Below are 56,392 nucleotides of genomic sequence, written 5' to 3' on the forward strand. Positions count from 1 at the left end.
GATACCTGGGCTTCATGTGGGCCCACCCCGGCAAGCAACTCCTCTTCATGGGCCAGGAGTTCGCCCAGGGCGCGGAGTGGTCCGAGGCCCACGGTCCCGACTGGTGGCTGCTGGACCCGGCCTACGGCGCCGAGGCCGACCACCGCGGCGTGCGGGACCTGGTCCGGGACCTGAACACGGTGTACCGGGCGACCCCGGCCCTCTGGCAACGCGACACCGACCCGGCCGGCTTCCAGTGGGTCGTCGGCGACGCGGCAGACGACAACGTCTTCGCCTTCCTCCGCTACGACGCGGACGACTCCCCTCTCCTGTCCGTCTCGAACTTCTCCCCGGTAGTCCGCCACGACTACCGCCTCGGCGTCCCCGACGACGTCCCTGCCTGGCACGAGACGCTGAACACGGACGCGTCCCGCTACGGCGGCAGCGACGTCACCAACCCCGACGCGCTCAAGCCGGAGCCCACGGCGTGGCACGGCCACCCGGCCAGCATCCGCCTAACCCTCCCACCCCTGGCCACGCTCTGGCTCCGCCCGGCATAGCCCTCCAGAGGCACCCACCCCTCAACCCCCGCCCTACGCCCACCCACCACCCGTTTCCAGTCGGCCAAATGGTGCACCCCGAAACCCACCGCCCTTGCCCACCCGCCCCCCCTCTCGACCCACCGAGTCGGGTAGTGGGCGAGCAAAGGTCGGGGGTCTGGGGGCGGAGCCCCCAGGGACGGGACGGGTAGGGGCGGCGGGGGCGAGGAACACACGCGGACGTCAGGGGGACGTCGGTACCAGGCCCGCCGGCAGGCGCCCCGTGTGCAGCACCCCCAGCCGCTGGGTCGCGCGCGTCAGGGCGACGTAGAGGTCGGCCGTACCGTAGCGCCCGGGCTCCACCACCAGGACGGAGTCGAACTCCAGCCCCTTCGCCTGCCGCGGATCCAGCAGGACCACCGACCGCGTCAGGTCGGGAACACCCCCCGCCGTCACCCCGTCCAGCCGCGCCGCAAGCCGCCGATGAAGCTCCCGAGGAGCGATCACCGCAAGCCGCCCCTCTCCCGGCATCAGCTCCGACACCGCCTTGGCCACCGCCCCCGGCAGATCATCGGTGGCCCGAACCCACGGCCGCACCCCCGTGGCCCGCACCGAACTCGGCGGCTCGAACCCCGGCCGCTCGGCCCGCACGACAGCCGCCGCAAGCTCCATGATCTCCGCAGGGGTGCGGTAGTTGACGCCGAGCCGCGTATGCTCCCAGCGGTCCTCCACATACGGCTCCAGGATCCCGGCCCAGGACCCCACCCCCGCCGCCTCCGCGGTCTGCGCGGGATCCCCGACCAGCGTCATCGACCGCGTAGGACACCGCCGCATCAGCAGCCGCCACGCCATCGGCGACAACTCCTGCGCCTCGTCGACGATGATGTGCCCGAACGCCCACGTCCGATCGGCGGCCGCCCGCTCCGCCGCACTGCGGTGGTCGTCCTCCTCGTGCCGCTCGGCGAACCGCTCCGCGTCGATGATGTCGTGCGCGGACAGCACCTCGGAGCCCTCGGGGTCGCTGTCCTCCTTGTCCTCGAACTCGTACGTGCGCGAGGCGTACGACACGTCCAGCACGCCCTGCGCGTAGGCGATCTGCGTCTCCCGCTCGCGCTCCGCCCGCAGCCGCGCCACCCGGTCGTCCACGCCCAGCAGTTCGGCCGCCTCGTCGAGCAGCGGCACGTCCGCCACGGTCCACTTCCGGGTCGCCGGACGCCGGATGGCGGCCGCGTCCTCGTCGGGGAGGTAGCCCACGGGGTCGGCGAGGAAGTCCGCGACCAGCCGCTCGGGGGTGAGCACGGGCCACAACTGGTCGATGGCGGCCCAGACTTCGGGGTTCTCCGCGAGTTCGTCACGGATCTGCGTGATGTCGCTGGGGTCGAGGAGATTCGTCCCGTCGTACGGGTCCGTGCCGATGCGCTCGGCGACCATGTCGGTGAGCGTGTTGAGGATGTGGCCCTCGAAGTGCTCGCGCGCCACGTTGTGCGGAAGCCGCGCCGCGCGGGCGCGCTCCCGGGCCACCTTCACCAGCCCGTCGTCGAGCATGAGGATCTCGCGGTCGTGCTCGATCGCGATCACCGGATCGGGCAGCGACTGCCAGTCGCGTACGACGGCGGCGAGTACGTCGGCCATGTCGGCGCGGCCCTTCACGGCGGCGGCCTCGCGGGTGTCGGTGGCCGTCGCCTTCACACCGGGGAACAGTTCGCCGACCGTGGCCAGCAGCACCCCGGTCTCGCCCAGCGAGGGCAGCACCTCGCCGATGTAGCCGAGGAAGGCGGGGTTGGGGCCGACGATCAGGACGGCGCGCTTGGCGAGCAGTTCCCGGTGTTCGTAGAGGAGGTACGCCGCCCGGTGCAGGGCGACGGCCGTCTTGCCGGTGCCCGGACCGCCCTCGACGACGAGGACGCCGCGGTGCGGGGCGCGGATGATCTCGTCCTGCTCGGCCTGGATGGTCTGCACGATGTCGCCCATGCGGCCGGTGCGCGCGGAGTTGAGCGCGGCGAGGAGCACGGCGTCGCCGCTCGGGTCCTCGTGGCCGGTGCGCTCCTGGTCGCCGAGGTCGAGGATCTCGTCGTGCAGGGCGGTCACCGTACGGCCGCTGGTGCTGATGTGGCGGCGCCGGCGCAGGCCCATCGGGGTGTGGCCGGTGGCCAGGTAGAAGGGGCGGGCGACGTCGGCCCGCCAGTCGATGAGGATCGGGGTGCGCTCGGCGTCCTCGGTGCGCAGGCCGATGCGGCCGATGTGGTGGGTGAGGCCCGAGGACAGGTCGATGCGGCCGAAGCACAGGGAGCCGTCGACCGCGTTCAGGGCGGCGAGCAGCCCGGAGCGCTCGGCGACGAGGATGTCCCGTTCCAGCCGGGCCTGCATGGGCGTGTTGCCCTGGGCCAGCGCGTCCTGGACGGAGGTCTCGGTGTCACCGCGCAGGGCGTCCACGCGCGCGTACAGGCCGTCGATGAATTCCTGCTCGACGCGCATTTCATCGTCCGGAAATTCGCTGTTTGACAATTCCACTCCCGCCCGGATATACTGTGCCCAATGGACTTCTTCGCGACCCAATTCCCGTGAAGTCGCGAATCATTGAATATACGCAAAGAAATCCCCCGAGCGCAATTACTCGGGGGATTTCTTCGGTCCGGACCCTCACAGCACGTCGGCGACCTCCTCCAGCAGCCTCCGCTTCGGCCGTAATCCTTGACGTCGACGTCAGGGCAACAGCGGTTTGCGCTCCACCGGAGAGGTGAGCACGATCGAGGTCGTCGTGCGGCCGAGGGCGGAGATCTCTTCGAGGATCTCCTCCAGGTGGACGGTGTCGTGAACGGCGACCTTGAGGATCCAGCAGTCCTCGCCGACCACGTGGTGCACCTCGGTGATCTCCGGGCGCTCCATCAGTTCCAGGGTCCTCGGGTGCTTGAGGTTGTAGCCGCCGTGCGGGTTGACGCGGACGAAGGCCTGGATGCCGTAGCCGAGCCGGGCCGGGACGACCTGGGCGCCGTAGCCACTGATCACACCCGCCGTCTCCAGGCGGCGCACCCGCTCGGTGACCGCGGCGGGGCTCAGCCGGACGCGGCGGCCCAGTTCGCTGAGCTTGATCCGGCCGTCGGTCTGGAGGAGTTCGAGGATCTGCCGGTCCAGCGCGTCGAAGGCCACCGTCGTTTCGTCGGCGGTGGCGCGCGAACGTCGTGGTTCTTTTGGCGCGACGGCCCGAACTCCCATGGTTCCCCCTTCAGGGTGTCGTTGTACACCGGAAGAATTATGGCCATGGAAACGGGACGACAGGTACTGGTCATCGGCGGCAGCCGCTACTTCGGAAAACGGCTGGTCAACCGGCTGCTGGCGGCCGGGGACCGGGTCACGGTCCTGAACCGCGGATCAGCGGCGCCGCCCGCCGGGGCGCTGCATCTCGTCGCCGACCGGGACGACGAGAACTCCCTGCGCGAGGCGCTCGGTTCCCGCACTTTCGACGTCGTCGTCGACCAGGTCTGCTACACCCCGCGCCAGGCGGCCGTGGCCCGCCGGGTGTTCGCGGGGCGCGTCGGACGGTATGTGATGACGTCGACGGTGGAGGTGTACGAGTACGAGGACTCCCCCGCGCCGGTCGGGGAAACGGCCGTCGATCCGCGCTCGGTCGCCGTCGACCTCGAACTCCCCTGGGAAGATCCGGAGTTCCTGGCGGCCCACTACGGCGAGGGCAAGCGGCAGGCGGAGGCGGTACTGGCGGCGGACCCGGCCCTCCCCTACGTGGCCGTACGCGTCGCCCATGTGCTGGGCGGGGACGACGACTTCACCGGACGGCTCGCCCACTACGCCGACCGCATCCGCTCGGGCACGCCGATCGCCGTCCCGGCGGTCGACCGGCCCGCCACCTACATCCACGTCGAGGAGATCGCCGACTTCCTGGCCTGGACCGCCGGCGCGGACTTCACCGGGCCGGTCAACGCCGCCTCGCACGGGCGGCTGACCACGGCCGAGCTGTGCGAGGCGGTGGCGGCCCAACTACCGGGCGGGCGAACCGTGTTCCGGCCCGTCGAGGTCGGCGCCGTCTCACCGCTCTCCTTCGCCCGTTCCTACGGCATGGACAACTCCCGCGCCACCCGGCTCGGGTTCACCTTCGACGACGTACGGCAGTGGCTGCCGAAGGCCGTCGCCGAGACGCTCGGGAAGGACAACTGACATGCGGTACCGCACACTTGGCGGCCTGCGCGTGAGTGCGATCGGGCTCGGCGCCATGCCCCTGTCCATCGAGGGCCGGCCGGACGAGGCCCGCGCCCTGGCCACCGTGCACGCGGCACTGGACGCGGGGGTGACGCTGCTGGACACGGCGGACTCCTACCATCTGCCCGGCGACGGGCCCGGCCACAACGAACTCCTGGTCGCCCGCGCCCTCGCGGCCTACGGCGGCGACACAACCGATGTCCTGGTCGCCACCAAGGGCGGGCGGGGCCGGCCCGCGGACGACAGCTGGACGGTGACCGGCGACCCGCGGCATCTCAAGGCGGCCGCCGAGGGGTCGTTGAAGCGGCTGGGCGTCGACGCCATCGGCCTCTACCAGCTCCACAAGCCCGACCCGGCCGTGCCGTTCGAGGAGTCGGTGGGCGCGCTGCGCGAACTGCTCGACGAGGGCAAGATCCGGCTGGCCGGCGTCTCCAACACGGACGTGACGCAGATCCGCGCGGCCCGCGCGATCCTCGGCGACCGGCTGGTCTCGGTGCAGAACCGGTACTCGCCGGCCGTCCTGGACAGCGAGGCCGAGCTGCGGCTGTGCGCGGAACTGGGGCTGGCGTTCCTGCCGTGGAGCCCGCTGGGCGGCCTCTCACGCAGTTCCCTGGACGGGCCGTCGAGGCTTGAGGGGGCGGCGGGCGGCGGCCTGGAGACCTTCCACGCCGTGGCACGCGAGCGGGGCGTCAGCCCCCAACAGGTCTGCCTGGCCTGGCTCTTGGCACGGTCACCCACCGTGATCCCGATCCCGGGCGCGAGCCGACCGGAGACGATCCGGGACTCGGCGGGGGCAGCGGAACTGGTACTGAGCCCGGCGGAGACGGCACGGCTGGACGCGGCCGTCGACGCGCGCAGGGGTTGATGAAGGCTGCCACCTCGGCGGCGTGGAGCTGGGCGGTGTCGAATCCCATGTCCGGTGAAGTGCCCGGCGGGTTCGAGGGACAGCACGCCGTGGAGGCGGTTCAGCAGGTCGGGGCGTGGCGGAGCGCCTGCGGAGGGAGGCTCCTGGCCGGGGTGGGGCGGGGTGGGGTGGTCCGGGGTGGTGCCGATCCGGGCCGCCGCCGCGGGCAGCGCGCGCTGCGGCCCCGGCCTCGCGCTGCAAGGGGTCCCGCGGGGCATCACCCCTGGCCCGTCGCCTCAAAGAGCGTCGGCCTCAAGCGCCGGACGGACGGGCGAACGGGCGGACAGGCGAACGTGGAGGCGGCGGGCTGCGGAAGCCCGCCGCCTCGCCCCCGTTCCCCCGGTCGCCCGGTCGCCCGTTCTTCCGTAGGCCCTACTCCCCCCGCCCCGACCGGACCGCGTCCCCTCGGCCGGTCAGGAGCAGGAGGAGGTCTGCGATGGGGGCGCGGATTTCCTCGCCCTCGCCGTGGGTCCAGTCGATGTCGGTGGCGACGAGGCGGGCGTGGGGGCGGGGCCACTGGCGGAGGGGGAAGCCCATGGTGCAGACGCGGTCGGCGGCGTCGCGGGCGGCGGCGGGCGGCATGTCGCGGTGCCGACCCAGCGCGAGCGCGATGTCCTGGCCGTGGACGAGGATGTCGATCAGCGGTTCCCGGGGTGTGGTCGACGGTGCCAGGCGGCGGGATCCGATGATCGCGCGCAGGTTGGCGACGATGTCGGCCACGGGGCGCTGTGCCTCGCGGACCGCCGTGTCGTGGATCATCCGGTCGACGCTCCCCCGGGCGCGGACGAACTCGCGCAGGGCGGCCCCGTAGGTGATCCGCGCTGCCAGGGTGAGGTGGGCGGCCACGTCGCGCACCCGCCAGTCGCCGCAGCTCGTCCGCGTCTCCCACTCCTCGGGCGTCAGCCCCTCCAGGAAGTCCGCGAGGCTCGCCCGCTCCCGGTCCACGATCTGCCAGCGCTCGTCCGCGCCCAGCACGACACCCATGGGGATCACCGCCCACTCAAGTGGTAAGCTTCACTGACCAAAGTAGTCAGAGCCTCTGACCAATGTCAAGCAGTGCACCCCAAAGCAGTACACCCCCAGGAAGGACAGGGACAGAGATGGTCGCGGACAGCGAGCTCAACACCGGAGTGCTCCTGTTCATCCCGCACCGGGCCCTGGAGAATCGTGTCTTCGCCGCGCTCGCCGAGGCCGGTTTCGACGACTTCACGCCCGCCCAGGCCCGGGTCATGCAGCGCATCGGCCCGAACGGCACCCGGCTGACCGAGCTGGCCGAGCAGGCCCAGGTCACCAAGCAGACGGCGGGGTTCCTGGTCGACCAGCTGGAGAAGGCGGGCTATGTACGGCGGGTTCCGGACCCGACGGACAAGCGGGCCCGGCTGGTGTGCACGGCGGAGAAGGCGCAGGCCGCCAAGGTGGTCGCCGACGCGGTCGTGGCCGACGTGGAGAAGGAGTGGGAGGAGCACCTCGGCAAGCGCCGTATGAAGCAGCTCCGCGAGGCCCTCACCCTGCTGCGGGAGATCACCGACCCGTGGGCCTGAGCCGCGCCGCGGCCGACACCCGACAAAGGCGGTACGCCCGCCACGGTCAACGAGGTGACCGTGGCGGGCGTACCCGCCTCGACGCGGAAGTGACCGAGCGGCCGGACCGACGGGGGGAAAGTGCCCGGCCGCTCGGCGATTCGCGGGGCGCGGCCCTACACCCTGGCAAGCTCCTTCTCCCCGCCCGACTCGGGCACCTGCACCGCAGCAGCCGCCTCGTCGCCGTCGTCCAGCAGCGTCTTCTCGTCGAAGGGCAGCTCACCGGCGAGCACCTGGTCCACCCGGCCCCGGTCGATCTCCTTCGTCCACGTGCCGATCAGCACCGTCGCGACCGCGTTGCCCGCGAAGTTGGTCAGCGCACGCGCCTCGCTCATGAACCGGTCGATGCCGACGATGAGACCGATGCCGTCGACCAGCGCCGGCTTGTGGGACTGGAGACCGCCCGCCAGGGTGGCGAGACCGGCGCCCGTGACACCCGCCGCGCCCTTGGACGCGACCAGCAGGAACAGCAGCAGCGGGATCTGCTCGCCGATCGACATCGGCGTCCCCATGGCGTCCGCGATGAACAGCGAGGCCATGGTCATGTAGATCATGGTGCCGTCGAGGTTGAAGGAGTAGCCGGTCGGAACGGTGATGCCGACCACCGGCTTGCTCACCCCGAGGTGCTCCATCTTCGCGATGAGCCGCGGCAGCGCGGACTCGGAGGAGGAGGTCGACAGGATCAGCAGGAACTCGCGGCCCAGGTACTTGAAGAACGTGAAGATGTTCAGGCCCGCGACGATCCGCAGCAGCGCGCCGAGCACGATGAAGATGAACAGCACGCAGGTGACGTAGAAGCCCAGCATCAGCACGGCCAGGCTCTTGAGGGCGTCCAGGCCCGCCGAACCGGTGACCGCGGCGATGGCGCCGAAGGCACCGACCGGGGCGGCCCACATCACCATGGCGAGGATGCGGAAGACAAGCCGCTGGATGTGCTCGATGCCGCGCAGGATCGGCTGCCCGGCCGAACCCATGGCCTGCAGCGCGAACCCGGCGAGCAGCGCGACGAACAGGGTCTGCAGGACCTCGCCCGCGGTGAACGCGGACACGATCGTGGTCGGGATGATGCCGAGCAGGAACTCGGTGGTGTCCTTGGCCTCCGCGCCGACCTGCGCCTGTCCGACCTCCTTGACCGCGTCGGTCACCGCGAGGCTGGAACCGGGCTCCAGGATGTTGCCGACGACCAGGCCGATGCTGAGGGCGACCAGGGACATGGCCAGGAAGTAGACGAGGGCGATACCGCCGACGGCGCCGACCTTGGCGGCCTTCCGTACCGAGCCGATGCCGAGCACGATCGTGCAGAAGATGATCGGCGAGATCATCATCTTGATCAGGTTCACGAAGCCGGTGCCGATCGGCTTCAGCTCGACAGCGAAGTCCGGTGCGGCCAGGCCCACGGCGATACCGGCGGCGACCGCGATGATCACCGCGATGTAGAGGTAGTGGGTGCGGTCCCGTTTCACTTTCACGGGTGCCGTATCGGGGGTGCTGGCGGCCACGGCTGCCCTCCTTGACGTCTTCGTCGGCATCACCGGCGTGCGGCTCACGTCCGGGGGTTTTGAGGAATGCCGTGACTATCTCCCGGCCTGTGAGGGCGGTCACCCTTCCGTTCATTTAGTTCACGCTTATCCGGGAGGCACACTGACTGCCATGCGCCTCCCCGTCCCCCGACCCCGCAGCCTGGCCGGCCAGCTCTTCGCCATGCAGGCCGTGCTGATAGCGGTGCTCGTCGCCGGGTACGCGCTGTTCACGTACGTCAGCGACCGCAGCCAGGCCGAGGAGGCGGCCGGCCGCCAGGCCCTGGCAGTGACCCGCTCGGTGGCGGACTCCCCGTCCGTACGCGAGGCGATCCGCACCTCCGACCCCACGGCCCGGCTCCAGCCGTACGCGCAGCATGTGCAGCGGGACACCGAGGTCGACTTCGTCACGATCATGAACCCGGAGGGCATCCGCTGGACGCACCCCCGGCCGGAGGAGATCGGCCAGCGCTTCCGCGGCCACATCGAGGCCGCGCTGCGGGGCGAGGCGTTCACGGAGACGTACACCGGCACGCTCGGCCCGTCGGTCCGCGCGGTCGCCCCGGTCTGGGACGGCGGGAAGATCGTCGGCCTGGTCAGCGCGGGCATCCGGGTCGAGGAGATCAGCAAGCGGGCGCAGGGCCAGCTCGCGGCGCTCCTCGGAGTCGCGGGCGGCGCGCTCGCCCTGGGCGCGGTCGGCACCTACGTCATCAACGCCCGCCTGCGCCGGCACACCCACGGCATGAACGCCGCCGAGCTCAGCCGTATGCACGACTACCACCAAGCCGCGCTGCACGCCGTACGCGAGGGCCTGCTGATGCTGGACGGGCAGTTTCGGGTGGCCCTGGTCAACGACGGCGGACGGGAGCTGCTCGGCGTCTCGGAGGAGGTCATCGGCCAGTCCGTCGCCGACCTCGGACTGCCGCCCTCACTCACCGGCGCGCTGCTGGCCTCCGAGCCGCGGGTGGACGAGGTGCACCTGACGGCGGACCGGGTGCTGGTGGTCAACACCTCCCCGGTCTCGGGCGGCGAGCGCCGCGGCACGGTCGCCACCCTGCGCGACGTCACCGAACTACAGTCCCTGATGGGCGAGTTGGACTCCGAACGCGGCTTCACCCAGGCCCTGCGCTCGCAGGCGCACGAGGCGGCGAACCGGTTGCACACGGTCGTGTCACTGATCGAGCTGGGGCGGGCGGAGGAGGCCGTGGAGTTCGCGACGGCTGAGCTTGAGCTGGCGCAGGCGCTCACCGACCAGGTGGTGGCGGCTGTGAGCGAGCCTGTGCTGGCGGCCCTGCTGCTGGGCAAGACGGCCCAGGCGAACGAGCGGGGCGTGGAGCTGGAGGTGTCGGAGGAGAGCCGCCTGGACGACGGGTTGCTTCCCCCCTCCCTGCCCGCGCGGGACCTCGTGACGATCCTCGGCAACCTGATCGACAACGCCGTGGACGCGGCCCAGGGAAGCGCGCGGGCCCGGGTGACGGTCACCGCGTACGCGGAGGAGGCGTCGCTGGTCCTGCGGGTGGCGGACACCGGCGAGGGCGTGGATCCGGCGCACGCCGAGGCGGTCTTCGAGCGGGGCTTCTCCACGAAACCGGCCGGGCCCGGCGGGCGGGGACTGGGACTGGCGCTGGCCCGGCAGGCGGTGAGCCGCCACGAGGGGTCACTGACGGTGGCGGCGGCCGACGGGGGCGGGGCGGAGTTCGAGGTGCGGCTGCCGCTGGGGGGCGTACGGGCAGGTGAGGGCGGGGACTCGCCGGGGGGCGTGCAGGGGGACGTGTCCGGGAGCGGGGTTTCGGAGGGCGTAGTTTCTGGGGGCGCAGTCTCTGGAGGCGACGTATGACCACTTCCCCCAAGCAGATCCGTGTCCTGGTCGTGGAGGACGACCCCGTCGCCGCCGACGCGCACGTCATGTACGTCAACCGCGTCCCCGGCTTCACGGCCGTCGGCAAGGTCCATACGGGCGCGGAGGCGCGACGCGCCCTGGACCGTACGCCGGTGGACCTCCTCCTCCTCGACCTCCACCTCCCGGACGGCCACGGCCTCCAACTGGCGCGCTCCCTACGGGCGTCGGGCCATCAGACGGACGTGATCGCGGTGACGTCGGCGCGGGATCTGGCGGTGGTGCGGGAGGGCGTTGCCCTCGGGGTCGTGCAGTACGTGCTGAAGCCGTTCACCTTCGCCACCCTGCGGGACCGGCTGGTGCGGTACGCCGAGTTCCGGGAGACGGCGGGGGAGGCCAGCGGCCAGGACGAGGTGGACCGCGCCCTGGCCACACTGCGGGCGCCTGGTCCTGCGGCACTGCCGAAGGGGTTGAGCGCGCCGACGCTTGAGCGGGTGACCGTGGCGCTGCGGGACTGCGGGGAGGGGCTGACTGCGGCGGGGGTGGCGGAGGCGGTTGGGATCTCGCGGATCACTGCTCGGCGGTATCTGGAGCATCTGGTGGACGCGGGGAGGGCGGCGCGGAGTCCGCAGTACGGGACTGTGGGGCGGCCTGAGCTGCGGTATCGGTGGGTTCGGGGGGAGGGGGAGCGGGGGCGGTAGGTGGGGTGGTGAGGGTGGTGGCTCGGGTGCGGGCGTCGGCGGGGGCGTTGGCTCGGGTATAGGCGTCGGCGGCCTCAAGGAAGGCGGCGCGGGCCTCGGCCGGGCGGCCGACCGTCTCGTGGAGGCCGGCCAGGTTGTACAGGGCCGCTCCCGTGCTGTACCAGTCCTCGCTCTCCCGACAGATCACCAGGGACGCGCCGTACGCCTGCATCGCCTCCTCCGCCCGGCCCGCCTCCCGCAGGGCGTTGCCGAGGTTGTTCCACGCGGTTGCCTCACGGGGGCGGTCTCCGGTGCTCTGGTGCAGGTCGCGGGCCCGGGAGTGGGCCTGTACCGCCTCCTCCACCCGTCCCGCCTCCCGCAGGGCGTTGCCGAGGTTGTTCCATGTGCTCGCCTCGCCAGCGCGGTTCCTGGCTGCTTGGTGCAGGTCGCGGGCCCGGGTGAGGACCCCCACCGCCTCCTCCACCCGGCCCGCATCCCCCAGGGCGAGGCCGAGGTGGTTCCACGCGTCTGCCTCGCCGGAGCCGTCCCCGGCGGCCTGGTGCAGGTCGCGGGCCCGGGTGAGGACCTGTACCGCCTCCTCCACCCGTCCCGCCCGCCGCAGGGCGAGGCCGAGGTTGTTCCACGCGCCCGCCTCGGCCAGCCGGTCACCCGCCCGCCCGGCCGCCTCCCGCGCCACCTCCGCCACCGCGATCCAGTCGTCGACATGCCGCCGCCAGAGCAGATACTCCGCCAGGCACTCGGCCAGCCGCACAGCCTCCCGCCCGAACCGTTCCTCCCGCCCCCACTCCACCGCCGCCACCAGCCCCGCCCGCTCAGCGTCGAACCACGCCAACGCCTCCCCCCGCTCCCCGAACCGCTCCGGCACCTCCCTCCCCGGCAACCACCGCAACCGGTCATCCGCCGCATCCGCCCACCGCAGGTAAAAGCCCAGCACCCGCTCCCGAGCCCGATCCCCCTCCTCCCGCAACCCCCCATCCCCCGCCACCACACCCACCCCGAACGCTCGCACCAAGTCATGCAACCGCCACCACCCACGCCCACTCCCCCGCTCCACGAGATGCGCACGGGCGAGGGCCCTCAGTTCCCGTACCGGCGGTGCCTCTGCACCGACCAGCGCGGCGACGACCTCGTCGCTCGCCTCGGGCCCCGGAGCCAGCGCGAGCAGGCGCAGCAACCGGGCCTGCTCGGGCGGCAGTCGGCGATACGAGAGGTCGAAAGCGGCGCGGACGCTGCGCTCGCCGTCGTCGAGGTGGTCGAGCAGGTCGCGGGACTCGGTCAGCTCCGCCACGAGGTCGGTCACCGCCATGCCCGGGTCCTCCGTCAGCAGAGCGGCCACGATCTGCAGGGCCAGCGGCAGGCGTCCGCAGAGAGCGGCGAGACTCAAGGCCGCGTCGCGATCCTCGGCGGCCCGGGTGTCGCACGGGTCGGCGATCCGCAGGGCACGGTCGAGGAGTTCGCACGCCTCCCCGGGGGTGAGCTGGTCCAACGGGACGAGCCTGGCCCCGAGTTGAGACAGCTTGTCCCTGGAGGTGACCAGGACCCGGTGGCAGGCGTGGCCGGGCAGGAGGGGGCGTACCTGGTCCGGCGAGGAGGCGTTGTCGGCGAGGACGAGGACGGGGCCGTGTTCCCGGGCTCGGGCGGCTAGAGCGGAGCGATAGAGGGCGGCTCGCTGCTCCGGGGCCGTGGGGATGTGCTCGGGCCGAATGCCGAGGGTCAGCAGCAGGGCTTGCAGGGCCCGGTCGGCGGTGACGGGCTCCTGGTCGTAGCCGTGCAGGTCGAGGAAGAGCACCCCGCCGGGAAACCAGCCCTTGGAAAGGGCCTGGTGAGCGGCCTCGATCGCCAGGGCCGTCTTGCCGATGCCGCCGAGGCCGGACACGGCGGCGTGCAGAACGGCGGCCGGAGTCTCCGCCGCCCCCTCCCCGGCCGGGTCCAGCACAGCCAGCAGCGCCGCCGCCTCGTCCTCCCGCCCGGTGAACCCACCGGGCCTCGGCGGCAGCCCCGCCATGGCCTCGGGTACGGCGGCCCCGCCCTGCTGGATCACGACCTGCACGCCGATCACCTCGCGCAGGAAGACCCCGCCCCGGAAGTCGGTGTGGTCCCGGCCGTACCAGGCAGCCCCGCTCCCCGGGGCGTCCTGCTCCATGGCCTGCGCGACGGCTCCGGCGAGCCCGGGATCGTCGGCGAGCAGTTTCACCACCCGCTCGCCCCAGGCCCGCACCGCCTGCGCCCGCTCCGGCCTGCCCGCCGCGTCGGCGAGCGCCTGCGCGGAGGAATCCGGGTCCAGACCCAGTACGCGCGTCAGCTCGTCGACCGCCCCGCGCCCCACGTCTCCGGCCGCGCCGCCGGCCAGGGCCTCCAGCAACGCCGTTCTCATGCACCGTTCCGTCCTGTGGCGCCACCTCTGTGAGTCAACGGTACGGCGTCAGCACGACCCGCGCGCCGAGGTTCACCGTTGCCAACCCCCCGTTACAGCCGGTCACTTGGGACTACGCTGGCAGGATGCCGGAGACAGCCCCGACCGTCCTGGTCCTCACCGCCCTCGCGCTCGAATACCGCGCCGTCCGCGACCACATCACGGACCGGGAGGAACTCGTCCACCCCAACGGAACCCGCGTCGAACGCGGCCGACTCCCCAAGGGCGACCACGACGGCCCGTCCGGCGCCGCCGACTGGCACGTGGCCCTCGCCGAGTTGGGCGAAGGCACCAGGACGGCCGCCGCGCTCACCACGCAGCTCATCACCTGGCTAAAGCCGCAGGCCGTCCTGTTCGTAGGCGTCGCGGGCAGCCTCAAGGACGACATCGAGATCGGCGACGTCGTCATCGGCACGAAGGTCTACGGCATCCACGGCGGCAAGCAGACCCCGAACGGCTTCCTGGTCCGCCCCGAGGCCTGGCCGGTCTCCAACGCGCTGTTGAACGCGGCCCGTTCAGCGGTACGGGACATGCCCGACGTGCGGGCCCATTGCAAGCCCATCGCCTCCGGGGACGTGGTCCTCGCCGACGCCGAGTCGGAGATCGCCCGCCACCTGCGCGAGAACTACAACGACGCCGCGGCGATCGAGATGGAGGGCTCCGGCGCGGCCCAGGCCGCCCACCTCAACGGCCGGCTGGACGCCCTGGTCATCCGGGGCATCAGCGACAATGCCAACGCCGACAAGCCCACCGCCGACGCCCAGGGTTCGCAGGAACGCGCCGCCCGGCAGGCCGCCTCGGTGGCGGTGGCCGTCCTGCGCAAACACCGGCCGCGTGAGGGGTCCGCCGACGCCGAGGAGCGTCCCCATGTCCGCGGGGACGGCGGTACGACGTACGGCGGCGACCACATCGACTTCCGGGGCGGCACCTTCCACGGCCCCGTCACCGGCAAGACCGACCGTCGGGGGTAACCGGGGAACGGCCCACGGCCCGGCCCCCCACGCGAGCGCGACGCTGCCGCTCCGCCCGCCGGGTTTCACCGGCCGCTCGGCGGAACTGGACCGCCTGCTCCCCCACCTCGCCCCGACCTACGACGACACGACAGCTCTTCCGCTACTCATCTTCGCCGTCACCGGCATGGGCGGCATCGGCAAGACGGCGCTGGCGGTGGAGGCGGCACACCGGGCACGCGGGCAGGGCTGGTTCCCGGGCGGAACACTCTTCGTGGACCTGCGCGGCTACGACGACGATCCCGTCACCGCCGACCAGGCGGTACTGGCCCTGCTGGACGCCCTCGGCGTACGGGACCGGGACCTACCGCCGACGCCCGAGCGCCAGTACGACGCGTACCGCACGCTGCTCGCCGAGCGTCGAGACCGAATGCTGCTGATCCTCGACAACGCGTCGGACCCGTCCCAGTACCTGCCCCTCCTGCCCGGCACGGACCACCACAGAGTACTCATCACGTCCCGCGACCGCCCCGACGCGCTGCCGATCCGCCTCATCGACCTGGAGACCCTCGCCCCGGACGACTCCGTGACCCTGATCGCGCGGGCCCTGCACGACACGGACGAGCGTGACGAGCGTCCGGCGCGGGAGGTCGACGCCGTACGCGAACTGGCAGACCTCTGCGGCCATTTGCCCCTCGCCCTACAGATCGCCGCGGGCATGCTGCGTCGGCGACGACATCGGGACATCGCCTCTCTCGTCACCGAGATCCGAAGCGCCGCGGACCCGACGGCCGCCCTCGACCAGGGCAGCCCCGGGAGGGACCTGTACGGCCGGTCCCTGGTCCTGCGCCCGGTACTGGAAACCTCGTACCGTCGACTCCCGCCCGAACAGGCACGGTTGCTGCGGCTGCTCGCGCTGGCTCCGGGGGTGGAGACCGGCACGGAGGCGATCTGCGCGCTTGCGGATCGTGAGGAGTCGGTGGTTCTGGGGTTGTTGGAGGACTTGGACGCGGCTCATCTCGTCATGCCGGTGCGGAGTGTCGACGGTACGGCTGCTGATGTTCGGTGGCGGTTGCATGACTTGGTGCGGGCGTTCGGGCTGGGGGTGGTGGCGGGGGATGGGGGGTTGCGGGAGGAGGGGGATCGGGCTCGGGAGCGGGTGCTGGGCTTCTACCTGCGGTGGGCGGGTGCGGCGGATGGCCGGTTGCGGTGGTTGCCGGGGAGGGAGGTGCTGGAGCGGTTTGGGGAGCGGGGGGAGGCGTTGGCGTGGTTTGACGCTGAGCGGGCGGGGTTGGTGGCGGCGGTGGAGTGGGGGCGGGAGGAGCGGTTCGGGCGGGAGGTGGTGTGGCTGGCCGCGTGCCTGGCGGAGTATCTGGACTGGCGGCGGTATTTCGACGACTGGGTCGCGGTGGCGGAGGCGGCGGTGGAGGCGGCCGGGCGGGCGGGTGACCGGCTGGGCGAGGCGGACGCGTGGAACAACCTCGGCCTCGCCCTGCGGGGGGTGGGCCGGGTGGAGGAGGCGGTGCAGGCCCACTCCCGGGCCCGCGATCTGCTCCAGGCCGCCGGGGACCGCCCCGGCGAGGCGGACGCGTGGAACAACCTCGGCATCGCCCTGCGGGAGGCGGGCCGGGTGGAGGAGGCGGTGCAGGCTCTCACTCGGGCCCGCGACCTGTTCCAGGCCGCCGGGAATCGCCCCGGCGAGGCGAGCGCGTGGAACAACCTCGGCATCGCCCTGCGGGAGGCGGGCCGGGTGGAGGAGGCGGTGCAGGCCCACACCCGGGCCCGCGACCTGCACCGGGCCGTCGGGAACCGCCCCCGCGAGGCGAGCGCGTGGAACAACCTCGGCCTCGCCCTGGGGGAGGCGGGCAGGGTGGAGGAGGCGGTCGAGGCGTACGGCACGTCCCTGGAAATCTGCCGGGAGTGCGAGCACTGGTACGGCGCGGGGCAAGCCCTGTACAACCTGGCCGACCTTCACGAGACGGTCGGCCGCCCGGCCGAGGCCCGCGCCGCCTACCTTGAGGCCGCCGACGCCTACACCCTCGCCAACGCTCCCGCCGACACTACCGGCGCCCGCACCCGAGCCACCGCCCTACCGCAGTAACCCCACCCCTCACCCCACCCCCACATACCCCCGAGCCCCCCGCCAAGGCACCACCGCCCACATCCGCGTCCCACCCCCGGGCTCCCGCGCCTCCCCGAACCCCCACTCCCCCTCGCATGCCCGCACCACGCACCCGAGCACCCGCAGCGCGGCCCGCCTCCGGGCGTCACAGGCCGCCGCCAGCCGGGGGTGGGTATGGCGGGGGTGACCGTCGTAGAGGATCACGCGGAGGTCGCCGTCCCGGTACCGCAGGGACACGTACACCTCGCTGTCCGGCGTGAACCGGCAGGCGCAGGCGGCGAGTTCGGCGACGACTTGGACCACCGCGTCCGTCATGTCGGCGAGGCCGTGGGTCTGGAGGACGACGCGGGTGGCGGCGCGGGCGATTCGGGCGCTGGCCGGGCCGGCGGGGAGGGTGAGGCTGTAGGCAAGGGTGTCGGGGGACGGCGGCGGGGTGCGGCGTTCGTCTGTGGAGAGGGGGCAGGGGGAGACGGTTCCGGCGATGGATGTGGACATGAACGACTCCTCGGCGTAAGTGACTTCACCCGGCGGCCGGTGGCTTGTCTCTCCGGCACGAACCCGCCCCTCCCGGAGAAGGAGAACGCGGACAGGCTCGCGCGATGCGCTTCCGACAACGCCGGTGCGTAATGGTTGCCTTACTGACCGTAGAGCATTGTTGGGCACACGTGCCACATACTCCGACTCATTGCCGCCCTAGAATTGGACCCGCGTGACAGACGCAGGGCAGACTGACCCCCGACCAACGGGGAGGAAGCACACCGATGCCGACACGACCCGCGCCGACCGAACGTCAGAAGCGGCTGGGCGCCGAGCTGCGCAGGATGCGCCTGGCAGCCGGGCGAACCACGGAGTACGCGGCCGGACTGCTCGGCCTGGACCGCACGAAGGTCTCCAACATGGAGGCGGGCGTCCGCGCCACCTCACCGGAGCGGATCCGCCTCCTCGCCAGCAACTACGAGTGCGCGGACGAGGCCTACGTCGAGGCGCTGGTCACCATGGCCGACACACGACGCGGATGGTGGCAGCAGTACCGGGGGGCGTTGCCCCAAGGGCTGCTGGATGTCGCCGAGTTGGAGTGGTTCGCGACCCGGCTGCGGAGCTACCAGTCCGTGCACGTTCCCGGACTGCTGCAACTCGGCGAGTACGCCCGCGCCATCTTCGCCGCCGCGCTCCCGCCCCTGCCCCGGTCGGAGGTCGAACTCCGAGTGGTCCAGCGCGTGCGGCGACAGCAGGTGCTCGACCGTGAGCAGCCCCAGCCGCTCGACTACGTCGCGTACGTTCACGAGTGGGCCCTGCGCATGCAGTTCGGCGGACGCCGCGTCATGCGCGAGCAGCTACTGCACCTGTGCGAAGCCTCCGACCGCCCTCATGTCGACCTGCGTGTACTGCCGGTCGAGGCCGGTGCGTTCCCCGGCGCCGGACACGCGGTGCTGTACGCCCACGGGGCGGTCCCCCAGTTGGACACCGTGCACCTGGACTCCGCGCACGGCGGCGAGTTCACTCACTCCGAATCCCAACTCGCCAAGTACCGGGCTCACATGGACTGGTGGCACACCCACACGCTGACCACCAAGGAATCACGCGACCTGATCCACTCCATCGCCCGCCAACTCTGAGGAGCCACCATGCCCGACATCACCTGGGAAGAGCCCTTCTGCGCCGAAGGAAACAACTGCTTCCGCATAGGCACCGACCCCCAAGGCAACGCCTACATCGCCGTAGCCGGCCAAGAAGACACCCCCCTCACCGACACCCTCGAAGCCCTCCGCACCCTCATCCGCGACATCAAGTCCGGCAAGGCGGACCACCTGCTCTGAGCTACCGGAACGGGCGGGCGTAGACGACGACTTGCGCCGCCAGGCCGACGACGGCGAGCGCCTCGACGACGGAGACGGCGAGGAGCCCGGGAGACGTCTGCCCCGCCCCCCAGTAGACGGCCAGCCCGGCGAGCGGCACGACGCAGAAGGCCAGCAGATCCACCGCACACTGCACGGCCTTGCGGGAACGCCGACGGGAGTCGGTGCGATGTGCGATCTCCCAGGCGAACGCCCTTTCCGCATCGGCGAGTTGGGCGAGTCGGGGTCCGAGGTCCTGGCGTATGTAGCGGCCGATGGCGGAGATTTTCTCGTCGTTGACGAGGTAGGTCCAGCCGAGGACGGCGCAGACGGGCGGGATGGCGAGCAGCATCGCGGACTGCTCGGCCTGCGCGGCGGCGGCGATCACGGCGGCGACGACGGTGAGGGTGACGTAGAGGAGGTTGTCACGGAAGCCGATGCGGGTCTTCTGCTCGTCCTTGACGGTCTGGTACTCCGCGAGGAGGAGCTGACCGAGGGTCACGTCTCGCTCGGCCATTGGCATTCCTTCCCCCGATGTTCATGTCCCCTGGCAGTACTGTAAGCGGCCGCCGATCCACCGCAGACGCATTGACCTGACTAGACCACCCCACCTACGTTCACACGGCAGCCACTCCGCGCCACAACGACGTGAGCCCGCAGGAGGTCATGCCCGTGCGCCCCACCGCCGCCCTGATCACCACCGCCACCGTCCTCGCCGCCACCGCGACCCTCACCGCCTGCGGCGGCGACTCCGGAAGCGACCCGGACACACTGAAGGTGTCCTTCAAACAGTCCACGGACAACAACATCAAGGTGATGGACACCTTCCTCGCGGACATCAAGAAGCAGTTCGAGAAGAAGTACCCGGGAAAGAAGGTCGAGTTCATCCCCATCAAGGCCCCGGACTCGGAGTACTACACCAAGGTCCAGCAGATGCTCCGCTCCGCGAAGACGGCGCCCGACCTGGTCTACGAGGACACGTTCCTCATCAACTCCGACATCACCAGCGGGTACTTGAAGCCCCTGGACGCCTACCTCGCCAAGTGGCCGGACTGGAACCAGTTCATCGGCACGGCGAAGGCGGCGGCGAAGGGCGAGGACGGCAAGACGTACGGCGTCCCGGACGGCACCGACACCCGCGGACTCTGGTACGACAAGGGCATCTTCGCGAAGGCCGGCCTGCCGACCGCGTGGCAGCCGAAGACGTGGGACGACGTCCTCGACGCGGCTCGCACGATCAAGGAGAAGGTCCCTGACGTCACGCCCCTCAACGTCTACACGGGCAAACCGGCGGGCGAGGCGGCGACCATGCAGGGCTTCGAGATGCTGCTGTACGGCACCGAGGACCGCCTCTACGACGAGTCGTCGAAGAAGTGGGTTGCCGGAAGCCAGGGCTTCAAGGATGCCCTCGCGTTCGTGGAGACGGTCTACGAGGAGAAGCTCGGCCCGGACATCTCCACCGCCCTCGACCCCAACATCCAGACCATCGTGCGCGGCGACCTCCTCCCCAACGGCAAGCTGGGCATCAACCTCGACGGCTCCTGGCTCCCGCAGGACTGGCTGGAGGGCAGCGGCCACGAATGGCCCGAGTGGTCGAGGAAGTTGGGCCTGGCCGCCATGCCGACCCAGCACGGGCAGGCCCCCGGCAAGGTGAGCATGTCCGGCGGCTGGACGTGGGCGATCCCGGCGAAGGCCGCCAACCCCGACCTCGCCTTCGACTTCATCAAGACCATGCAGAGCAAGGCGAACGCCCAGAAGTGGTACGTCGCCAACTCCGGCATCGCGGTCCGCGAGGACGTCGCGAACGACCCCGCCTACGCCGACGCCCAGCCCGGCATCAAGTTCTTCACGGACCTGGTGGCCAGCACGCACTACCGGCCCGCGTACCCGGCGTACCCGAAGGTCTCCACGGCGATCCAGGAGGCGATGGAGGGCGTGACGACGGGGGACGTGTCGGTCGAGGAGGCCGCGAAGAACTACGACGAGGAACTGCGCAGGGCGACCGACGGCCAGGTGATCGAGAAGTAAGGGGCCACGGCGGATGAAGCTCACCCGTTTCCTCACCCTCTCCCCCGCCGTCGTCCTCCTGCTCCTCTTCCTCGCCGGCCCCATCGCCTACTGCGCGTACATCGCCTTCACCGACCTCCAACTCACAGGCCAGGCCAAGGAGTCCTTCGTCGGGTTCGAGAACTTCCGTACGGCGTTCCAGGACAACGCCTTCCTGAACGCCGTATGGCTCACGCTCGTCTTCACGGTCGTATCCGCGCTGATCGGCCAGAACACCCTGGGCCTGGCCCTCGCCTCCCTGATGCGACGCGCGTCGAAGCCGGTGCGCACGCTGACGGGCGGAATCGTCATCGCGGCCTGGGTCCTCCCGGAGGTGGTCGCGGGCTTCCTCCTCTACGCCTTCTTCCGCCGCGAAGGCACCCTGAACGCCCTCCTGGACTGGCTCCATCTCCCCACCCAGAACTGGCTGTTCACCCTCCCGATCCTGGCGGTGTCCTTCGCCAACGTCTGGCGCGGCACGGCCTTCTCCATGCTGGTCTACTCGGCCGCCCTGAACGACATCCCCAAGGAGATCACCGAGGCCGCCGAGGTCGACGGCGCGGGCGGCTGGCGCCGCCTGTGGCACATCACGCTCCCGATGATCCGCCGCTCCATCGCCACCAACCTGATGCTGATCACCCTCCAGACCCTCTCCGTCTTCGGCCTGATCTGGGTGATGACGAGAGGCGGCCCGAGCGGCAAGAGCCAGACCCTCCCCCTCTTCATGTACGAGGAGGCCTTCCAGAAGAGCATGATCGGCTACGGCACGGCGGTCGCGCTGCTGTTGCTGGTGGTCGGCGCGCTGTTCTCGCTGGTCTACCTACGCCTGCTGCGGACGGAGGTGTGAGAAGCCATGCGACTTCGAAGAAGCACGCGTCGACTGGCCGCCGACGCCGGGCTGTTGGCCCTGGCAGCGACCTTCGCCCTCCCCCTGGCCTGGGTCGTCCTCTCCGCCCTCGACCCGGACGCGGACCTGAGACTCAAGGCCCCCGACGGGGTGACCTGGGACAACTTCGACGCGGTTCTGACCGACGAGATCACCTTCACCCCACTCCTCAACAGCCTCCTGCTGTGCGGCGGCGGCACCCTGCTGACCGTGACATGCGCGGCACTGGCCGCGTACCCCCTGTCCCGCTTCCGCTCCCGCCTGAACCGCCCCTTCCTCCTGACCATCCTCTTCGCGACCTGCCTTCCGATCACGGCCGTGATGGTCCCCGTGTACGCCCTGTTCGTCCAGGTGAACCTGATCGACACGATGCGAGGCACGATCTTCTTCTTCGCCGCCTCCCAACTCCCCTTCGCCATCTGGTTGATGAAGAACTTCATGGACGGCGTACCGAAGGAACTGGAGGAGGCCGCCTGGACGGACGGGGCCTCGGCACTCCAGTCCCTCGTCCGCATCGTCCTACCCCTGATGGGCCCGGGGGTCGCCGTCGTCACGGTCTTCTCGTTCGTGATGATGTGGGGCAACTTCTTCGTCCCGTTCATGCTCCTGCTCACCCCGGACCAGCTGCCGGCCGCGGTGAGCATCAACGAGTTCTTCGGGAATCGGGGGAGCGTGGTTTATGGGCAGTTGGCCGCGTTCTCGGTTATCTATTCGACGCCGGTGATTCTGCTGTACGTGCTGGTGGCGCGGCGGTTGGGTGGGGGGTTTGCGTTGGGTGGGGCGGTCAAGGGGTGAGGATTTCCCCTGCTGCTTCGCGCGCGTCGGCGGCTTCGGTGGGCGCGTTGGCTCGCGTGTAGAGGTCGGCGGCCCGGAGGAGGTGGGCGCGGGCCTCGGCGGGACGGTCGGCGGCCCAGTGGGCCAGGGCCAGGTTGTGGAAGGCGTGCCCCGCCCCGTACCAGTCCTCGAACTCCTGGAGAATCTCCACGGCCGTGGCGTACGCCTCGATCGCCTCTTCCACCCGGCCCAGGCTCATGAGTGCTACGCCGAGGTTGTGCCACACCGCGCCCTCGGCCCGGCGGTCTCCGGCGGCCCGGCATCCGTCGAGGGCACGCCTGTGGGCGTCGATCGCCTCCTCGACCCGGCCGGCATCGTGCAAGGCGACGCCCAGGTTGGCCCAAACCAGGGCCTCGGCACGGTGCTCACCGAGCGTCCGGAACAGCTCTCGGGCGCGGATGTGGGCGTCGATCGCCTCCTCGACCCGGCCCGCATCCCCCAGGGCGTTGCCGAGGCTGTCCCACGTCTCGGCCTCGCTGACGCGGTCTCCGGCCGCCTGGAACAGACCACCGGCGCGGGTGTGCGCCTCGACCGCCTCCGCGGCTCGCCCCGCCATCCGCAAGGCTTCGCCGAGGCTGCGCCAGGCGGACGCCTCGTCGTGACGGTCTCCGGTGAGCCGCGCGGCATCACGCGTGGCGCGCGCCACCGTGATTGCGTCGGCGACGTACCTCCGCCGTCCCAGGTACACCGTCAGGCACTCGGCCAGCCCCGCCGCATGCTTCGCGTACCTCTCCTCGCCACCCCACTGCACGGCCTCGACCAGCCCGCCCCGCTCCTCGTCCAGCCAGGCGAGTGCCTGCTTCTGGGTGGCGAAGCGGTCCGGCTCCGTCAAGCCCGGCAGCCACTGCAGCCGGGTGTCCGCCGCCTGCGCCCAGCGCCAGTAGAACAGCACGAGCAGTCGCTCACGCGCCGTCTCCGCCTCCTCTCTCAACTCCGCGGACCCCGCCACCAGGTCCAGCCCGAACGCCCGCACCAGGTCGTGCAGCCGCCACCGCCCACGCCCGCTCGCCCGTTCGACGAGGTGGGCGCGCGCCAGCCCGTCCGTCCCAGCACCGAGGCGGGATGTCCTCACGGGTCATGACCCCTACGGCCTCGGTACTCGCATCGTCCCCGGGAGCGAGGCACAGCAGGCGCAGCAACCTGGCCTGATCGGCGGGCAGTCGCCGGTATGACAGAGCCAGGGCACTGCGGACACTGCGCTCGCCGTCGTCGAGGTGGGTCAGGCGGTCACGCAGGTCGGTGAGTTCAGCGACGAGTTCGGCAACGGGTTTGTCTCGGTCCAGCACCAGCAGCGCCGCCGCGATCTGAAGGGCGAGCGGCAGATGGCCACAGCGTGCGGCGAGCCGCCTGGCCTCCCCGGCTCGGTCCGCGACACGGCTGTCGTCCGGGTCGGCGATTCGCAGGGCACGGTCGAGCAACTCGTGCGCCTCTTCCGGCGACATCTCCCCCAAGGTCAGCAATCGTGCCCCCAGTTGAGGCATTTTGTTGCGCGAGGTGACCAGCAACCGGTGCCTCGCGTCACCGGGCAGCAGCGGCCGCACCTGATCCGGCGAAGAGGCGTTGTCGGCCACGATCAACACCGCCCCCCGCTCCGCCAGTACCGACCGATACAGCGCCGCCCGCTCGTCCACCCGCACCGGAATGTGCTCAGGCTCCACGGCCAACGCCCGCAGCAACGCCTCCAGCGCCTGCTCCCCGCTCACGGGATCCTCGTCGTACCCGTGCAGATCGAGGAAGAGCGCTCCCCCGGGAAACCACCCGCGCCCGTACGCCTCGTGAGCCGCCTGCACCGCCAGCGCGGTCTTCCCGATGCCCCCAAGCCCGGACACGGCAGCAACCAGGACCGCCTCATGCCCTCCCCCGACCGCCGGCTCGAAGGCACGGAGCAGCTCCCCCAGCTCCCCACCCCGCCCGGTGAACCCCGCCGCCCTCGCAGGCAGCGCGCTCAACGCCGTAGGCGCCGCCGCCCGCTGATAGAAGTTCCCCTTGGCGACGACGGGCCCCCTGAACTCCCCGCCCCGGAAGTCGACGTGATCGCCACCGTACTCACCGACCATCGCCCCACGGTAAACCCCCAACACCCCTGCTGGTCAGGGAAGTTCGCAGTACCGTGAAGGGCGTGCCCACCGTCGCCGTGCTCACCGCCCTCCCCCTGGAATACACGGCGGTCCGCGCCCACCTCACGCACATCGAGAAGCGCGTGCACCCCGACTACGGCACCCGGGCCGAGGTGGGCCGGCTCCCCGGAACCCCCTGGCAGGTCGCCCTCCTTGAGCTGGGCGAGGGAACACGCGGAGCCGCCGCGCTCACCGAGCGGGCGATGACCTGGCTGACCCCGCAGGCGGTCCTGTTCGTCGGCGTGGCAGGCGGCCTCAAGGACGACATCCATATCGGCGACGTCGTCATCGCCACCAAGGTGTACGCCATCCACGGCGGCAAGGAGACCCCCGACGGCTTCCTCGACCGCACGGAATCCTGGCAGCCCCCGCACGAACTCGACCAGGCCGCCCGCCACGCCCTCCGAGGCCAACCGCACATCCACTTCAAGCCCATCGCCGCCGGCGACGTCCTCCTCTCCGACGCGGACTCCCCCCCTCGCCCACCGCCTCCGACAGCGCTTCAACGACGCCGTCGCCATCGAGATGGAGGGCTCGGGCGTGGCCCAGGCGGCCCATCTCGCGGGCGGCGCGGGCGCGTTGATCATCCGGGGCGTCAGCGACAAGGCGGACGCGGACAAGTCGCGGGCGGACGCGCGGGGTTCCCAGCCGGAGGCTGCCGCGAGGGCGGCGGAGGTCGCCATGGCCGTACTCCGAGAACTGGAGCCGAAGGAGGAGGAAGAGAGAACACCCGTGCCCCCTCCCCACCACGGCCCGGTCCCCACCGCCTCCACCACGCTCCCGCCCCGCCCCCTCGGCTTCACAGGACGATTGGCAGATCTGGGCCACCTCCTGACCCACCTGGAACCGACCGCCGACGCCCCGACCGCACCCCCGCTCCTCATCTCCGCCGTCACCGGCATGGGCGGCATCGGCAAGACGGCCCTGGCGATCGAGGCCGCTCACCAGGCGCTTTCCAAGGGCTGGTTCCCCGGCGGGACGCTCTTCGTCGACCTGCGGGGCTACGACGACAACCCCGTCACCGCCGATCAAGCGGTCCTGGCCCTGCTGGACGCGCTCGGCCTACGTGGCCCAGATCTGCCAATTACTACGGCACGGCAGTACGACGCCTACCAGGCCCAACTCGCCCGGCACCGGCCCCGCACCCTCCTGATCCTCGACAACGCCTCCGACCCGGCACAGTTCCTCCCCCTCCTCCCCGGCACCGACCACCACCGCGTACTGATCACCTCCCGCGACCGCCCCGACTCCCTGCCCCTGCAGATCGTCGACCTGGAGACCCTGCCCGAGGACGACGCGGTCGCCCTCGTCACCAACGCCCCGCGCGGCGACCCACGCGACGACCGCGCCTCTCGCGAGCCGGAGGCACTCCGCGAACTGACCGCCCTCTGCGGCCACTTGCCCCTCGCCCTCCAGATCGCCGCCGCGATGCTGCGCAGACGCCGGCATCGTGACATCGCCTCTCTGGTGGCCGAGATCAAGGCGGCCGGGGATCCGACGACCGTCCTCGACAACGGCAGTCGGGGCACCGACCAGTACGGCCGCTCCCTCGTCCTGCGTCCGGTTCTGGAGACGTCGTACAAGCGGCTGCCGCCCGAGCAGGCACGGGTGCTGCGTCTGCTGGCCCTGGCACCCGGCGCAGACGTCAGCACGGAGGCCGCGGCTGCGCTGACCGACTTGGACGAGGATGCCGCCGTTGGGTTGCTGGAGGACCTGGCCGCCGCTGGGCTGGTCACGGCCAGGGAACTGCGGTGGCGGTTGCACGACCTGGTACGGGCGTTCGGGGCGGGACTCGTGGCGGGGGATGCGGAGTTGCACGAGGAGGGTGAACGGGCGCGGGAGCGGCTGCTGGAGTTCTACTGGCGGTGGGCGAATGCGGCGGACGATCGGCTGCTGTGGGTTCCGGGTGCACCGGAGCCGGAGCGGTTCACGGATCGTAGAACGGCACTGGCATGGCTGGACCGGGAGCGGGCGGGGCTGGTCGCAGCCATGCAGTGGGCGGGCGAGGAGCGGCATGCACAGCAGTTGGTGGGGCTGGCTGCCCGCCTGGGGGTGTACCTGCGTTGGCAGCGGCACTTCGACGACGCGATTGCCGTCGCGCTTGCCGCGCGGGATGCCGCCCACAAGGGCGGGGATCGCGGAGCTGAAGCGGGTGCGTGGGGATTCCTCGGCAGCGCTCTTGAGGACGCGGGCCGAGTGGAGGAGGCAGTACGCGCCCTCACCCGTTCCCGCGACCTGTACCAGGCCGCCAGGAACCCTCATGGGGAGGCCACCGCGTGGGGCTTCCTCGGGATCGCCCTGCACGTGGCGGGCCAGATGGAACAATCGATCGACGCCCACACCCGCGCCCGCGACCTGTACCGGGGGGTTGGTGACCGCCGTGGCGAGGCCGACACGTGGTCCAACCTCGGCAACGCCCTGTGGAAGGAAGACCGAACGGAGGAGGCGATCGACGCACACAGATACGCCCTCGACCTGTACCAGGCGGTCGGTGACCGCCACTGCGAGGGCATGGCATGGAACAACCTCGGCCTCGCCCTACACGAGGCGGACAGGGTGGTAGAGGCCATTGAGGCGTTCGGCAGGGATCTAGAGATCTGCCGCGAGTTCGAGGACTGGTACGGCGCAGGCCAGACGCTCAACAATCTGGCCCGTGTCTACCGGGACACCCACCCCACCCAAGCCCGCACCCACTACCTCCAAGCCGCCGACGCCTTCACCCGCGCCAACGCCCCCACCGAAGCCGCCGACGCCCGAGCCCGAGCCGACTCTCTGCCAGACGCTTAGGCCTCCGGCAAAACCCCCGCCCGAAACCGCTCCACCCCCACCACCCTCCGCACCCGATCCACCTCGATCAACAGCATCACCCGCCGCTCCCCGGGCAGCAGCCACGGATACCGCTCCTCCCCGATGTACTTCTGCGCGAGCCGGTCCATAGCCCGCTCGGCGGCCTCCCCCTCCACGAACCGCACCACCCGCCCCCGGACCTCGGCGCGGTCGTACGGGTTCTCGGGGTCGATGTGGGACAGGGATACGAACGGATTGCGCCGCAGGTTGTCGACCTTCACCCGCCCGATCGACGTGTTGACCATGACGAACTCGTCTTCGATGTCCGCCCACATGGGCGAAACCTGCGGCGCCCCATCAGGGCCCACGGTCGCGAGGTGCCAGAAGTTGGGAGCGAGGAGCCGTTCGCGAATATGCCCGCTGAGCTTGCCGTTCACTGGAACACCACCCTCCGGGGGCGACGGACGCGCACCCCGGCGTCATCCTCCCCAGCGCCTCCGACCACAGGCAGGGCGATCTTCGGCCACCCCGAACCCATGACCGAATCCGTACGTTCCTACAATCCGTGATCCTGGCCGAACAGACCGTAGTCACCGCAGCGCCGCGCCCCTAGCTTGAGGCCCGTGCGTCGACCACCAGCTCAACCGAACCAGCCCCCCACTCCGCCGACCCCGCCGTTCAACGCCCCCGCCGCTCGCCGGCTCCGTGCCGCTCTCGCCATGGGCCCGGAGCATGTCGCCTACGGGATGCGCTCCTCGTACGGACTCCCCTACGTCACACCGGACCTGGTCATAGCCTGGGAACGCGGGGCGGTCTGTCCCTCGAACCCGGAGCTGACCGCCCTCGCGGGGGTGCTGTGGTGCTCGCCGGGTGAGCTCATCGGGCGGCCGCGGACCCTGCGGGAACACCGCACGGCCCGTGGGCTCGCCCCCGAGGACGTCGCCCGTGCCGTCGGGCACGAACTCGCCGCCTACCTGCGCATGGAGGAGATCGGCGAGTGGCACGGCACCGAGCGCCAGGCCTCCGCCCTCGCCGACGTTCTCGACCTCTCCCTGCCCGACTTCGTCACGGTCACGGGCCGGGACGCCAAGCTCGCCGATCTGCTGCGCAGTGCGGTGACGACGCGCTGGCAGGCGTACGTACGCCCGGTCGGGAGGCTCGTGCCGCTGGATCGGCGGCTCCTGGAGGACGCCCTCCAGGAGCTGCACCGCGACTACCAGGGGCAGATGGTCGCCACTCTCAGCTGGGGCGGCGCCGACAGCGGTTCCAGCGCGGCCGGCCGGGAGTTCCTGGACCGGATCGTGGAGAGGTTCTGGGCGGCGGTCCAATAACTCCGACCGCGAGACCTGCCCTAGAAAACCGACTCCGCCTCGTCCATCCGGTCCTTCGGGACCGTCTTCAGCTCCGTGACCGCCTCCGCCAGCGGCACCATCACGATGTCGGTGCCGCGCAGGGCGGTCATCCTGCCGAACTCGCCCCGGTGCGCGGCTTCCACCGCGTGCCAGCCGAAGCGGGTGGCGAGGACGCGGTCGTAGGCGGTGGGGACGCCGCCGCGCTGGACGTGGCCGAGGATGACCGGCTTGGCCTCCTTGCCGAGGCGGCGCTCGAGCTCGAAGGCGAGGGCCGTGCCGATGCCCTGGAAGCGCTCGTGGCCGAACTGGTCGATCTCGCCCTTGCCGTAGTCCATGCTGCCCTCGGCGGGGTGGGCGCCCTCGGCGACGCAGATGACGGCGAACTTCTTGCCGCGCGCGAAGCGCTCCTCGACCATCTTGACCAGGTCGGCGGGGTCGAAGGGGCGCTCGGGGAGGCAGATGCCGTGGGCGCCGGCGGCCATGCCGGACTCCAGGGCGATCCAGCCCGCGTGGCGGCCCATTACCTCGACGACCATCACGCGCTGGTGGGACTCGGCGGTCGTCTTCAGGCGGTCCATCGCCTCCGTCGCGACGCCTACTGCCGTGTCGAAGCCGAAGGTGCGGTCGGTCGAGGAGATGTCGTTGTCGATGGTCTTCGGGACGCCGACCACCGGGAGGCCCGCGTCGGACAGCATGCGGGCGGCCGTCAGGGTGCCCTCGCCGCCGATCGGGATGAGGGCGTCGATGCCGAAGTCACGGGCGATGTCGGGGGCGTTCTCGCAGGCCTCGCGCAGGCGGTCGCGCTCCAGGCGGGAGGAGCCGAGGATCGTGCCGCCGCGGGCCAGGATGCCGCTGACCGCGTCGAGGTCGAGGGTGCGGTAGTGGCCGTCGAGCAGGCCCGCGTACCCGTCCTCGAAGCCGATGACCTCGTCGCCGTACTGAGTGAGCGCTCGGTGCACGACCGACCGGATCACTGCGTTCAGGCCGGGGCAGTCGCCGCCTGCGGTGAGAACTCCGATACGCATCGTGCTGTGTCTCCTGCTCGCTGTTGATACCGGTGAGCCGTTTCCGATTGTTTCACGTCCCGCGAGACGCTGTCGCTTCCGTCCGGTCCGTCCCCTTCCGACCGCTCCGGGCTTCGACGCTGACGGGCGCCTTATCTATCGCCAGAGGTATTGTCAAGAGGGTTCTGCTCACCTCGGTGGGCGATTTTTGCGTTGACGAAGACGATGAACGTTGACGAAGGCGATGAAGGGGAGACCACGCGTGACGCGCAGCGTGTACGTGACCGGTATCGACCGCGGCGACGGCCGCCAGGTCGTCGAACTGGGGGTCATGGAGCTCCTGACCCGGCAGGTCGACCGGGTCGGTGTCTTCCGTCCCCTCGTCCACGACGGCCCGGACCGCCTGTTCGAGCTGCTGCGCGCCCGCTACCGGCTGGCGCAGGACCCGGCGACGGTCTACGGCATGGACTACCACGAGGCGTCCGCGCTCCAGGCCGAGCAGGGGACCGACGAGCTGGTGTCGACCCTGGTCGACCGGTTCCATCTGGTCGCCCGTGACTACGACGTGGTCCTCGTCCTCGGCACCGACTTCGCCGACACCCAGCTCCCGGACGAGCTGTCCCTCAACGCCCGGCTCGCCAACGAGTTCGGGGCGTCCGTCATACCCGTGGTCGGCGGCCGCAAGCAGACCGCCGAGGCGGTGCGGGCCGAGACGCGCAACGCCTACCGGGCCTACGACGGCCTCGGCTGCGACGTGCTGGCCATGGTGACCAACCGGGTGGCGCGGGAGGACCGCGACGAGATCGCGGAGCGGCTCGCGAACCGGCTGCCGGTGCCCTGCTACGTACTGCCGGACGAGCCCGCCCTGTCCGCGCCGACGGTCGCGCAGATCTCGCACTCCCTCGGCGCGAAGGTGCTCCTCGGCGACGACTCGGGGCTCGCCCGGGACGCGCTCGACTTCGTCTTCGGCGGTGCGATGCTGCCGAACTTCATCAAGGCGCTGACCCCGGGCTGCATGGTGGTGACCCCGGGCGACCGCGCGGATCTGGTGGTGGGCGCGCTGGCCGCGCACAGTGCAGGTACCCCGCCGATCGCGGGTGTGCTGCTCACCCTGGACGAGCGGCCCGGCGACGAGATCCTCACGCTCGCCGCCCGTCTCGCCCCGGGCACCCCGGTGATCTCGGTGCCGGGGTACAGCTTCCCCACCGCCGAGCTGCTGTTCTCCCTGGAGGGCAAGCTGAACGCGGCGACCCCGCGCAAGGCGGAGACCGCGCTCGGCCTGTTCGAGCGGTACGTCGACACCGGCGACCTGCTCAAGCGGGTGAGCGCCCCGAGCAGCGACCGGGTCACGCCGATGATGTTCGAGCACAAGCTGCTGGAGCAGGCCCGCTCGGACCTGCGCCGGGTGGTGCTGCCGGAGGGCACCGAGCCGCGCGTGCTGCACGCCGCCGAGGTGCTGCTGCGGCGCGGGGTGTGCGAGCTGACCCTGCTGGGCCCGGTGGACCAGATCCGCAAGAAGGCCGCCGACCTCGGCATCGACCTGGGCGAGACGCAGTTGATCGACCCGGCCACCTCGGAGCTGCGCGACTTCTTCGCCGAGAAGTACGCCGCGCTGCGCGCCCACAAGGGCGTCACCGTGGAACTCGCCTACGACGTCGTCTCCGACGTGAACTACTTCGGCACCCTGATGGTCGAGGAGGGCCTCGCCGACGGCATGGTGTCGGGGTCGGTGCACTCGACGGCCGCCACCATCCGGCCCGGCTTCGAGATCATCAAGACCAAGGGGGACACGAAGATCGTCAGCTCGGTCTTCTTCATGTGCCTCGCCGACAAGGTGCTGGTCTACGGCGACTGCGCGGTGAACCCGGACCCGAACGCCGAGCAGCTGGCCGACATCGCCATCCAGTCGGCCGCCACCGCCGAGCAGTTCGGTGTGGAGCCGCGGATCGCGATGCTGTCGTACTCGACGGGTACGTCCGGTTCGGGCGCCGATGTCGACAAGGTGCGCGAGGCGACGGAGCTGGTGCGGGAGCGGCGGCCCGATCTGAAGATCGAGGGGCCGATCCAGTACGACGCGGCCGTCGAGCCGACGGTGGCCGCGACCAAGCTGCCGGAGTCGGATGTCGCCGGGCAGGCAACGGTTCTGATCTTTCCTGACCTCAATACAGGCAACAACACCTACAAGGCCGTGCAGCGTTCGGCCGGCGCCATCGCCGTCGGGCCGGTGCTGCAGGGTCTGCGCAAGCCCGTCAACGACCTGTCCCGCGGTGCGCTCGTGCAGGACATCGTCAACACCGTCGCCATCACAGCGATCCAGGCCCAGTCCCCCGTCGAGAAGGCGTCCCAGCAGTGAGCTCCTCCCGTGGCACCCGCGTCCTCGTTCTGAACTCCGGCTCCTCGTCGGTGAAGTACCAGCTGCTCGACATGCGGGACGGCCACCGGCTCGCGGTGGGGCTCGTCGAGCGGATCGGCGAGGAGTCCTCGCGGCTCAAGCACACTCCGGCGGGCGGCGAGGTCCGGGAGTGGACCGGCGCGATCGCCGACCACGAGGCCGCGCTGAAGGCCGTATCGGCGGAGCTGGCCAAGGACGGCCTCGGTCTTGACTCGCCGGAGCTGGCCGCGATCGGGCACCGGGTGGTGCACGGCGGCAAGCACTTCACCGAGCCGACCGTGATCGACGACGCCGTGCTCGCCGAGATCGAGCGGCTGATCCCGGTGGCCCCGCTGCACAACCCGGCGAACCTCACCGGCATCCGCACCGCCCAGGCGCTGCGGCCCGATCTGCCCCAGGTCGCCGTGTTCGACACCGCCTTCCACACGACGATGCCGGAGTCGGCCGCCCGCTACGCGATCGACGTGGAGACCGCCGACGCGCACCGCATCCGGCGCTACGGCTTCCACGGCACGTCGCACGCGTACGTCTCCCGGGCGACGGCGAAGCTGCTGGGGAAGTCGCCGGAAGAGGTGAACGTCATCGTGCTGCACCTCGGCAACGGCGCCTCCGCCTCGGCCGTGCGCGGCGGCCGGTGTGTGGACACCTCGATGGGGCTGACGCCTTTGGAGGGGCTGGTGATGGGTACGCGCTCCGGAGACATGGACCCGGCCGTCATCTTCCATTTGATGCGCGTTGGCGGAATGTCCACGGACGAGATCGACACTCTTCTCAACAAGAGGAGCGGGCTGATCGGTCTGTGCGGTGACAACGACATGCGGGAGATCCGCCGCAGGGTCGACGAGGGTGACGAACAGGCGCAACTCGCCTTCGACATCTACATTCACCGTCTGAAGAAGTACATCGGCGCCTATTACGCCGTCCTCGGACGGGTGGACGCGGTGGCCTTCACAGCGGGAGTCGGGGAAAACGCGAGCGCGGTGCGGGAAGCTGCGGTGTCGGGCCTGGAGGAGCTGGGCCTGGTGGTGGACGGCGAGCTGAACGCCGTGCGCGGTGAGGAGCCGCGGCTGATCTCGCCGCAGGGCGCGCGGGTGGCCGTGGCCGTCGTACCGACCGACGAGGAACTGGAGATTGCGACGCAGACGTACGCGCTGGTAAATGGCTCACGGAATCTCACCTGAGCGGCTCCCCGCCCCTTTGTACTTTCCGCCAGACGGAATATTCCGCGCCGAAACAAACCGATAGGATCGCCCCATGCGCCGTTCGAAAATCGTCTGTACTCTCGGCCCCGCGGTCGACTCCCACGAACAGCTCGTGTCGCTGATCGAGGCCGGCATGAACGTGGCCCGCTTCAACTTCAGCCACGGCACGCACGAAGAGCACCAGGGGCGGTACGACCGCGTCCGTGCCGCCGCCGAGGAGACCGGCCGCGCCATCGGCGTCCTCGCCGACCTCCAGGGCCCCAAGATCCGTCTGGAGACCTTCGCCGAGGGTCCCGTGGAGCTGGAACGCGGTGACGAGTTCGTCATCACCACCGAGGACGTCCCGGGCGACAAGCACATCTGCGGCACCACCTACAAGGGCCTGCCCGGCGACGTCTCCCGCGGCGACCAGATCCTGATCAACGACGGCAACGTCGAGCTGAAGGTCCTGGACGTCGAGGGCCCCCGGGTCCGGACGATCGTCATCGAGGGCGGTGTCGTCTCCGACCACAAGGGCATCAACCTGCCCGGCGCGGCGGTGAACGTGCCGGCGCTGTCCGAGAAGGACGTCGAGGACCTGCGGTTCGCGCTGCGCATGGGCTGCGACCTGGTCGCCCTGTCCTTCGTCCGGGACGCGGGTGACGTCCAGGACGTGCACAAGGTCATGGACGAGGTCGGCCGCCGCGTCCCGGTCATCGCCAAGGTGGAGAAGCCGCAGGCGGTGAACAACATGGAGGACGTCGTGATGGCGTTCGACGGTGTGATGGTCGCGCGCGGCGACCTGGCCGTCGAGTACCCCCTCGAAAAGGTCCCCATGGTGCAGAAGCGGCTCATCGAGCTGTGCCGCCGCAACGCCAAGCCGGTGATCGTGGCGACCCAGATGATGGAGTCGATGATCACCAACTCCCGTCCGACCCGCGCCGAGGCCTCCGACGTGGCCAACGCGATCCTGGACGGGGCCGACGCGGTGATGCTGTCGGCGGAGTCCTCCGTCGGCGCGTACCCGATCGAGACCGTCAAGACGATGTCGAAGATCGTCCAGGCGGCCGAGCAGGAGCTGCTCTCCAAGGGCCTGCAGCCCCTCGTCCCGGGCAAGAAGCCGCGCACGCAGGGCGGTTCGGTCGCCCGCGCGGCCTGCGAGATCGCCGACTTCCTCGGCGGCAAGGGCCTGATCGCCTTCACCAAGTCCGGTGACACCGCCCGCCGGCTGTGCCGCTACCGCGCCGCCCAGCCGATCCTCGCCTTCACCACCGACGAGGGCACCCGCAACCAGCTGGCGCTCAGCTGGGGCGTGGAGTCGCACATCGTGCCGTTCGTGAACAGCACGGACGAGATGGTCGACCTGGTGGACCAGGAAGTCCTCAAGCTCAACCGCTTCAACGAGGGCGACGTCCTCATCATCACGGCCGGCTCGCCCCCCGGCGTCCCCGGCACCACCAACATGGTGCGCGTCCACCACCTCGGCGGCGGCGACACCGACTGACGCCCCCGCAAAGGGACTTGTACGGCACTGAGGGCGCCCCCCGGTATCCAGGGGGCGCCCTCAGCCTTGTGCGGCTCCCGAACGGGCTTGTGCGGCCGCTCAGTCGGTCACGAACTGATGCAGGCCGGGCACGTGCAGGGTGCCGCCGAACTGGCCGGCCTGCACGACCTTCACCTTGGTGAAGTAGATGATCGGGATGTCCAGCGGCGGCGGGTGCTTCGGGTCGAAGGTCACCGGGATCAGCCCCAGCAGGTTGCCGGAGATGCTCTCGGTGTACATCACCGTCTCGCCGTCGCGGATCGTCGACGTCGAGCCCGAGGCCGCCTGCACGTGGTAGGTCTTGCCGGCCTGCGGGTCCCGCACCGTCTGGTGCAGGTCGCCGATGTCGGTGCCGTCGTGGATGACGTACTTCAGGACGTCCTTGGTGGTGCCGTTGGCGGTCCTGACCTTGACGATGCCCTCGTACTTGGCGCCCTTGAGCAGCAGCGAGCTGGCGTTCAGCTGCCACGGGTCGTCGGGCAGCGGCACGGTGTTGTCGACGCCGCCCCTCTCGTCCGTGGCGACCGGGCAGTCCTCGGGGTCGAGGGTGGCGCTCGCCGACGGGCTGGGCGTGGCGGTGGCCTCGTCGGCCGCCTCGGAGGCCTCCTCCTGGACCGCCTCGGTGGTGTCCTCGGCCGTCTCGGCGGTGTCCTTCACCGTGTCCTCGACCGTGCCGGTGACCTTGCCGGGAACGTTGCCGGTGGTCTCCTGTACGGGGTCGGACGTGTCCTTCTCGTCCGCGGCGGGCGTCTCGGACGCCGACGGGGTGGGCGACGGCGCCGGGCTCGCGCTCGACGTGTCCTCCTCGCCCGGCCTGAAGATGCCGGTGATGGCGTCGCCGATCTGCTCCAGCACGTTGCCGTCCTCGCTCTCCGAGGCCGACGGGGCCGGGGCCGGCGTCGTGGGCTCGGAGGGCGCGGAGTTGCTCTCCTTGCTCGGCGAGGCGGACGGCGTGGGCGTGGGCGTCGGTGCCGACTCCGGCTCGGCGGTCTCGTCGTCGGAACCTGAATCCGGCGAAGAGGAACCGTCGTTCGAAGTGGCCGAGGGCGTCGGCGTGGGCTCCGCCGTCTCGTCCGTGCCGGGGTCCTCGCTCTGGCTCGCGGACGGCGACGGGGAGGCGGACTCGTCCTCCAGGGCGGCCACGCACTCCTTGTACTCGTCGGCCGTCAGGCTCCGGGAGGAGGGCTGGTCCTCCGCGTTGGCGAGCGTCGGGGTGAACCCCATTCCCATGAGGACCGCGGTCGGCATCGCCGCCAGGGCTATCGCCTTGCCGGCCGGCACGTGGAACCTGGTGAACAGCGGCTTCTTGGGTGCCGCATGGCGCGGCCCGGTTCTCGCACGGGACGTGTCCACGTCAGTCCCGTGGGTCACCTCGTCAGCCGGCACTGTGCCTCCCGTTCGCCCCGTTCACCGGGCTCGTTCCTGACAGATCTTTGGGCTCGTCCACGCCGTCCCGCGGAGCGGGGATCCCGCCCTCGGGCGCGTCGCTCTTCTCGAAGGGCGCGTCGCTCTTCTCGAAGGTGGTGACCGGCGCCGCCGGCACCACGCCCTCGGGAGCGTCGCCCTCGCCGGCCGTGCCCCCCTGGACCGGCTGAGGCTGCGGCGGCGCACCGGGTGCCCACGCGACGGCCATCGCGCCGCCGACGAGGGCGAACAGGAAGCCGATCAGGAAGCCGCCGATGTTGGAGACGGGGATGGACACCAGCGCCAGCAGGATCGCCGCGACACCCGCGAAGGTGCGCACGTGCTTCTGGAACCAGAGGCTGACACCGAGTACGACGAGCAGCACGCCGATGATCAGGGATCCGGCACCCGCGGTGGTGGCCATGGCCAGTGTCAGGTGACCGATCTGGAGGTTCGCGTACGGGAAGTAGGCGATCGGGAGTCCGCCGAGCATGACGAACAGACCGGCCCAGAACGGCCTCTCGCCCCGCCAGGCGCGGAACCTCCGCCTGACGACCCGCAGGTAGTGCTCGTCGCGGCCGGGTACGGCAGGAGTCTCGGCGCTCATGGAAAACAGCTCCCTGTCACGGCGTTGCTGTGGTGGTGAATTGTGGTGCTGGTGGCGGACGCGTGCAGAGGCGTCCGGAGGGTGTGACGGGCGGGGGCGCCCACGGCACCCCCGCCCGTCAGCGAGTGCTTAGTAGCACTCCTTGACACCCGTCGACAGCTTCATCGACAGACCGCTGAGCTTGAAGGTTCCGGCGGTGGTCGCCCACGCCGTCTGCTTCACGTCCTTCAGCACGACCGAGTCGGCCTGCTGAGCGAACCCGAACGGGTTGGACTGCTCCGAGCCGCCCTTCATGCCCGGACCCTTGCTGGCGTCCTTGGCGGCCACACCGATGTCGATGCCCTTGAACGTCGCGTCGGCCTCGAGGTCGGCCACGTCGATGTACAGGTTCTCGGCCTCGACCGGCTTCTTCGGGTCCTCGCCGGCCCGCAGGATCAGGCTGACGCTGCCGAGCAGCGGGATGTCAGGGGTGACAACCGACTGGCACAGGCTGTTGATGGTCGCGGACTTGAAGGCCGAGACCGCGACGGGGTGAACCGTCTTCTTGCCGCTGAGCGTGTAGCCCTCGTCAAGGGCGCCGTACTGGGCGAAGCCCTTGCCGTCGAGCTGCTTGGTCGTCACCTTGAACGACTGGCCCGACACGCTGAACGACGCGGCGAGAGCACCCTGCGCAAGGGCGACACCTATCGCTGCCGTCGCGGCCACACTGGGCACCATGACGACGGCGAACCGCTTCCATCTGGTCCCGCCACGCACCTGGGACTCCATATTTCCTCCTTCTCGGACGTACATCTCCTGACCCTGACTGCCCCTGTCGAACATGACGGCTCAGCCGGGCAGGGATGGGAGAAGTGCTACGTCCTCGGGAAGGAGAGCGCCTGAGCTCGGCGGCGCGAACCGCGCCCGAATCACCGGCGATCACCCCCGAGCGACAACCACTGGTCGCGCCTGACACGCATCACGCACAACCTTGCTGGACAGGCTTCACCGGGTGGGCGAAGACCCCCCTGTCCTAGAACCGGCGCCACTGCCGCCGGCTCTGCCCGGTGGGGACCCTTGTCTCCCGTCGCCCGACCGGCTGTCGGGTGGTACGGGAATGGACCGAGCGTCGCCGATCGTGGTGCATTCTCGCCGCCCGCACAAGGGGGTTCGTTACTCGCTAGTAACGGCCGGATAACCGAACAACGACCCGTGGGTCTCGGACGGGTACACAGGGTGGCGCCCAGCGGGGGGACAAACGAGGGAATGGCCGGACAGAATCCGACAGAACAACGCCCTCGACTTACTTGCAGTAACAGCGGCCGCGATTGCCAAGATTTGGCAAAGCGCGGCCGCACTGGCACTCCAGCGCCCGCTTTTTCACTCGGGCAACACGCGTCCGGACGTTTAGCGACTGGTCAGAACGGGGCTCGCGGCCCGGTCAGAACAGGGCGCGCGCAAGAGCCCTGCGCGCCGCCGCGACCCGCGGGTCCTCGGGGCCGACCACCTCGAACAGCTCCAGCAGCCGCAGCCGTACGGCATCGCGGTCGTCGCCCGCCGTGCGCTGCACCGTCTCGATGAGCCGCCCGAAGGCGTCCTCGACATGACCGCCCACCAGATCCAGGTCGGCGGCCGTGATCTGCGCCTGCACGTCGGCCGGCTTCTCGGCCGCGTCCTTGCGCACCTGCTGCGGGTCGAGCCCCTGCACCCGCTGGAGCAACTCGGCCTGGGCGAGGCCCAGTTTGGCCTCGGTGTTGCCCGGGTCGTCACTCAGGACGTTCTTGTACGCCTGTACGGCACCGCCGAAGTCACCGGCGTCCAGCGCCCGTACGGCGGCCTCCAGCAGCGCGTCGTACGGCCCGGCCGGCGCCGCGGGAGCCGTCTGGTCGGCACCGGGGTCGGCCTCCGGGTCGACGGAGAGGCCGGTCAGCCCGAAGCGCTGCTCGGCCACGGCCACCAACTGGTCCAGGGTCTCGCGGATCTGCGCCTCGCCGGCGGCACCCTGGAAGAGCGGCAGGGCCTGGCCCGCCACGACGGCGAAGACGGCCGGGATGCCCTGCACCCCGAACTGCTGCATCAGCATCTGGTTGGCGTCGACGTCGATCTTGGCAAGGACGAAGCGGCCGTTGTACTCGACGGCGAGCCGCTCCAGGACGGGGCTCAACTGCTTGCAGGGCTGGCACCACTCGGCCCAGAAGTCGATGACGACCGGGACCTCGGTGGACCGCTGAAGTACGTCCCTCTCAAAACCGGCCTCGTCGACATCGATGACGAGATCCGCGGGCGAGACCGCCCCTCCCCCGCCCCCGCCCTGCCGGGCCGCTTCGGCGCGCGCCTGCTCCGCCTTCGCCTTGGCCTCCTGGGCCGCCTTCACCGCGGCGAGGTCGACGACTCCGCTCATGGACATGTTCCGTGGCTGCATGCGTCTATCCTCCCCCGTTCTCGCGCACGAGTGAAAAGCGATTGCCGTTCTGCGTCGGTCTGCGTCGGGTCCCCACCCCACGCCAGTGGTTTCGCTACGAGTCGTAGCGTAATGGCACCGCGTGTCTCCGGTACACCGGGGTGCGGTGATCTGCCTCACGGAGTCAGGGCGGCGGCCGGTGGTTATCGTCAGGGAATGCAGAGCCGCACCCCCGCCCCACGCGCCACAGGACGCCCCCGCAGCGCAGCCGCGGACGCCGCGATCCTGGCGGCGACGCGGGAGGCGCTGGTGGAGCTGGGCTGGTCCAAACTCACCCTGGGGGACGTGGCGGCGCGGGCGGGGGTTGCGAAGACGACGATCTACCGCCGCTGGACCGGCAAGAACGAGCTGGTCGTCGACGCGGTGGCCGAACTCTTCGACGAGCTCACGCTCCCCGACCGCGGGACGCTGGCCGCGGACATCGAGGGCGTGGTGCTCCAGTTCGCGGCGATCCTCGCCCGGCCCGAGGCGAAGAGCGGCCTGATGGCGGTGGTCGCGGAGTCGACGCGCGACGACGCCCTGCGCGAGCGCATCCGCACGTCGATCGTCGACCGTCAGAAGCGGCTGGTGCTGGAGGGGAGGTCTCGCGCCCAGGGCCGCGGAGAGCTGCCGCCCGAGTCCGACCCGTCCGAGGCCGCCCGCACCGTCGACCTCATCTTCGACGTCGTCGCCGGCGCGGTGGTCCACCGCACGCTGGTCAGCGCGGAACCGGCGAACGAGGAGTGGGTACGCACCTTCACACGGGTACTGGTGGCGGGCTTGGCGGCGGCTGCGGCCGCGTCCGCGGGGTGAGGTGCGTCGCGGTCCGCGGGCGCGGGCCGCTCATCCTGCGGGCATGCGTGCCGCCTGGGGCGGCACGGGTGGGCGCAGGCGGCAACCCGTTGGCGCCGGGCTGCGCGTCCCACCCCCACGCCCGCCCCGGCCGACGGTTCGCTCAGAAGCCCGCCGGCTCCGTGTAGACGCCCCACTCGTCCCGGAGGACCCCGCAGATCTCGCCCAGCGTCGCCTCCGCCCGCACCGCGTTCAGCATGGGCTCGATCATGTTGGAACCGTCACGGGCGGCGGCGATCATCGCGTCCAGGGTCGATCGCACCGCGGCCTCGTCCCGGCCGGACTTCCGGTCGCCCAGGACGCGCACCTGCTCCCGCTCCACCTCGTGGCTGACCCGCAGGATCTCCAGATCCCCGGTGACGGACCCGTGGTGGACGTTCACCCCGACGACCCGCTTGTCGCCCTTCTCCAGCGCCTGCTGGTACCGGAACGCGGACTCGGCGATCTCGCCGGTGAACCACCCGTCCTCGATGCCGCGCAGGATGCCGGAGGTGATCGGACCGATGGGGTGGCGCCCGTCCGGGTGCGCCCGCAGCCCCCGCTCCTTGATCTGGTCGAAGATCTTCTCGGCGTCGGCCTCGATCCGGTCGGTCAGCTGCTCGACGTACCACGCACCGCCCAGCGGGTCGGCGACATTGGCGACGCCGGTCTCCTCCATGAGGACCTGCTGGGTGCGCAGCGCGATCTCCGCGGCCTGCTCGCTGGGCAGCGCGAGGGTCTCGTCCAGGGCGTTGGTGTGCAGGGAGTTGGTGCCGCCGAGGACCGCCGCGAGCGCCTCCACGGCCGTACGCACCACGTTGTTGTACGGCTGCTGCGCGGTCAGCGAGACACCGGCCGTCTGGGTGTGGAAGCGGAGCCACTGCGCCTTGTCGGTCTTCGCGCCGTAGACGTCGCGCATCCAGCGGGCCCAGATCCGGCGCGCCGCGCGGAACTTGGCGATCTCCTCGAAGAAGTCGAGGTGCGCGTCGAAGAAGAAGGACAGGCCGGGGGCGAAGACGTCCACGTCCAGGCCGCGCGAGAGGCCCAGTTCGACGTAGCCGAAGCCGTCCGCCAGCGTGTACGCCAGTTCCTGCGCGGCCGTCGCCCCGGCCTCGCGGATGTGGTAGCCGGATACGGACAGCGGCTTGTACGCGGGGATGCCGGCCGCGCAGTACTCCATGAGGTCGCCGATGAGGCGGAGGTGCGGCTCGGGCTGGAAGAGCCACTCCTTCTGGGCGATGTACTCCTTGAAGATGTCCGTCTGGAGCGTGCCGTTGAGGACGGCGGGGTCCACGCCCTGCCGTTCGGCCGCGACCAGGTACATGCAGAAGACGGGGACCGCCGGTCCGCTGATCGTCATCGAGGTGGTGACGTCGCCCAGCGGAATGTCCTTGAACAGGACCTCCATGTCGGCCGCCGAGTCGATGGCCACGCCGCAGTGGCCGACCTCGCCGAGCGAGCGGGGGTCGTCGGAGTCGCGACCCATGAGGGTCGGCATGTCGAAGGCGACGGACAGGCCCCCGCCGCCGTTGGCGAGGATCATCTTGTAGCGCTCGTTGGTCTGCTCGGCGTTGCCGAACCCGGCGAACTGCCGGATGGTCCACGTCCGCCCGCGGTAGCCGGTCGGGTACAGCCCGCGCGTGAAGGGGTACTCCCCGGGCCAGCCGATCCGCTCGAAGCCGTCATAGGTGTCCCCCGGCCGGGGACCGTACACCGGCTCCACGGGGTCCCCGGAGAGCGTGGTGAAGTCAGCGTCGCGCTTGCGCGCGGCGTCGTACCGGGCCTGCCAGCGACGGCGGCCTTCCTCGATGGCGTCAGCGTCCATACCCTCAAATTTACTTGGACGTCCTAGTAAATGTCGATGGTTCACGAGCGTTAACTTGGACGTCCTAGTAATTCTGCAGCAAGAACCGCCGCACGATCGAGTCGTACGGCGGTCCGGTCAGGCCTTGGCGACGGCCGGGGCCCGGTCGCCGATCAGGGGTTCGACCTCGCGGGTCACCTTGCGCTCCACGAAGAAGGCGGCGAAGGGGATCGTCCCGGAGAGCAGCAGCCACAGCAGCTTGCCGAACGACCACTTGGCCTTGGAGCCGAGGTCGAAGGCGAAGATCAGATAGATGATGTAGAGGAAGCCGTGGACCTGGGAGACGGCGAAGGTGACGTCCTCGCCCGTGTCGAAGCCGTACTTGAACACCATGCTCACGCAGAGGACCAGCAACATGACGGCGGTGACGTAGGCCATGACCCGGTAGCGGGTCAGCACGCTTTTTCGCATGCCCACGAGCGTAACCGCTCACCAAAACCCCGCGTCGACGGGGACCACGTGATGCTGCTCGCCCTGTGCACCTGCATGGTCGGAACACCCCCGCACCGGCGGGGAGCAGCGCGCTGACCCGCGGAAACCCTACTCGCCCTCGAAGTCTCGCGCAGCGATTCGCAGCGGGCGCAGCATCGCGAAGATCTCCGCGCACTCCTCGGCGTCGTAGACGCCGAGCCCGAAGTCCATGGCCATCAGGTCGGCCGTGGCCGCGTCGACCACCTCGCGGCCCTTGGGGGTGATGACGGCGAGGGTGCCGCGTCCGTCGTTGGGGTTGGGGCGCTTGTCCACCAGGCCCGACTTCACCAGGCGGTCCACCGTGTTGGTCACGGAGGTGGGGTGGACCATCAGGCGCTCGCCGATCTTCGACATGGGCAGCTCCCCGGCCTTGGAGAAGGTGAGCAGCACCAGCGCCTCGTAGCGGGCGAACGTCAGCCCGTACGGCTTGACCACCGCGTCGACCTCGGCGAGCAGGATCTGCTGGGCGCGCATGATCGAGGTGATCGCGGCCATCGACGGCACGTTTCCCCAGCGCTGCTTCCAGAGCTCGTCGGCGCGGGCGATGGGATCGAAGGGAAGACTGAGGGGCTTCGGCACGTCACCAGACCTTACCGGCCGGTCACATGCTGGTCAGCCCCGTCTCGTCTTTCGGGCGCGGAGTGCTCACGGAGACGGCGGGCCATGTCTTTTCATGGGTGATTTGCACAATTATGCAACGATTGGCTACCGATCGTCACTGCCCGTCACCCCCCACCCAGGGAGCAGCATGTCCCGGCTGATCCGCATCCGCACCCTCGCGGCTCTCACGGTGCTCGGCCTCGCGGCGGCCTGCTCGTCCGCGACCGACGTCGACGAGGCCTCCGTCACCGGCGCCGACTCCAGGAAGTCGGACCCGGCACCGTCCTCCTCCCCGTTCTGGGTCGATCCCGACAGCCCGGCCGCGCAGCAGATCGAACTGTGGCGGCGCGAGGGCCGCACGCAGGACGCCGAGCTGCTCCGGCGGATCGCCGACCGGCCGGCCGCCCAGTGGCCGGCCGGCGAGATCGACCCGGGCCCCGACGTCCGTACGGCGACGGCGGCGGCCTCGGCCGAGGGGCGTACGGCGCTGTTCGTGGCGTACAACATCCCGCACCGGGACTGCGGCCAGCACTCGGCGGGCGGGGCCGCCGACGCGGACGCCTACCGGCAGTGGATCGGGAGCTTCGCCGACGCGCTCGGGGAGAGCCGGGCCCTGGTGGTGCTGGAGCCCGACGCGGTCGCGCACATCGTGGACGGCTGCACACCCGGCGAGTACCACGCCGAACGCGAGCAGCTGCTGGGCGAGGCGATCCGCCGGCTCAAGCAGCAGCCGCACACCAAGGTGTACCTCGACGCGGGCAACCCCTCCTGGATCAAGGAGCCGGGGAAGCTGGTCGAACCGCTGCGGCGCGCCGGGATCGCCGAGGCCGACGGCTTCGCCCTGAACGTCTCCAACTTCCAGACGGACGACGCCACCAAGGCGTACGGTCTGAGGCTCTCCCGCGACCTCGGCGGCAAGCACTTCGTCATCGATTCGAGCCGCAACGGCAACGGCCCCCTGCCCGGCGTGTGGTGCAACCCGCCGGGGCGGGCCCTCGGCACCCCGCCCACGACGGAGACCGGCGAGCCCGCCGTCGACGCCTACCTGTGGGTCAAGCGGCCCGGCGAGTCCGACGGGACCTGCGAGGGCGGACCGGACGCCGGGCAGTGGTGGCCGGAGTACGCGCTGGGTCTCGCCCGGAACGCGCGGTCGTGAGGGTCATCGCTTCACCTGGATCCACTGCGCCTCCGACGGGGTGCCCTCCGCGTCGGTCACGAACAGCATGTACCAGCCGGGCGGCACCAGGGTCGGGTCCTTCGGTACGTCGACCGTGACCGCGTGCGCAGTCTTGGTGAGGCCGAGGGCGATGGAGCGCTGTTCGACGTCCGTCGTGTGCGTGACCGCGCTGGGGCGCATCAGGCGGGCGTTCTCGATCCGTTCCGGGTGGTCGGTGCGGAAGGTCGCCCGGTGGTCCTCGTCGAGTTCCTTCGGTCCGTCCTTCAGTACGGGGCGCTCGGCGCCGTTCTTGTGCAGGGCGGGCGGGGTGAAGACCTCCATGCGCTGCTCGAAGTGGCCCAGCTTGGTGTTCTGTTGGTCGTCGAAGAGCGGGTCGGAGCCGAAGGTGGCGACCCGGCCGTCGGGCAGCAGCAGCGCCTCGGAGTGGTAGTTGCGGCCCACCCTGGGCGCGGCCGCCTCCTTGAAGACGTTCTCCTTCGGGACGTAGAACTGCGCCTTGAGGATGTTGCTGGCGCTGCGGCCGCGGTAGTCCTCGGAGCCGTTGGAGGTGAAGACGGTGTCGTCGGGCATGATCACGCTGTTCAGATAGCGCGTGCCCTGGGGGAGGTCGGGGCCGTCCTCGAAGGCGGGGTTGTCCTTCTTCAGGTCCACGACGGCCGTGCGGGGGGTGGACTTCTTCGACTCGCCGACGCCTCCGCCGCCGAGGATCATCACCTTCTGGTCCTGGGCCGGGGGCAGCAGCAGGGAGGCCGCGGTCTCCGTCTCGTCGGGGTCGCGCAGGCCGGGCACCTTCTCGAAGGTGTTGGTCTCCAGGTCCCACAACCCCGGTTCGCGGCCCATGTCGGCGGGGCCGTAACCGGCGTTCGCGGCCGGGTAGAAGAGCTTGCCGCCCTTGGTGAGGAAGAGGGCCGGGTAGGTCGGGAAGTACCGCTTCGGGCCCGGCGTCCACTTCTTGGTCTTCGGGTCGTAGATCTCGTTGTCGCCGGGGTCGACCACGCCGACGTCGTCGAGGCCGGAGACGGCGAGGATCCGGCCGTCGTCGAGGCCGACCAGGGTCGGGTACCAGCGGGCCTTGTCCATCGGGTCGACCGGGATGTACTTCTCGGCCACGGGGTCGAACTCGTAGGCGGCGCGGATTCCCTGGAAGTCCTGCTTGTCGAGGGTGATCTTCTCGGAGAGGCCGTAGACGTTGTCCGCGTCCTTGCCGGCCAGGCCGACGACCTCGTACTGCGCCTGCCGGTCGGTGACCGACAGCGGTCCCGCCTCCACGGCCTCGACGAAGACCCGGGCCTCGCTCGCCGTCACCTTGGTCTGCCAGGGCTGCATCACACCGGCCTTGTTGTACGTCACCTTGAACGTGCGTTTGGCCTTCGGGACGGTGACGTCGAACCGGGTGACGTACTCGACTCCGGCGGGCGAGCGGAAGCGGGTGCCCTTCTTGAGGAACACCGCCTTGTCCGGGCTCTCGTTCTTCACCCGCATACCGCCGCCCGCCCGCTCGACCTCGCCGTCGAGGAGCTCGTAGCGGGCGGTGCCGCCGGCCACGAGCAGGCGGCCGTCGGGGAGTTGGGCATGGCCGGAGCAGAAGAAGTCCTCGGGGGTCGGGATCTTCTTGAAGGTGTTGGCCTTCGGGTCCCAGAGGACCGTGTCGAAGGACCCCGCGTCGAATTTCTTCTGCTCGTTCCCCGAGCCCGCGACGATCAGGACCTTTCCGGTGTGCAGGAGTGCCGCGTGGATGGCGTTGGTGCGGTACTCCTCCGGGATGTCGACCTGGCTCCAACTGCCGTACCTGGCTTTGTACTCGGGCTGGGCGATCTTGTACTCGTGGTACTTCTCGCCCGCGAAGTCCAGCGCGGCCGGGGCGTTGAGGCCGGCCAGGATCGCGATGCCGCCGATGCCCAGGACGGTCTTCTTGGTCTTCTGCGAGGGGTGGTAGGCCATGGCCTAGTTGCCTCCTGTCGTGGTGCTGGAGACGGGCGCGGTCGCTCCGCTGGTGGCGAGGGCGGGCTCGGTGCCGTCCACCGGGCGTGCGGCCGGGTGCGGTTGCTGCCGTGCCCTGCGCTCCTTGAGCAGCGTGACGGCCCATACGGCGACCGGCGCCAGGGAGATCACCATGGCGAGCACCGCCCAGGTGCGCATGGCCACGTGTGTGTGGTCCAGGACCACCGAGGCGGCCAGGGACGTCGCGAGGAGGGCCGCCCAGCACAGGTGGATGCGGAAGGTGAGCAGGCGGTCGGGGCTGGTGCCGCCGCCCTTGGGTGTGACGACGAAGCGGCTGGGGCGGCGGACGAGTGCCTCCGTGAAGGACTTCAGGTAGATCGGCGCGGAGAGCGCGGACATCGCCATGCCGGCCAGTCCGCCGGAGCCCTCCGGCTCGTGGGGCGAGACGTTGTGCCGTCTGTTCCACAGGTACAGGCAGATCTGGAGGGCGGCCGCGTCGCTGTAGAGCATCAGCCAGACGGAGGCGGTGACCTGGGTGCCGGAGGCGCCGAACCAGAGGAAGAGGAAGCAGCTGAGGATGCCGAGGAACCAGTTGACGGCGGTCATCGGGTAGTAGAACAGCATCAGGCTGTACGAGAAGAGCCGGCCCGGGGGCATGGTGAACGGCGCCTTCCAGTACTGCTTGAGGAGCGTCTCGTAGGTTCCGCGCGACCAGCGCATCTGCTGGGTGAAGAAGTCGGTCCAGGAGGCGGGGCCCTCGCCGACGGCCAGGACGTCCGGGGTGTAGACCGAGCGCCAGTGGCGGCGGGTCTGCGGGTTGCGGCGGCGGTGGAGTTCGAAGCCGGTGGCCATGTCCTCGGTGATGGAGTCGTAGAGGCCGCCGATCTGCTGGACGGCCGCGATGCGTACGACGTTGTTGGTGCCGACGAACATGGGGGCGCGGTAGCGGTTGCCGGCGCGCTGGATGAGGGCGTGGAAGAGGAACTGCTGGGACTCGGCGGCCTTGGTGACGGGGTTGTGGTAGTTGCCGTAGACCTGCGGCCCGACGACGAAGGCGACGTCCGGGTCGCGGAAGTAACCCATCATCCGCTCCAGGAAGTTGGGGAGCGGGACGTGGTCGGTGTCGACGGAGGCGAAGAAGTCGTAGTCGTCGCCGTGCATCGCGATCCACGCGTTGTAGTTGCCGTGTTTGGTGCGGGCCTTGTGGACGCCCTTGGGGCGGTTCCACTCCGGGACGCCGTGGCGGGTGAAGTGGCGGACGCCGAGCTCCTGGCAGAGGGCCTTGGCCTGCTCGTCGTCGCCCTCGTCGAGGAGCCAGACGTCGAGGGGGCCGGTGTGGTGGATCCTCGTCGCCCCTTCGAGGGTGGCGCGGACCATGTCGAGGGGTTCCTTGCCCGGGACGTACGTGGTGAGGAAGGCGACGCGGGTGCCGGGTTCCGGGGTGACGGGGACGGGGTCTCGGGCCATGAGGGTGGCGTGGGCCACGGAGACGACGTTGACGACCATGAAGAGTTCGATGAGCCCGATGGCCACCAGCATGGTGATGTCGAGTCCGACCAGCCACTGATCGCCGCCCTCTCGTTCCACCCAGTGGTTGGGCCACAGCAGGTAGGCGAGCAGCGCGCCCGTGAGCAGGGGCGCCAGTGTCATCAGGACGATCGCGCGTATTCGGTGGGGCTCGCGGGACAGCAGCGAGGTGTACTGCACCCGGTACGACGGGCCGACCGGCTCCGTGAGCGGCCCGGCGAGTCGGCTGTGGGTGTCGTAGTCGTAGCCCTCCGGCCGCACAGCGCCCTCCAGTGATTGAGGAGTCATCGGCGATCAAGTCCGATATCCATACAAAAGTGGAGATTTGGTGGCGTGTCGAACTGGGGGCGTCCAGGTGGGTGGGGTATGGAGGGCTTCCTGTGGTGGGGGCTGGGGCCTTGCCTGCGGCGCATGTGCGGGTCTGGCGGGGGTGCGCGTAGCGCCTGTGGGGGGGTGTGAGTCGGGGCCGGGGTGGGGGGTGTCCGTCCTCGGTCCGGCCTACCGCCCGCCACATCGGCCCCGCCCCCAAACGCCCGCCGCTGCGGGCGGACACCCCCCACCCCGTCCCCTTCCCGCCGCGGGCGCCTGGGGGCACGCGGGATGCCCGGCTCGCACCCGGTTGAGGACGGCTGGCGGCTGGCGGCTCCGGGGGCGCAGCCCGTCCGGCGCGCGAGAACGATGCGGACCCTTATCGACGCCGGTCGTCACATCCAGCCCGTCCGGCGTTTGAGGACGAGGCCGTTCAGGCCGAACGGGGGTCCAGGGGGCGGAGCCCCCTGGCGGGGTCGAAGGGGCGGAGCCCCTGGGGGATGGGACGGGTAGGGGCGGCGGGGGCGAGAAACGGGCCGTGGCTCAGCCGGCGGACGCCGACCGGCGGCGCAGGTGGTGGCGTACGGCCCGCTGGGTCACCGGACCGAGGTCGTCCAGGGCCGCCACGAGCGCGCCGAGCTGCTCGAGCGCGTCCAGCGCCGAGTACGCCCCCTCCGCGTCAACCCCTTCGTACAACTCGATCCCCACGAACGACGCGGCCACCGCCCGCGCCAGCCCCGCCGGATCGACGAACTCCCCGAACGGCATACGCGCAAGAACCCGCACGAGGACGTTCTCGATCTCCACGATCCACAGGTCAAGACCGACCGCCGTCGCGGGCCCGAGGCTCGCATGGGTCTGGGCACCGGCGAGCAGCTGCCCGAGGAGGGAGACGTAACCGGAGGCCCGTTCCTCCTCGTGTATCTCCCGGCCGAGGGCCAGCAGTTCGGAGAGCGAGGTGATCTCCGCGAAGCGGGAACGGTAGCGGGACACCCGCTGCTCCGCCCCGTACCGGCACGCCGCCGCCAACAGCTCGTCCACGGACCCGAAGTGGTAGAAGACCAACGCCTGGTTGACCCCCGCGGCCGCCGCCACCGACCGCGCCGACGTCTTCGCGATCCCCTGCTCGGTGAGCGTCCGCAGCGCCCCTTCGAGCAGCTTCGTCTTCGTCTCCAGGGACTTCGCCGTCTCCGGACTCACGCGCGCGCCTCCTCGCGCACGGGCCGCAGCCCCGGCCGTACCCCGCAGGCGCGGAGGTCGGTGTAGGTGGCGCGGAAGGTCCCCTCGTAGCCGAAGAGGGGTCCGAAGTAGCGGTTGACGACGCGGACCCGGATGCGGAAGCGGTCCGTCGAGTCGTCGTAGGACTCGCGCACTTCGGCGGTGGCGCCGATCAGTTCGGGTACGCGTACGTCCACCACCCCCTCGCGGAACCGGTGTTCGCCGGAGCGGATCAGGAGCGAGCCGTCGGGCTCGGCGTGGAAGTGCAGGTCGCTGGCGAGGTGTTGATGGGTGCCCAGGTAGTCGAGGATGCGGTCGCCGCGGGGGCCGAGCACCATCTGGGCGTCGAAGCGCCGGGCACGGCCGGGCAGGTCGAAGGTGCGCACGAAGGACACCGTCTCACGCCCGTAGGTGTCGACGTAGGGCACGTTCTCGATGGTGAAGGGCACGTGGCGGCCCTCGCGCGGGACGAGGATGTTGCGGGTGCCGCCGAGCGACAGGAACGGCTTCACGAAGGCCCGGCCGTGCCAGATGCGGTCCATGACGCCGTGGCCGGTGCACGCTTCCCCGGACGCCAGGCCCACGGAGAAGCGGCGTCGCAGTTGTGGGTGCAGGCGGTCGAACTCCCGGCCCATCGCCGTGCGGAAGATCGAGGTCATCGGGGGTTCTCCAGGGTGCGAAGAAGGCGCGGCGCACGCGCGCGTGCGGGCGGCCTGCGCAGACAGCGCCGGGCGGCGGGCGTGCTGGGCAGCGGCGCCTTGAAGAGGGCCGCGCAGACCGCGGCGATGAGGAGGACGGGGCAGAGGTACGCCAGGGGCGCGGCGTAGGGGCCCAGGAGGCGGAGGGCCGATTCCAGGGCCAGGCCGGTGCAGCCGGCCGTGATGACCAGCGCACGGACCGCGAGTTCCGTGAGCCAGTTCAGGCGGGCCCGCTCGGGGGTGATGCCGTGCTCCAGCCACAGGCGCAGGCGGTCGAAGGACCAGGCCGTCGCCCAGCCCATGAGCGGGCGGAAGAGCAGGCGGTCGGCGAGCGCACCGAGGGCGCCCCAGCGGGGGCGGTAGTCGTAGCCGGTGAGGAAGCGGATCCCGTCGTCGTCGGGGACGTAACGCCAGTAGCCGCTGCCCTCGGCGAGGAGGGAGAGGGGGTGCGGGGAGGCGAAGCGCAGGGCCGAGGTGCGGGTGCCGTCGGGGCGTTCCTTCTCGCCCGCCGAGATCCCGGTGCCGGCGACGGTGAGGCCGGGGAGCACGCGCGTGGCGTAGCGGAAGCGCTGCGGTTCGCCCTCCGCGTGCGGGAGGTGAGCGATCTCGGTGAAGCGCAGGTCCCAGCGCTGGTGCTGGGACGGCTCCTGGGTGCGGGCCCAGAGTTCGTCGAGGTCGGCGCGGATCCGCGCCTCTATGTAGAGCCCGTGGTGGCTCATGCGATTCCCCCAGGTCAGCTGTGTGTTTGAGCGACCGCTCAAACTGCTTGAGGAGGAAGGTACCCGGTTTTGAGCGACTGCTCAAACAGCGGGCAGAAGAAAACCCCGGTCCGCGCGGGACCGGGGTTCGGCGTATGTGCCCGTGCTACTCGGCGGACAGGTGCCGCTCCACCGTCTCCACCTTGGAGGTCAGCCCGTCCGTGACTCCGGGACGGATGTCCGCCTTCAGGACGAGGGACACACGCGGGGCGCGCGCCTCCACGGCGGCCACCGCGCGCTTCACCACGTCCATGACCTCGTCCCACTCGCCCTCGACCGAGGTGAACATCGCGTCGGTGCGATGGGGCAGTCCGGACTCACGTACGACACGGACGGCGTCGGCGACGTACTCCCCCACGTCCTCACCGACCCCGAGGGGTGTCACGGAGAAGGCGACGATCACGACGTCTTCACCGCGCTCTCCTGCCGCGCGCGGGAGGCGATGACCGCGTCCTCGGCCTCACGCTTGAGCTTGCGGTCGGCGAAGAATCCGCCGGTGGGCAGCACGGAGAGGACGAAGTACAGGGCCGCCGTCCCCAGGGACCACTTCGTGCGGTTCCAGGCGTCCGCCCAGAAGATCACGTAGAGGATGAACAGAACGCCGTGGATCATGCCCATCACGGGCACCGCGTTGAAGTCCGTGGTCCGCTTCAGTACGGAGCACAGGAGCAGCAGCAGGAACGAGACCGCCTCGGGGCCGGAGACGAGGCGGAGGCGGCGGAGGGCGGTGGCGGTCTTGATGTCCACGGGTCACCTTCGATGGGAGATTACGGCGAGGGCCTGGCGGTTTGTGAACGCGAGCACAAACGTTCAACCATTGTGGCAAACGGCCGAGCGGGGGCAGGCTTGGGGTCCCGCGACGGCTCTCCGAGGGGTGCGCACGTGCAGTTCGTCTTCTTCATGACCCTGCCGGGGCTCGTGGTGCTGCTGACCGTGCTGGCCTTCGTCGATCAGCTGCTGCTCCGGGCCGGCCGGGCCGGAGCGCTGCCCTGGCGGAACGCCGCGCGGCAGGGCCAGGTCTCCGCGACCGGCTTCGAGCAGCTGCATGCCGCGCTCTCCCCCGGCAAGCAGCACGAGCTCAAGGAACGGCAGAGCTCCCTGGTGATGCGGGACGACGAGGAGGACGGGGCGCCGCCGAGGTCGACCGTGGATCTCACCCGGGGGACGGCTGTCATACGGCTGCCCGCGCCGTAGTGGGCGACGCCCCCCGTTATAGGGGGATATTCAGGGTGGATCTCCGCCCACAGGCCCTGTCGGCGGCGGCCTCCCGCGGGCTACCTTCGCAGCGTGGCAGTGTTTCGACTTCAAGGCAGCAAGGTGCTCGCCGTCGAGATGACCGGGGACGCCGTGAAGGCGAAGAACGGCTCGATGGTCGCGTACGACGGACAGATGGCGTTCAAGAAGCTCAGCGGCGGCGGCGAGGGCATCCGCGGCATGGTGACCCGGCGGATCACCGGCGAGCAGATGACGGTGATGGAGGTGAAGGGGCACGGGACCTGCTGGTTCGCCGACCGGGCCAGTGAGATCAACCTCGTCGGCCTCCAGGGCGACAAGCTGTACGTGGAGTCGAGCAACCTGCTCGCGACGGACGGCGGGCTCAGGACCGGGACCACGTTCACCGGTGTGCGCGGGGCCTCGCAGGGCAACGGTCTGTTCACCACGACCGTCGAGGGCCACGGGCAGGTGGCGATCACCTCGGACGGGTCGGCGGTGGTGCTGCGGGTCAGCGCACAGTACCCGCTGACGGTGGATCCGGGGGCGTACATCGCGCACCAGGGGAATCTGCGGCAGTCCCTCCAGTCCGGTGTGACGTTCCGCACACTGATGGGCGAGGGCGGCGGCGAGGCCTTCCAGATGCGGTTCGAGGGGGACGGCCTGGTGTACGTCCAGCCGAGCGAGCGGAACACGATCGCGGGGGATGTGTGACGTGGCCTTCCGTGAGATCAACTCGAAGATGGTCGAGGCGACGGTGCTGCCCGGGCAGCGGCTGTTCAGTCAGCGCGGCGCGATGCTCGCGTACAAGGGCGAGGTGTCCTTCACGCCCAACACGCAGGGCGGGCAGGGCGGGCTCGCGTCGATGATCGGGCGCCGGGTGGCGGGCGAGGCCACGCCCCTGATGACCGTCGAGGGCAGCGGCACGGTCCTGTTCGGGCACGGCGGGCACCACATCCAGGTCATCAACCTCTCCGGCGACACCCTGTACGTCGAGGCGGACCGTCTGCTGGCCTTCGAGGGCACGCTGGAGCAGGGCACGATGTTCATGGGGTCGCAGGGCGGCGTCATGGGCATGGTGCGCGGACAGGTGACGGGCCAGGGGCTGTTCACCACCACCCTCAAGGGGCACGGCTCGGTGGCCGTGATGGCCCACGGCGGCGTGATCGAGCTGCCCATCACCCCGCAGCGGCCGGTCCATGTCGACCCCCAGGCGTACGTCGCCCACCACGGCGAGGTGCGCAACAAGCTGTCCACCGCGCTGGGCTGGCGCGACATGGTGGGCCGCGGCTCCGGCGAGGCCTTCCAGCTGGAGCTGAGCGGCCACGGAGCGGTGTACGTCCAGGCGTCGGAGGAGAAGCTGTGAGCGCCTACCCGGGTGCGGGTCCCGTTGTGCACGACCCCATGACGCTGCCCGTCGACGACAACGTCGACAGCTACACCTTCTGCGTCGAGCTCAAGGGGAGCCAGTGGTTCCTGCAGAAGGGGAAGATGATCGCCTACTACGGTTCGATCGACTTCAACGGCATCGGGCACGGTCGACTCGACCGGCTTGTCCGTACGTCCTTCCATTCACCACTGCACGCGGCCGACTGGGTCGTGGCGGAGGGCTCGGGCAAGATGCTGCTGGCCGACCGGGCCTTCGACGTCAACTCCTACGACCTCGACGACGGCAATCTGACCATTCGCTCGGGCAACCTGCTCGCTTTTCAGCCAAGTCTTTCGCTGAAGCAGTCGATCGTGCCGGGATTTCTGACGCTGATCGGAACCGGAAAGTTCGTGGCCGCATCTAACGGTCCGGTGGTGTTCATGGAACCTCCGATCCGGGTGGACCCGCAGGCGCTCGTCGGCTGGGCCGACTGTCCGTCGCCCTGCCATCACTACGACCATGGCTACATGACCGGCTTCATAGGCGGTCTACGTGGGATGACGGGCCTCGGCGGGGCGTCCGGCGAGGAGCACCAGTTCGAGTTCGTGGGTGCCGGGACCGTACTCCTGCAGTCCTCCGAGGCCCTCATGGCCGAGCAGGCGACGGGGGCGGTGCCGCACCAGGCGGGGGTACCCGGAAGCGGTGGTTCCGCAGGTGGCTCACCGCAAACCGGCGCACCGCGCCTTCCCGGACAGCTGGGAGACCTCCAGCGTCGCTTCGGGCTGTGAGCGGTAGTCTGCGGAGTGTGATGGCTTCGAACGCGTGCGCACCGTCACACCACCCTCAGTAGTTCGCCTTTCAACATTTTAGGTAGACTTCATTCATGGAGACCGAGACGGCCACGCGCTGGCTGACCGAAGCGGAGCAGTGTGCCTGGCGCACCCACCTGGAGGTCAACAGGCTGTTGACGTACCAGCTCGAAAAGGATCTGCAGCCGTTCGGCCTGACGATGAACGACTACGAGATCCTGGTGAACCTCTCCGAGTCCGAGGACGTACGGATGCGGATGAGTGACCTGGCGTCCGCCACCCTCCAGTCCAAGAGCCGCCTCTCCCACCAGATCACGCGGATGGAAAACGCGAACCTGGTCCGACGCGAGAACTGCGAGTCCGACCGGCGCGGCCTCTACGCCGTGCTCACCGAGCACGGCATGGAGACGATGAAGAAGGTCGCCCCCCACCATGTGGCGTCCGTGCGCAGGCACTTCATCGACCTGCTGTCCCCCGAGGCGCTGGCGGAGCTCGACAAGGGCCTCAAGCCGATCGCGGAGCACCTGCGCAGCCAGCGGGGACGCCCCTAGCGCCTAGGACAGCGGCAGGCGGAGTTCGAACAGGGCTCCGCCTGTCGGCGCGGAGCGCACCGTGAGGGTGCCGCCGTGGCGTTCGGCGACGTCGCGGGCGATGGCGAGGCCGAGTCCGGCACCGCCGTCGTCCCGGCTGCGGGCCTCGTCCAGCCGTACGAACCGCTCGAAGATCCGCTCCCGGTCGGCCTCCGGCACCCCGTCCCCGTCGTCGGCGACCTGCACGACGGCCCAGCCGTCCGCCCGGCCCACCGCGACGGTGACCGCCGAACGGGCGTGCCGCTGCCCGTTGTTCAGCAGATTGGCCAGCACCCGCCCCAACTGCCCCCGGGACCCGGTCACTTCCGTCGGCCCGTCGGCCGTGACCGTCACCCCGGCCCGGCCCCGGGCCTCCTGCCGGGCCAGCGCAACCAGGTCCACACCCGCGTCACCGGGCCGCTCCCCCGCGTCGAGCCGGGCGAGCAGCAGCAGATCGGCGGCGAGCTGCTGGAGCCGTACGGTGTCCTCGACCGCCCCGTCCAGATCGAGCAACTCCGGATGTGCCGCCGCCACTTCGAGCTGGGTGCGCAGTGAGGCGATCGGGCTGCGCAGCTCGTGCGAGGCGTCGGCGACGAAGCGGCGCTGGCGTTCCACCGAGGCCTCAAGGGCGGACAGCGTCTCGTTGGTGGTGCGGGCCAGCCGGGCGACCTCGTCGTGGGAGCCGGGCTCGGGGACCCGCCGGGTGAGATCGGCGGAGGCGGTGATCTCTGCCATCTCGCGCCGGATGCCCTCCACCGGGCGCAGCGCGCGCCGGGTGACCAGCCAGGTCACCGAACCGACCACCGCGAGCAACGCGGGCAGCCCGATCAGCATGACCGTGGTCGCGGTGCGCACCGCGTCCTGCTGGGCCCGGAGGGAGCCGCCGGCGTAGACGCGGACCGTCTCGTCGCGCCCGTCGGTGACCTCGACCTCGGCGAACCGGTACGCCTCGCGCTCGCCGTCGACCGTGGCCCAGCCCTGGCCGTGCCAGGTCACCTCGCCGACCTCACCGGCCTCGGCACCGTCGTCGTCGCCATCGTCGTCGTCACTGTCATCGTCGTCGCCGCGCGTGGCGCCCGGGCTGGGCGCGGGCGTGACCTCGGACACGCGCGTGCCGCTGATCGCCTCCAACCCCTCGCTCGCCGCGAGCAGTCGGCCGTTCCGGTCCACGACCTGCACCGGAGGGTCCTCGTCCAGGTCGAGCCGGGAGTACGGCACGTTCCTCGCGATCTGCGCCGCGACCTCGCGGGCGGCGTTGTCGGCCTCCCCGTCCGCCTCCCGGGCGAGGGTGGCGCGCAGCGACAGCAGGACTACGGCACCGGCGGCGACCAGCGCCACGGCGACCACCAGGGTCGCGCCGAGCGTCGCCTTCGCTCGCACCGAGCCGAACAGCCGCCTCACCTTCCGGCCTCCAGCCGGTAACCGGCGCCGCGCACGGTGTGGATGAGACCGGCGCCGAGCTTGCGGCGCAGGGTGCTGATGTAGACCTCGACGATGTTCGGGTCGCCGTCGTAGGCGAAGTCCCAGACGTGGTCGAGGATGTCCGCCTTGGAGACCACCTGCCCGGCGCGCAGCGCGAGTTGTTCCAGGACCGCGAACTCCTTGGTGGTGAGCGGGATTTCGGTGCCGTCGCGGAAGACCTGGCGGGCGCCGGTGTCCACGCGCAGGTCGCCGAGGGTGAGCACGGGCGAGCCGCCGGTGCCGCGGCGGCGCAGCAGCGCCTTGATCCGGGCGACGAGGACGACGTACGAGAACGGCTTGGTCAGATAGTCGTCGGCGCCCGTGTCCAGGCCCTCGGCCTCGTCGTACTCGCCGTCCTTGGCGGTGAGCATCAGGATCGGCACGTCGTGGCCGGCGGCCCGGAGGGCGGAGCAGACG

General features: G+C 70.6%; 51 protein-coding genes and 2 pseudogenes (1 of these 53 cut by a window edge). 26 read left to right on the top strand and 27 right to left on the bottom strand.

Features of this window, described 5'->3' with window-relative positions; all coding sequences use genetic code 11:
- Positions 1-539: alpha amylase C-terminal domain-containing protein (locus ICC28_RS31385; RefSeq protein WP_188292164.1), on the top strand; the 539-nt coding region annotated here is incomplete at its 5' end.
- Positions 540-761: 222 nt separating this feature from the next.
- Here ICC28_RS31385 and ICC28_RS31390 read toward each other — a convergent pair.
- Positions 762-2,993 (bottom strand): HelD family protein, encoded by a 2,232-nt coding sequence (locus ICC28_RS31390; protein WP_188292165.1) that lies wholly within the window; start codon positions 2,991-2,993, stop codon positions 762-764.
- Positions 2,994-3,221: 228 nt separating this feature from the next.
- On the bottom strand, positions 3,222-3,731 hold the full coding sequence (locus ICC28_RS31395; RefSeq protein ID WP_223190021.1) for an Lrp/AsnC family transcriptional regulator: 510 nt from the start codon (positions 3,729-3,731) through the stop codon (positions 3,222-3,224).
- A 45-nt stretch (positions 3,732-3,776) separates the two neighbouring features.
- Here ICC28_RS31395 and ICC28_RS31400 point away from each other — a divergent pair, with 45 nt between their 5' ends.
- On the top strand, positions 3,777-4,688 hold the full coding sequence (locus tag ICC28_RS31400; protein WP_188292166.1) for an NAD-dependent epimerase/dehydratase family protein: 912 nt from the start codon (positions 3,777-3,779) through the stop codon (positions 4,686-4,688).
- A gap of 1 nt (position 4,689) precedes the next feature.
- Positions 4,690-5,595 (top strand): aldo/keto reductase, encoded by a 906-nt coding sequence (locus ICC28_RS31405; RefSeq protein ID WP_188292167.1) that lies wholly within the window; start codon positions 4,690-4,692, stop codon positions 5,593-5,595.
- 411 nt (positions 5,596-6,006) lie between these two features.
- On the opposite strand, the gene ICC28_RS31410 is transcribed toward ICC28_RS31405, so the two are convergent.
- The gene (locus tag ICC28_RS31410) at positions 6,007-6,618 is read right to left on the bottom strand and encodes a maleylpyruvate isomerase family mycothiol-dependent enzyme (protein ID WP_188292168.1); all 612 of its coding nucleotides are present in this window, start codon (positions 6,616-6,618) and stop codon (positions 6,007-6,009) included.
- 116 nt (positions 6,619-6,734) lie between these two features.
- Between ICC28_RS31410 and ICC28_RS31415 the strand changes: the two genes are divergently transcribed.
- The gene (locus ICC28_RS31415) at positions 6,735-7,175 is read left to right on the top strand and encodes a MarR family winged helix-turn-helix transcriptional regulator (protein WP_188292169.1); all 441 of its coding nucleotides are present in this window, start codon (positions 6,735-6,737) and stop codon (positions 7,173-7,175) included.
- Positions 7,176-7,330: 155 nt separating this feature from the next.
- Here ICC28_RS31415 and ICC28_RS31420 read toward each other — a convergent pair whose 3' ends face one another.
- Positions 7,331-8,743 (bottom strand): cation:dicarboxylate symporter family transporter, encoded by a 1,413-nt coding sequence (locus ICC28_RS31420; RefSeq protein WP_188292274.1) that lies wholly within the window; start codon positions 8,741-8,743, stop codon positions 7,331-7,333.
- Between the two features lie 121 nt (positions 8,744-8,864).
- Here ICC28_RS31420 and ICC28_RS31425 point away from each other — a divergent pair, with 121 nt between their 5' ends.
- Together ICC28_RS31425 and ICC28_RS31430 are read left to right on the top strand one after the other, a co-directional pair.
- The gene (locus ICC28_RS31425) at positions 8,865-10,568 is read left to right on the top strand and encodes a sensor histidine kinase (protein WP_188292170.1); all 1,704 of its coding nucleotides are present in this window, start codon (positions 8,865-8,867) and stop codon (positions 10,566-10,568) included.
- Positions 10,565-11,269, top strand: coding sequence for a response regulator (locus tag ICC28_RS31430; protein WP_223190023.1), 705 nt, complete (start codon positions 10,565-10,567; stop codon positions 11,267-11,269). The genes ICC28_RS31425 and ICC28_RS31430 overlap by 4 nt, the downstream gene beginning before the upstream one ends.
- A gap of 67 nt (positions 11,270-11,336) precedes the next feature.
- Here the strand turns inward: ICC28_RS31430 and ICC28_RS31435 are convergent.
- Positions 11,337-13,643 (bottom strand): annotated as a pseudogene (locus ICC28_RS31435) (ATP-binding protein); the annotation flags it as partial.
- 125 nt (positions 13,644-13,768) lie between these two features.
- Here ICC28_RS31435 and ICC28_RS31440 point away from each other — a divergent pair.
- Both ICC28_RS31440 and ICC28_RS31445 read left to right on the top strand, forming a co-directional pair.
- Complete coding sequence (locus ICC28_RS31440) at positions 13,769-14,653, top strand: 5'-methylthioadenosine/S-adenosylhomocysteine nucleosidase (protein ID WP_188292171.1); 885 nt, start codon at positions 13,769-13,771, stop codon at positions 14,651-14,653.
- A 166-nt stretch (positions 14,654-14,819) separates the two neighbouring features.
- On the top strand, positions 14,820-16,733 hold the full coding sequence (locus ICC28_RS31445) for a tetratricopeptide repeat protein (RefSeq protein WP_262928513.1): 1,914 nt from the start codon (positions 14,820-14,822) through the stop codon (positions 16,731-16,733).
- Between the two features lie 9 nt (positions 16,734-16,742).
- Here the strand turns inward: ICC28_RS31445 and ICC28_RS31450 are convergent, their stop codons facing one another.
- A complete protein-coding gene (locus ICC28_RS31450) occupies positions 16,743-17,249 on the bottom strand; it encodes an ATP-binding protein (protein ID WP_223190025.1) in 507 nt (168 codons plus the stop codon).
- Positions 17,250-17,515: 266 nt separating this feature from the next.
- On the opposite strand from ICC28_RS31450, the gene ICC28_RS31455 reads away from it, so the two are divergent.
- Together ICC28_RS31455 and ICC28_RS31460 are read left to right on the top strand one after the other, a co-directional pair.
- Positions 17,516-18,370 (top strand): helix-turn-helix domain-containing protein, encoded by an 855-nt coding sequence (locus ICC28_RS31455; protein WP_188292173.1) that lies wholly within the window; start codon positions 17,516-17,518, stop codon positions 18,368-18,370.
- 9 nt (positions 18,371-18,379) lie between these two features.
- Positions 18,380-18,571 (top strand): hypothetical protein, encoded by a 192-nt coding sequence (locus ICC28_RS31460; RefSeq protein ID WP_188292174.1) that lies wholly within the window; start codon positions 18,380-18,382, stop codon positions 18,569-18,571.
- A 1-nt stretch (position 18,572) separates the two neighbouring features.
- Here ICC28_RS31460 and ICC28_RS31465 read toward each other — a convergent pair whose 3' ends face one another.
- Positions 18,573-19,106 carry a hypothetical protein gene (locus ICC28_RS31465; protein ID WP_188292175.1) on the bottom strand — a complete coding sequence of 178 codons (534 nt, stop codon included), beginning with the start codon at positions 19,104-19,106 and terminating at the stop codon, positions 18,573-18,575.
- Positions 19,107-19,255: 149 nt separating this feature from the next.
- Here ICC28_RS31465 and ICC28_RS31470 point away from each other — a divergent pair, with 149 nt between their 5' ends.
- Genes ICC28_RS31470 through ICC28_RS31480 form a run of 3 tightly spaced genes read left to right on the top strand, consistent with a single transcriptional unit; the run spans position 19,256 to position 22,316 of the window.
- On the top strand, positions 19,256-20,617 hold the full coding sequence (locus tag ICC28_RS31470) for an ABC transporter substrate-binding protein (RefSeq protein ID WP_188292176.1): 1,362 nt from the start codon (positions 19,256-19,258) through the stop codon (positions 20,615-20,617).
- Between the two features lie 13 nt (positions 20,618-20,630).
- Positions 20,631-21,482, top strand: a complete 852-nt coding sequence (locus ICC28_RS31475) for a carbohydrate ABC transporter permease (protein WP_188292177.1) — start codon at positions 20,631-20,633, stop codon at positions 21,480-21,482.
- 6 nt (positions 21,483-21,488) lie between these two features.
- Complete coding sequence (locus tag ICC28_RS31480) at positions 21,489-22,316, top strand: carbohydrate ABC transporter permease (protein ID WP_188292178.1); 828 nt, start codon at positions 21,489-21,491, stop codon at positions 22,314-22,316.
- Here ICC28_RS31480 and ICC28_RS41350 read toward each other — a convergent pair.
- Entirely contained in the window at positions 22,306-23,286 is a 981-nt protein-coding gene (locus tag ICC28_RS41350; protein WP_317454134.1) for a tetratricopeptide repeat protein, read from the bottom strand. The genes ICC28_RS31480 and ICC28_RS41350 overlap by 11 nt on opposite strands.
- Positions 23,258-24,412 (bottom strand): ATP-binding protein, encoded by a 1,155-nt coding sequence (locus ICC28_RS41355; protein ID WP_317454135.1) that lies wholly within the window; start codon positions 24,410-24,412, stop codon positions 23,258-23,260. Before ICC28_RS41355 ends, ICC28_RS41350 begins: the two co-directional genes overlap by 29 nt.
- A gap of 77 nt (positions 24,413-24,489) precedes the next feature.
- Here ICC28_RS41355 and ICC28_RS41360 point away from each other — a divergent pair.
- Positions 24,490-24,849: pseudogene (locus ICC28_RS41360) on the top strand (nucleosidase); the annotation flags it as partial.
- Complete coding sequence (locus ICC28_RS31490) at positions 24,743-27,259, top strand: tetratricopeptide repeat protein (protein WP_317454136.1); 2,517 nt, start codon at positions 24,743-24,745, stop codon at positions 27,257-27,259. The pseudogene ICC28_RS41360 and the gene ICC28_RS31490, both read left to right, overlap by 107 nt.
- Here ICC28_RS31490 and ICC28_RS31495 read toward each other — a convergent pair.
- A complete protein-coding gene (locus ICC28_RS31495; protein ID WP_188292179.1) occupies positions 27,256-27,696 on the bottom strand; it encodes a PPOX class F420-dependent oxidoreductase in 441 nt (146 codons plus the stop codon). The two genes, ICC28_RS31490 and ICC28_RS31495, sit on opposite strands and share 4 nt — an antisense overlap.
- 186 nt (positions 27,697-27,882) lie before the next feature.
- Between ICC28_RS31495 and ICC28_RS31500 the strand changes: the two genes are divergently transcribed.
- A complete protein-coding gene (locus tag ICC28_RS31500) occupies positions 27,883-28,590 on the top strand; it encodes a helix-turn-helix domain-containing protein (protein ID WP_188292180.1) in 708 nt (235 codons plus the stop codon).
- Between the two features lie 20 nt (positions 28,591-28,610).
- On the opposite strand, the gene ICC28_RS31505 is transcribed toward ICC28_RS31500, so the two are convergent.
- Entirely contained in the window at positions 28,611-29,636 is a 1,026-nt protein-coding gene (locus tag ICC28_RS31505) for an ATP-dependent 6-phosphofructokinase (protein ID WP_188292181.1), read from the bottom strand.
- 241 nt (positions 29,637-29,877) lie between these two features.
- Between ICC28_RS31505 and pta the strand changes: the two genes are divergently transcribed.
- The 3 genes from pta (at position 29,878) to pyk (ending at position 34,692) form a co-directional block, all read left to right on the top strand.
- On the top strand, positions 29,878-31,968 hold the full coding sequence (gene pta, locus ICC28_RS31510) for a phosphate acetyltransferase (protein WP_188292182.1): 2,091 nt from the start codon (positions 29,878-29,880) through the stop codon (positions 31,966-31,968).
- A complete protein-coding gene (locus ICC28_RS31515; RefSeq protein ID WP_188292183.1) occupies positions 31,965-33,188 on the top strand; it encodes an acetate kinase in 1,224 nt (407 codons plus the stop codon). The genes pta and ICC28_RS31515 overlap by 4 nt, the downstream gene beginning before the upstream one ends.
- A 73-nt stretch (positions 33,189-33,261) precedes the next feature.
- Positions 33,262-34,692, top strand: a complete 1,431-nt coding sequence (gene pyk / locus ICC28_RS31520; protein ID WP_188292184.1) for a pyruvate kinase — start codon at positions 33,262-33,264, stop codon at positions 34,690-34,692.
- Positions 34,693-34,791: 99 nt separating this feature from the next.
- On the opposite strand, the gene ICC28_RS31525 is transcribed toward pyk, so the two are convergent.
- The 4 genes from ICC28_RS31525 to ICC28_RS31540 form a co-directional block, all read right to left on the bottom strand.
- Positions 34,792-36,117: a hypothetical protein gene (locus ICC28_RS31525; RefSeq protein WP_188292185.1), complete on the bottom strand. Its 1,326-nt coding sequence runs from the start codon at positions 36,115-36,117 to the stop codon at positions 34,792-34,794.
- Positions 36,107-36,742 (bottom strand): DUF6114 domain-containing protein, encoded by a 636-nt coding sequence (locus ICC28_RS31530; protein WP_188292186.1) that lies wholly within the window; start codon positions 36,740-36,742, stop codon positions 36,107-36,109. The genes ICC28_RS31525 and ICC28_RS31530 overlap by 11 nt, the downstream gene beginning before the upstream one ends.
- A 129-nt stretch (positions 36,743-36,871) precedes the next feature.
- Positions 36,872-37,510 carry a DUF6230 family protein gene (locus tag ICC28_RS31535; protein WP_188292187.1) on the bottom strand — a complete coding sequence of 213 codons (639 nt, stop codon included), beginning with the start codon at positions 37,508-37,510 and terminating at the stop codon, positions 36,872-36,874.
- A gap of 652 nt (positions 37,511-38,162) precedes the next feature.
- The gene (locus ICC28_RS31540) at positions 38,163-39,143 is read right to left on the bottom strand and encodes a tetratricopeptide repeat protein (RefSeq protein ID WP_188292188.1); all 981 of its coding nucleotides are present in this window, start codon (positions 39,141-39,143) and stop codon (positions 38,163-38,165) included.
- Between the two features lie 195 nt (positions 39,144-39,338).
- Here ICC28_RS31540 and ICC28_RS31545 point away from each other — a divergent pair, with 195 nt between their 5' ends.
- The gene (locus ICC28_RS31545) at positions 39,339-39,974 is read left to right on the top strand and encodes a TetR/AcrR family transcriptional regulator (protein WP_188292189.1); all 636 of its coding nucleotides are present in this window, start codon (positions 39,339-39,341) and stop codon (positions 39,972-39,974) included.
- Positions 39,975-40,116: 142 nt separating this feature from the next.
- On the opposite strand, the gene ICC28_RS31550 is transcribed toward ICC28_RS31545, so the two are convergent.
- The 3 genes from ICC28_RS31550 to ICC28_RS31560 form a co-directional block, all read right to left on the bottom strand.
- Entirely contained in the window at positions 40,117-41,817 is a 1,701-nt protein-coding gene (locus tag ICC28_RS31550) for a methylmalonyl-CoA mutase (RefSeq protein WP_188292190.1), read from the bottom strand.
- A 117-nt stretch (positions 41,818-41,934) separates the two neighbouring features.
- Positions 41,935-42,267, bottom strand: a complete 333-nt coding sequence (locus ICC28_RS31555; RefSeq protein WP_188292191.1) for a DUF3817 domain-containing protein — start codon at positions 42,265-42,267, stop codon at positions 41,935-41,937.
- A gap of 129 nt (positions 42,268-42,396) precedes the next feature.
- Complete coding sequence (locus ICC28_RS31560) at positions 42,397-42,906, bottom strand: MarR family winged helix-turn-helix transcriptional regulator (protein ID WP_188292192.1); 510 nt, start codon at positions 42,904-42,906, stop codon at positions 42,397-42,399.
- A gap of 169 nt (positions 42,907-43,075) precedes the next feature.
- On the opposite strand from ICC28_RS31560, the gene ICC28_RS31565 reads away from it, so the two are divergent.
- On the top strand, positions 43,076-44,083 hold the full coding sequence (locus ICC28_RS31565) for a glycoside hydrolase family 6 protein (RefSeq protein WP_188292193.1): 1,008 nt from the start codon (positions 43,076-43,078) through the stop codon (positions 44,081-44,083).
- A gap of 3 nt (positions 44,084-44,086) precedes the next feature.
- Here the strand turns inward: ICC28_RS31565 and ICC28_RS31570 are convergent, their stop codons facing one another.
- The 7 genes from ICC28_RS31570 to ICC28_RS31600 all read right to left on the bottom strand — a co-directional run bounded on the left by ICC28_RS31570 (position 44,087) and on the right by ICC28_RS31600 (position 51,302).
- On the bottom strand, positions 44,087-46,045 hold the full coding sequence (locus tag ICC28_RS31570) for a kelch motif-containing protein (RefSeq protein WP_188292194.1): 1,959 nt from the start codon (positions 46,043-46,045) through the stop codon (positions 44,087-44,089).
- Positions 46,046-46,048: 3 nt separating this feature from the next.
- On the bottom strand, positions 46,049-47,833 hold the full coding sequence (locus tag ICC28_RS31575; RefSeq protein WP_188292277.1) for a glycosyltransferase family 2 protein: 1,785 nt from the start codon (positions 47,831-47,833) through the stop codon (positions 46,049-46,051).
- 591 nt (positions 47,834-48,424) lie between these two features.
- Positions 48,425-49,081 carry a TetR/AcrR family transcriptional regulator gene (locus ICC28_RS31580; RefSeq protein ID WP_188292195.1) on the bottom strand — a complete coding sequence of 219 codons (657 nt, stop codon included), beginning with the start codon at positions 49,079-49,081 and terminating at the stop codon, positions 48,425-48,427.
- The gene (locus tag ICC28_RS31585; protein WP_188292196.1) at positions 49,078-49,758 is read right to left on the bottom strand and encodes a DUF4166 domain-containing protein; all 681 of its coding nucleotides are present in this window, start codon (positions 49,756-49,758) and stop codon (positions 49,078-49,080) included. The genes ICC28_RS31580 and ICC28_RS31585 overlap by 4 nt, the downstream gene beginning before the upstream one ends.
- Positions 49,755-50,516 carry a hypothetical protein gene (locus ICC28_RS31590; protein ID WP_188292197.1) on the bottom strand — a complete coding sequence of 254 codons (762 nt, stop codon included), beginning with the start codon at positions 50,514-50,516 and terminating at the stop codon, positions 49,755-49,757. Before ICC28_RS31590 ends, ICC28_RS31585 begins: the two co-directional genes overlap by 4 nt.
- 145 nt (positions 50,517-50,661) lie before the next feature.
- Positions 50,662-50,958, bottom strand: a complete 297-nt coding sequence (locus ICC28_RS31595; RefSeq protein WP_188292198.1) for an MTH1187 family thiamine-binding protein — start codon at positions 50,956-50,958, stop codon at positions 50,662-50,664.
- Positions 50,955-51,302 (bottom strand): DUF3817 domain-containing protein, encoded by a 348-nt coding sequence (locus ICC28_RS31600; RefSeq protein WP_188292199.1) that lies wholly within the window; start codon positions 51,300-51,302, stop codon positions 50,955-50,957. Before ICC28_RS31600 ends, ICC28_RS31595 begins: the two co-directional genes overlap by 4 nt.
- Before the next feature lie 135 nt (positions 51,303-51,437).
- Here ICC28_RS31600 and ICC28_RS31605 point away from each other — a divergent pair, with 135 nt between their 5' ends.
- The 5 genes from ICC28_RS31605 to ICC28_RS31625 all read left to right on the top strand — a co-directional run bounded on the left by ICC28_RS31605 (position 51,438) and on the right by ICC28_RS31625 (position 54,496).
- Positions 51,438-51,749: a DUF6191 domain-containing protein gene (locus ICC28_RS31605; RefSeq protein ID WP_188292200.1), complete on the top strand. Its 312-nt coding sequence runs from the start codon at positions 51,438-51,440 to the stop codon at positions 51,747-51,749.
- Positions 51,750-51,842: 93 nt separating this feature from the next.
- Positions 51,843-52,481 carry an AIM24 family protein gene (locus tag ICC28_RS31610; protein ID WP_188292201.1) on the top strand — a complete coding sequence of 213 codons (639 nt, stop codon included), beginning with the start codon at positions 51,843-51,845 and terminating at the stop codon, positions 52,479-52,481.
- 1 nt (position 52,482) lies between these two features.
- Positions 52,483-53,133: an AIM24 family protein gene (locus ICC28_RS31615; protein ID WP_188292202.1), complete on the top strand. Its 651-nt coding sequence runs from the start codon at positions 52,483-52,485 to the stop codon at positions 53,131-53,133.
- The gene (locus ICC28_RS31620; protein WP_188292203.1) at positions 53,130-53,924 is read left to right on the top strand and encodes an AIM24 family protein; all 795 of its coding nucleotides are present in this window, start codon (positions 53,130-53,132) and stop codon (positions 53,922-53,924) included. The genes ICC28_RS31615 and ICC28_RS31620 overlap by 4 nt, the downstream gene beginning before the upstream one ends.
- A 95-nt stretch (positions 53,925-54,019) precedes the next feature.
- Positions 54,020-54,496, top strand: a complete 477-nt coding sequence (locus ICC28_RS31625; RefSeq protein ID WP_188292204.1) for a MarR family winged helix-turn-helix transcriptional regulator — start codon at positions 54,020-54,022, stop codon at positions 54,494-54,496.
- A 3-nt stretch (positions 54,497-54,499) separates the two neighbouring features.
- Here ICC28_RS31625 and ICC28_RS31630 read toward each other — a convergent pair whose 3' ends face one another.
- Positions 54,500-55,915 (bottom strand): ATP-binding protein, encoded by a 1,416-nt coding sequence (locus tag ICC28_RS31630; protein WP_188292205.1) that lies wholly within the window; start codon positions 55,913-55,915, stop codon positions 54,500-54,502.
- Positions 55,912-56,392 carry the 3' portion of a response regulator transcription factor gene (locus ICC28_RS31635; RefSeq protein WP_188292206.1) on the bottom strand. Its footprint extends 182 nt past the window's final position, so the window shows 481 of its 663 coding nt (coding positions 183-663); its start codon lies off the right edge, out of view; it ends in the stop codon at positions 55,912-55,914. Before ICC28_RS31635 ends, ICC28_RS31630 begins: the two co-directional genes overlap by 4 nt.

The sequence above is a fragment of the Streptomyces sp. TRM68416 genome, assembly GCF_014596915.1.
Lineage (GTDB): Bacteria > Actinomycetota > Actinomycetes > Streptomycetales > Streptomycetaceae > Streptomyces.

Excerpts from the sequence above, each read along its gene's own strand:
- ICC28_RS31565 (WP_188292193.1), top strand. The coding sequence starts at position 43,076 with ATGTCCCGGCTGATCCGCATCCGCACCCTCGCGGCTCTCACGGTGCTC.
- ICC28_RS31410 (WP_188292168.1), bottom strand. The coding sequence starts at position 6,618 with ATGGGTGTCGTGCTGGGCGCGGACGAGCGCTGGCAGATCGTGGACCGG.
- ICC28_RS31570 (WP_188292194.1), bottom strand. The coding sequence starts at position 46,045 with ATGGCCTACCACCCCTCGCAGAAGACCAAGAAGACCGTCCTGGGCATC.
- ICC28_RS31550 (WP_188292190.1), bottom strand. The coding sequence starts at position 41,817 with ATGGACGCTGACGCCATCGAGGAAGGCCGCCGTCGCTGGCAGGCCCGG.
- ICC28_RS31425 (WP_188292170.1), top strand. The coding sequence starts at position 8,865 with ATGCGCCTCCCCGTCCCCCGACCCCGCAGCCTGGCCGGCCAGCTCTTC.
- ICC28_RS31405 (WP_188292167.1), top strand. The coding sequence starts at position 4,690 with ATGCGGTACCGCACACTTGGCGGCCTGCGCGTGAGTGCGATCGGGCTC.
- ICC28_RS31590 (WP_188292197.1), bottom strand. The coding sequence starts at position 50,516 with ATGAGCCACCACGGGCTCTACATAGAGGCGCGGATCCGCGCCGACCTC.
- ICC28_RS31625 (WP_188292204.1), top strand. The coding sequence starts at position 54,020 with ATGGAGACCGAGACGGCCACGCGCTGGCTGACCGAAGCGGAGCAGTGT.
- ICC28_RS31420 (WP_188292274.1), bottom strand. The coding sequence starts at position 8,743 with ATGCCGACGAAGACGTCAAGGAGGGCAGCCGTGGCCGCCAGCACCCCC.
- ICC28_RS31475 (WP_188292177.1), top strand. The coding sequence starts at position 20,631 with ATGAAGCTCACCCGTTTCCTCACCCTCTCCCCCGCCGTCGTCCTCCTG.
- ICC28_RS31415 (WP_188292169.1), top strand. The coding sequence starts at position 6,735 with ATGGTCGCGGACAGCGAGCTCAACACCGGAGTGCTCCTGTTCATCCCG.
- ICC28_RS31465 (WP_188292175.1), bottom strand. The coding sequence starts at position 19,106 with ATGGCCGAGCGAGACGTGACCCTCGGTCAGCTCCTCCTCGCGGAGTAC.
- ICC28_RS31535 (WP_188292187.1), bottom strand. The coding sequence starts at position 37,510 with ATGGAGTCCCAGGTGCGTGGCGGGACCAGATGGAAGCGGTTCGCCGTC.
- ICC28_RS31555 (WP_188292191.1), bottom strand. The coding sequence starts at position 42,267 with ATGCGAAAAAGCGTGCTGACCCGCTACCGGGTCATGGCCTACGTCACC.
- ICC28_RS31540 (WP_188292188.1), bottom strand. The coding sequence starts at position 39,143 with ATGCAGCCACGGAACATGTCCATGAGCGGAGTCGTCGACCTCGCCGCG.
- ICC28_RS31390 (WP_188292165.1), bottom strand. The coding sequence starts at position 2,993 with ATGCGCGTCGAGCAGGAATTCATCGACGGCCTGTACGCGCGCGTGGAC.
- ICC28_RS41355 (WP_317454135.1), bottom strand. The coding sequence starts at position 24,412 with ATGGTCGGTGAGTACGGTGGCGATCACGTCGACTTCCGGGGCGGGGAG.
- ICC28_RS31530 (WP_188292186.1), bottom strand. The coding sequence starts at position 36,742 with ATGAGCGCCGAGACTCCTGCCGTACCCGGCCGCGACGAGCACTACCTG.
- ICC28_RS31460 (WP_188292174.1), top strand. The coding sequence starts at position 18,380 with ATGCCCGACATCACCTGGGAAGAGCCCTTCTGCGCCGAAGGAAACAAC.
- ICC28_RS31480 (WP_188292178.1), top strand. The coding sequence starts at position 21,489 with ATGCGACTTCGAAGAAGCACGCGTCGACTGGCCGCCGACGCCGGGCTG.
- ICC28_RS31470 (WP_188292176.1), top strand. The coding sequence starts at position 19,256 with ATGCCCGTGCGCCCCACCGCCGCCCTGATCACCACCGCCACCGTCCTC.
- ICC28_RS31585 (WP_188292196.1), bottom strand. The coding sequence starts at position 49,758 with ATGACCTCGATCTTCCGCACGGCGATGGGCCGGGAGTTCGACCGCCTG.
- ICC28_RS31545 (WP_188292189.1), top strand. The coding sequence starts at position 39,339 with ATGCAGAGCCGCACCCCCGCCCCACGCGCCACAGGACGCCCCCGCAGC.
- ICC28_RS31505 (WP_188292181.1), bottom strand. The coding sequence starts at position 29,636 with ATGCGTATCGGAGTTCTCACCGCAGGCGGCGACTGCCCCGGCCTGAAC.
- ICC28_RS31395 (WP_223190021.1), bottom strand. The coding sequence starts at position 3,731 with ATGGGAGTTCGGGCCGTCGCGCCAAAAGAACCACGACGTTCGCGCGCC.
- ICC28_RS31450 (WP_223190025.1), bottom strand. The coding sequence starts at position 17,249 with ATGTCCACATCCATCGCCGGAACCGTCTCCCCCTGCCCCCTCTCCACA.
- ICC28_RS31445 (WP_262928513.1), top strand. The coding sequence starts at position 14,820 with ATGGGCGGCATCGGCAAGACGGCGCTGGCGGTGGAGGCGGCACACCGG.
- ICC28_RS31400 (WP_188292166.1), top strand. The coding sequence starts at position 3,777 with ATGGAAACGGGACGACAGGTACTGGTCATCGGCGGCAGCCGCTACTTC.
- ICC28_RS31430 (WP_223190023.1), top strand. The coding sequence starts at position 10,565 with ATGACCACTTCCCCCAAGCAGATCCGTGTCCTGGTCGTGGAGGACGAC.
- ICC28_RS31440 (WP_188292171.1), top strand. The coding sequence starts at position 13,769 with ATGCCGGAGACAGCCCCGACCGTCCTGGTCCTCACCGCCCTCGCGCTC.
- pyk (WP_188292184.1), top strand. The coding sequence starts at position 33,262 with ATGCGCCGTTCGAAAATCGTCTGTACTCTCGGCCCCGCGGTCGACTCC.
- ICC28_RS31455 (WP_188292173.1), top strand. The coding sequence starts at position 17,516 with ATGCCGACACGACCCGCGCCGACCGAACGTCAGAAGCGGCTGGGCGCC.